We start from the raw sequence: 57,671 nt of genomic DNA, 5'->3' as shown, positions 1-57,671 counted from the left end.
AAGCAAACTATTGATTTCAGTAATCCTGAAGCTGTAAAGTCTTTGAACAAGGCATTATTGCGTTCGCATTACAACATTCAAAATTGGGACATCCCTAAAAACTACCTTTGCCCTCCTATTCCCGGAAGAGCAGATTACATCCATTATATTGCCGATTTACTTGCTTTGAGCAACAATGGCAGCATACCAGAAGGCCATACTGTTCAAGGTTTAGACATTGGTATTGGAGCAAACGGCATTTACCCAATAATAGGAAACGCAGCTTATGGCTGGAGTTTCGTAGGAACTGATATTGACGAAAAAGCAATTGAAAATTGCAGTGCGATTCTAAAAGCAAATCCAAAATTGATTGACAATATTAGCTTGCAACAGCAAACTGAAGCTCGCTTTATTTTTAAAAATATCATTACTCCCGAAGATAAATTTACATTCACCATTTGCAATCCCCCTTTTCACAAGTCACTGGAAGAAGCTACCAAAGGATCTTTGCGAAAAGTCAATAATTTAGAAAACAAAAAATCTACGATACCGGTACTCAATTTTGGAGGTCACGATGCCGAATTATGGTGCGAAGGAGGCGAACTTGGTTTCATCACCCAAATGATTTATGAAAGTGCTAAATATCCGATGCAATGTTTATGGTTTACCACTTTAGTATCAAAACAATCGCATCTTTCCAGCATCTATAAAACCTTGAATAAAGTCAATATTGTTGAAGTAAAAACAATTGACATGGCTCAAGGCCAAAAAAACAGCCGCATTGTCGCTTGGACTTTTATGAGTAAAGAACAACATCAAAAATGGAAGTTTGATTAGATTGTACTTTATCTTCATTTCCTTTGTAACTTTGCAATTCTAAAACATTGCCCCTTAACACAAATGAATTTCCAAGTAGTATCCGATTACCAGCCGAAAGGCGACCAACCACAAGCCATTGAAAAACTAGCTCAAGGTATCATTGACGGCGAAAAATTCCAAACTTTATTAGGAGTTACCGGTTCTGGTAAAACCTTTACAGTTGCTAACGTAATCCAGGAAGTACAAAGGCCAACATTAGTTTTGGCGCACAACAAGACCTTGGCTGCTCAGCTGTATTCAGAATTTAAACAATTTTTCCCGAATAATGCAGTAGAATATTTCGTTTCCTACTACGACTATTACCAACCGGAAGCGTTTATGCCGGTGACAGGCGTTTTCATTGAAAAAGATTTATCTATCAACGAAGAATTAGAAAAAATGCGTTTGAGCACCACTTCTTCCCTACTTTCGGGACGAAGAGATATTCTGGTTGTCGCTTCTGTTTCTTGCTTGTACGGTATTGGAAACCCTGTAGAATTTCAAAAAAATGTAATTGAAATTGAGCGAGATCAAGTTATTTCGCGCACCAAATTATTACACCAATTAGTACAGAGTTTATATTCCAGAACAGAAGCTGATTTTACACCTGGAAACTTTAGAATAAAAGGAGATACGGTCGAAGTTTATCCAAGCTATGCTGATGATGCTTTTCGAATTCACTTCTTTGGTGATGAAATTGAAGAAATTGAATCTTTCGATGTAAAAAATTCCCAAGTCATCGAAAAATTCGAAAAACTGACGATTTATCCCGCTAATATGTTCGTGACTTCTCCAGACGTGCTGCAAGGCGCCATTTGGGAAATCCAACAGGATTTAGTCAAACAAGTGGATTATTTCAAAGAAATTGGCAAGCATCTCGAGGCAAAACGACTAGAAGAAAGAACTAATTTCGATTTAGAAATGATCCGAGAATTAGGTTATTGCTCCGGAATAGAGAATTATTCCCGCTATCTTGACGGCAGACAAGCAGGCACAAGACCTTTTTGTTTATTAGATTATTTTCCAAAAGATTTTCTAATGGTAGTCGACGAAAGCCACGTAACTCTTTCTCAAGTTCATGCCATGTATGGCGGTGACCGAAGCAGGAAAGAAAATCTGGTAGATTATGGTTTCCGACTTCCTGCGGCCATGGACAACCGTCCTTTAAAATTTGAAGAATTTGAAGCGATGCAAAATCAGGTGATTTATGTATCCGCAACTCCTGCTGATTATGAATTACAAAAAACGGATGGCGTTGTTGTAGAACAAGTGATTCGTCCTACAGGATTATTAGATCCTATAATTGAAATACGCCCCAGCTTAAATCAAATAGACGATTTAATCGAAGAAATCCAACAACGATGCGAATTGGATGAACGCGTCCTGATTACAACCTTGACCAAAAGAATGGCAGAGGAATTAGCCAAATACCTGACAAAAGTTAGTATCCGTTGTCGCTATATCCATTCGGATGTGGATACCTTGGAACGTATCGAAATCATGCAAGATCTTCGAAAAGGATTGTTTGATGTTCTGATTGGAGTCAACTTGCTTCGTGAAGGTCTCGACTTACCAGAAGTATCTCTGGTAGCCATTTTAGATGCTGATAAAGAAGGTTTCCTACGCAGCCATCGCTCGCTTACACAAACCATAGGTAGAGCAGCTAGAAACCTAAACGGAAAAGCCATAATGTATGCTGATAAAATTACAGCCAGCATGCAAAAAACAATTGATGAAACCAACTATCGCAGAACCAAACAAATCAATTACAATACGCAAAACAACGTAACTCCTCAGGCGCTGAATAAAAAAATAGAAAGTGCTTTCACCAAAAATCCGTTGGTAGATTATGAATTGGGCTACAATTTAGATAACGCAGCGGAATCGGTAACAGAATATTTATCGAAAGAAGAGATCGAAAAACGAATTCGGGAAAAACGCAAATCAATGGAAAAAGCGGCAAAAGACTTAGACTTTATGCAGGCTGCAAAATTGCGCGATGAGATCAAAAAACTACAGGAACAATTGACTTAATTGTGCTGTTCTTTAAAAATTTCCAATAAAACTTTCGGATCAATTATAGCGTTTGGAGCCTTATTCATTTTCTTCAATACTCGTTTTGCAGCATCTGGATTTAGCCCCATACTAATGGCTATTTGGTGTATTTCATGAACCTCTTTCTTGTGTAAAACACCGTCAATATGCATCAAAAGTGCAAATCTGTAAAATTGTTGAATCCTTTGAAATTCAGACCTCACAACAGTCTTAGGTAATTCTTGATGAAACAAATCGTTGAAACCTCCTTTCTCAATATTCAACTCATTAGCTATAACAAATAAAAAATCATATTCTTTTTTATGCAATTGTCCGTCTACTGTTGAAAATGCAATCATGTCCAATAACAAATTCTTCTTTTCTTCAAATGTGTTCATAAAATAATTAGTTTTAGCTAAAATATCATTTTAAAATCAAAAACGCAAAAACCAGCAATTATTAAACAATATTGCTCCATTTTCATTGTTTTATAAGCCTATAAGGCCATATTTAGTGAAAAACTACTGTTTTTTATATTATTTAACTAAATACAACCTAAATAATCACTAGCTATTACAAGAAGTAAAAAATCTAAAAAAGGAATTTTATATTCTTTTTAAATTGGATATATTTATAGCTCTTAATTTTATTGATTCACCCTAACTTATTATGAAATCCACATAATTAAAAATGGTAAACAATAATCAAAGAATACAACAACTTATTCTCATGAAAAAAACATTATCTACCTATGAAACTAATCTTAAGAGAATACAATCTTAAACTAAAGCATACTTTTACGATTTCGAGAGAATCAATAGAAACACAGCCTTCCTTAATTGTAGAATTACAAAGTGAGGATTTCTCTGGATATGGAGAAGCAACCTCAAACCCCTATTACAACATCACCGTCCCGATGATGATACAGGATTTAGAAAAAATCAGAGTTTTGATTGAGTCTTCAGATAATGAATTTCCCGAGGATTTCTGGGCATTAGCTTACCCGTATTTAAAGCACGATATGTTTGCTCTTTGCGCCCTTGACATCGCCTTTACTGATTTATATGCTCGAAAAAAAGGAAAGAAATTATACCAACTTTGGGACTACAGCACTGAAAAAAATGTATTGACCGATTACACCATTGGGATTGCCTCGATTGAGAAAATGCTCTCAAAAATGCAAGAATTGCCTTGGCCTATTTACAAAATAAAACTAGGAACAGCCGAAGACATTGCGATTGTAAAAGAATTAAGAAAACACACCGATGCTATTTTTAGAATTGATGCCAACTGCGGTTGGGGAGTTGAAGAGACCATTAATAATGCCGTAGAATTGAAAAAACTAGGAGTAGAATTCCTTGAACAACCCATAAAAGCCGATGATTGGAAAGCACACAAAGAAGTTTTCAAGCATTCTGTCTTGCCAATTATTGCTGACGAAAGCTGTATTCTTGAAGAAGATGTTGCTAAATGTCACAATCATTTTCATGGTGTAAATATAAAATTAGTAAAATGTGGCGGATTGACACCAGCAAGAAGAATGATCCAAGAATCAAAAAAACTTGGAATGAAAACAATGGTAGGTTGCATGACCGAATCGACTGTGGGAATTTCGGCAATTGCCCATTTATTGCCACAATTAGATTATGTGGATATGGATGGCGCTCTACTCCTAGCTGAAGACATTGCGACCGGAGTGACAATAGAAAATGGAAAAGTAAGCTATTCTGACTTGAATGGAACTGGTGTAACCTTAATTTAATTTTGGATGAAAGTCAACCAATTCCCCGATAGATTAATTGAACTAAACAACAAAGAATATCTCTATTTTGGAGGAACGGCCTATTTAGGAATGCCAACAAATCCTGAATTTCAACAACTAGTCATCAAAAACATTTTGCGCTGGGGATCAGCCTATGGCAGCTCTAGAAGCGCCAATATCCAACTCACAGCCTATGAAAGAGGCGAATCTTTTTTGGCTAAATACATCCAGTCAGAAGCTACAGTTACAGTTTCATCCGGAATGCTCGCCGCAAAGCTAGTAATCGAAGAACTAATTCCACAAACTGATATGTTCTTTCATTTTCCCAATATCCACGCAGCCTTAAAAACGGCTAACAGCCTGCCCGTTTTTATTGGAAACGAAATAAATCCTCGCTTGCTAGACAATACTTATGAAAGAATCACCTTGCTGACTGATGCTGTACCGAGCTTTCACATCAAAGCGATCGATTTATCAGTAATAAACTTAATAACGTCCAATAAAGAAATTACTTTGGTTCTTGACGAATCTCATTCTTTAGGGATTCTAGGCAATAATGGATGTGGAATATTCTCTACAATTCAGCATAAAAACATTAAACGTAAGATCATGGTGGCTTCTTTAGGGAAAGCCATGGGCGTGAGCGGCGGTGTCATAGCATCCGATCATTCGTTTATTCATCAAATGATGATGAACGATTCATTTATTTCAAGCGCTTGTATGAATCCTGCACTCGCAGAAGCAACGGGCGAAGCCGAAGAAATTTACAAAAAACAACATCTTAAACTGAAAGACAACCTAAATCATGTTAGCTCTCTATTAGCTAATAATGAATTATTGGATTTTAATGCTGATTATCCAGTAATCTATCCTGAAATAGACGGAATTAACGAAAAACTTCTTTCCAATAAAATAATCTTGACTAACTTTAAATACACCGCAGGAGCTAAAGATTTAAATAGAATCATATTTACTGCCAATCACCAACAAGAAGATTTAAACAAACTAATTAGCGTCCTAAACCAATACCAATTCTGAAGCTAAAATTACAACCACTTACTTTTTAACCGTACCTTTGTAAAAAATTAGAATATGATGACAAATAACGATATCTTCAAAAAATTACGTGTAGCTTTAATGTTACGTGATGACCAAATCGTTGAAATACTGGAATTGGTAGACTTTAGAATTACCAAATCTGAATTGGGGGCTTTTTTTCGTGATGAAAAACATGAGAACTACATGGAATGTGGCGACCAAGTTCTTCGCAATTTCCTAAACGGATTAGTAATTCATTTGCGTGGGACAAAAGAAAATCCAAAAAATCCGAATGACGTTTTAGCCAAGCACAAAGCCCAAATTCCGGCAAAACAAAGCGCTAAAGAAAGGCCAGAGTTTAAAGCAAAACCAAGAGACGAAGAAAAATCAAGAGGTGATGAAGCTCCTTCAAAATCGAAGCCTGCAGCCAAAAAACCTTCGAAAAAGCAATATCCTAAAGGAAATTCAAAAGTTCAAGTAGTCGAAAAAGTGAAATTCAATTTCGGTAAGAATAAGAAATCATAATATTTTGAAAACGGCTCTAATTATTGGCAGTACAGGTTTAATTGGTTCTCAATTATTAAATCTCCTTTTAGAAAGTAAAGACTACAATAAGGTAATTACGTTTGTAAAAAGAGACTCTGGAAAGCAACATCCAAAGTTAAGTCAACATATTATTGATTTTGACCAGCCCGAAAGCTATCAAGAATTAATCGTTGGCGATGATTTTTTCTGCACTATTGGCACAACCATAAAAAAAGCGGGAACTAAAGAAGCCTTTAAAAAAGTAGATTTTGAATATCCACAGCAGTTTGCCTCTTTTGCTTCAAAAAACAAAGTCAAAAACTTTCTACTTATCTCATCCCTTGGTGCCGATGAAACTTCTGGGAATTTTTATCTCAAAACCAAAGGAGAAATAGAAAATGTTCTTAAAAACTCAGATTTTGAAAGTGTTTCTATACTGAGACCTTCGTTACTTTTGGGAAACAGGCAAGAATTTAGATTAGGCGAAAGAGTAGCTGGTATTTTTATGAGAACACTATCTTTTTTATTTTTTTGGAAAACTAAAAAAATACAAACCCATAGAAAGTGAAACCGTAGCCAAAGCACTTTTAACAATTGCACAAAAAAACATAAAAGGTTTTACTGTTTACGAATCAGACTCGATTGAAAATATAGCAAATTAAAAACAAAAAATCCTGAGCTTTCACTCAGGATTTTTTAATATATAACTATAATTTATTTCTAATTAAGAAAGTGCCGCTTGAACTTGATCAGCCGCTTCTTGAAATTCTACAGCAGATAAAATTGGCATTCCTGAATTATCGATTAATTCTTTAGCAATTGCAGCATTCGTACCTTGCAAACGAACAATGATTGGCACTCTAATCGCGTCACCCATATTCTTGTAAGCATCAACAACTCCTTGAGCAACACGGTCACAACGAACGATTCCTCCAAAAATGTTGATCAAAATTGCTTTTACGTTTGGATCTTTCAAGATAATACGGAAAGCAGTTTCTACACGTTTTGCATCAGCAGTTCCACCTACGTCAAGGAAGTTTGCAGGTTCAAAACCAGCATACTTAATTAAATCCATGGTTGCCATTGCTAATCCAGCTCCGTTTACCATACACCCTACAGTTCCGTCAAGGTCAACATAGTTTAAACCTACTTCTTTTGCTTCTACTTCGATTGGATTTTCTTCAAGAACATCTCTCATCTCAGCATACGCTTTTTGTCTGTATAAAGCGTTATCATCGATATTTACTTTAGCATCAACAGCTAAAATTTTATCGTCAGATGTTTTTAAAACTGGGTTAATTTCAAACATTGAAGCATCAGATCCAATGTAAGCATTGTATAAAGAAGCGATGAATTTAACCATCTCTTTGAAAGCATTTCCAGAAAGACCTAAGTTGAAAGCAATTCTTCTTGCTTGGAAACCTTGTAATCCAACAGCTGGATCAACTTCCTCAGTAAAGATTAAATGTGGTGTGTGCTCAGCAACTTCTTCAATATCCATCCCACCTTCAGTAGAATACATAATCATATTGCGACCTGTAGCTCTGTTCAATAAAACAGATACATAAAACTCAGAAGTTTCACTTTCGCCAGGATAATAAACATCTTCAGCAATTAATACTTTGTGAACTTTTTTACCTTCGGCAGAAGTTTGAGGAGTTACTAACTGCATTCCGATGATTTCGCTTGCAATTCCTTCTACTTTGTCAATTCCTTTGGCAAGTTTAACTCCACCACCTTTTCCACGTCCACCTGCATGAACTTGAGCTTTTACAACATACCAACTCGTTCCCGTTTCGGCAGTTAATTGTTTTGCAGCAGCAACCGCTTCTACAGGACTATTAGCCACAATTCCGCGTTGAATGCGAACTCCGTAGCTAGCTAAAATTTCTTTTCCTTGATATTCGTGTATGTTCATAATATAGAATTTGTCTGAATTCTGAATTTATTTCAGAAAATAAGTGCTGCAAAAATAGCAAAATTCATCTAAACAGAGAAATCTTTTTTCTTTTTTAAAATGCTTTAAACTTATTATCCAAAAAGAAATCCTCTTGAAGCTGATTTTCGATCCATTTCATCAAAAAAAATAATCAAAAACACTATAACGTTTGAAATTTCAGCATGCAAGTGGTCAGATTTGATAAATTTTTATCATTTTCATTCTGAAAGTACAAACGCAATTATTAATTTGTCAATTTGAGTCCTTATAAAAAACAACATTGCTTTTTATTAAACACTTTTCTACAATATCCTTAAAAATCACACCCATTAAACGTATTCAATGAATTATATTCAACAAAATCTTTATTTTTGTAAAAAAACATCAAGCATGAAAATTAAAGAGCAAGGCCTTTATTTGCCGGAATTTGAACACGACAACTGTGGCGCAGGATTTATATGTAATTTGAACGGAATCAAGTCTAATGACATTATTCATAAAGCACTAGACATATTAATAAAGCTAGAACATCGAGGAGCAGTTAGCTCTGACGGAAGAACAGGTGATGGAGCAGGAATATTATTTGACATACCACATGACTTTTTTAAAAAAGTATGTGATTTCGATATTCCAGAAACAAGGCAATATGCCGTTGGAATGGTTTTTTTACCAAAAAAGAACAACCAAACTGCCTTTTGTCAAACCACTTTTGAAACAGCTATAAAAGAGCAAAACCTTGAAATTTTAGGATGGAGAACAGTGCCCGTTGATGTTTCTAATTTAGGACAAATAGCAGCCGAAAAAGAACCCGCAGTAAAGCAAGTGTTTATCGGCAAAAATGGCTTAGAACTGACAGAACAACAATTTAACGCTAAATTATTTGCTGCCAGAAAAATAGCCGAACATGCTGTTATAAGTTCAAAAATTTCAGAAAACCACATGTTCTATTTTTCAAGTTTATCCACAACAACAATCATATATAAAGGATTGTTGATGCCGGAAGACATTAGCAGGTATTATACTGACTTAGCTGACACTGATTTAGTAACCAGACTAGCCCTTGTGCACCAGCGTTTCTCGACAAACACCTTTCCTTCTTGGGAACTGGCGCAACCTTTCCGCTATATGTGTCATAATGGAGAAATCAACACGCTTCGTGGTAACATCAGCAGAATGCGTGCTCGTGAAGAATTGATGCAAAGTGATATTTTTGGTGACGACATTAAAAAATTATTCCCTATAATATTAGAAGGAAAATCTGATTCGGCTTCGATGGATATGGTCATTGAACTGTTGTTAATGACAGGAAGATCTCTACCCGAAGCAATGATGATGGTGGTTCCCGAAGCTTGGGAAAAACACCAAACCATGTCTGACGACAAAAAAGCATTCTATGAATACAACTCCTGTATTATGGAACCTTGGGATGGTCCTGCTTCTATTCCTTTCACGGATGGCAATGTAATTGGCGCTTTATTGGACCGAAATGGACTACGCCCTTCTCGTTACACATTAACCAAAAGTGGTTTTGTAATCATGTCTTCAGAAATTGGAGTTCTTGACATCAAGCCAGAAGATGTGGTACAACACGGTCGTCTTGAACCCGGAAAAATGTTCCTTGTTGACATGAATGAAGGCCGAATCATTGAAGATGAGGAAATCAAAAACGCGATTGTAACCAAACGACCTTACAGAAAATGGCTTGATGAGAATTTATTGCAATTAGCCAAAATCCCTTATACCAATAACGACACTCCAAAGGAGAATGTTGATTATGAAACCAGATTGCGTTTATTTGGTTACACGATTGAAGATTTAAAAACAATAATAAATCCAATGGGAGCGCAAGGAGCTGAAGCAATCAGTTCTATGGGTAATGATACTCCTCTAGCTATTTTATCAGACCAGCCCCAACTTTTATATAACTATTTCAAACAATTATTTGCCCAGGTGACCAATCCTCCTTTGGATGGTATTCGTGAAGAAATCATTACAGACATCAGCTTAGCAATAGGTGGCGATTTTAATATTTTTGAAATTGAATCTAAACAATGCAAAAAGCTTAAAATTCAAAATCCGGTTATTTCCAAAGAGGATTTGGACAAAATTAGAAATATTGATCATCCTAATTTTAAATCGTTCACAGTATCTACGTTATACAAAATAGAACAAGGTGCAAATGGATTAGAAAGAGCGTTAGAAAAATGTGTTCAAGCTACTTTTAAAGCAGTTTCAGAAGGACACAACATTATCATTCTTTCTGACAGAGGCGTAAGTGAAGAAATGGCTCCAATACCTATGTTATTAGCTTGTTCTTACATTCACCATTCGTTGAACATTTTAAAAGTTCGCTCTAAATTCGGAATCATAATCGAATCTGCCGAACCACGTGAACCCCATCATTTTGCCTTATTATTTGGTTATGGAGCTAGTGCGATCAATCCTTATTTAGTAAATGAAATCATTCGCGATCAGGTGAACCAAGGTCATATAACTGATGTAAAAGCAGATTATGCCATTGTTAATTACAATAAAGCTATTGCAAAAGGGATTTTGAAAATCATGAACAAAATTGGTATTTCGACCTTACATTCTTATAGAGCGGCTCAAATATTTGAAATTTTAGGTTTAAATAAAACATTTTCTTCTAAATATTTCCCATACACACCTTCAAGAATCGAAGGTATTGGTCTAATCGAAATCGAAAAAGAAGTTACCAAAAGATACCAAAAGGCATTTCCAAATTCGAAAATAGCCAGCTTATTACCTCTTGAAATTGGAGGAATTTACAGATGGAGAAGAACTGGTGAGAAACACATGTTCAACCCAACGACTATTTCTAAACTACAACAAGCTGTAAGACTAAACAGTCCTGAAAGTTACAAGGAATATTCTACAATGGTCAATGACCAAAGTGAACAGTTGATGACCATCAGGGGATTGTTTGAATTCAACAATTTAGATCCAATTTCTATTGACGAAGTAGAACCTTGGACCGAAATTGTAAAAAAATTCAAAACCGGAGCCATGTCTTATGGTTCAATTAGCCAAGAGGCTCATGAAAACTTGGCGATTGCCATGAACCGAATTGGTGGAAAAAGCAACTCTGGAGAAGGAGGAGAAGATCCGCAGCGTTTTCAGAAAGACCTAAACGGCGACTCTAGAAACAGTGCTATTAAACAAGTGGCTTCGGGAAGATTTGGCGTGTCAATTAATTATTTGACTAATGCTAAGGAAATCCAGATCAAAATGGCTCAAGGTGCTAAACCCGGAGAAGGCGGACAATTACCTGGCGAAAAAGTAGTGCCTTGGATTGCCAAAACACGTAACTCCACACCTTATGTTGGCTTAATTTCTCCACCGCCTCACCATGACATTTATTCTATTGAAGATTTATCTCAATTGATCTTTGATTTAAAAAATGCCAATCGTGAAGCAAGAGTAAATGTTAAACTAGTTTCTGAAGTAGGTGTTGGAACAATTGCTGCAGGTGTTGCTAAAGCAAAAGCCGATGTGATTTTGATATCAGGATATGATGGAGGAACTGGAGCTGCGCCATTAACTTCGTTACAACATACCGGAATTCCATGGGAACTTGGATTAGCCGAAGCCCAACAAACCTTAATTCTAAATGATTTAAGAAGCCGTGTGGTATTAGAATGTGACGGACAATTGAAAACCGGACGCGATGTTGCTATCGCCGCCTTACTTGGAGCAGAAGAATTTGGTTTTGCAACAGCTCCTTTGGTCGCATCAGGATGTATTATGATGAGAGCTTGTCATTTAAACACCTGTCCAGTTGGTATCGCTACCCAAGATCCTGAATTAAGAAAAAATTTTAAAGGAACTCCAGAACACATCATCAACTTCATGTACTTTATCGCTGAAGAATTGAGAGAAATAATGGCTCAATTAGGTTTTAGAACCTTAAAAGAAATGGTGGGACAATCACAAAAACTGAATGTAAACAAAGCCATTAAACATTATAAAGCAAACGGTTTAGACTTGTCAGCTATTCTATACAAACCGGAAAAAGCTAAAACAGAACCAATTCACAATACAACTACACAAGATCACCAACTTGAAAACGTATTGGATTTTGCGATCATTAAAGAAGCAATTCCATCTATTTATAGAAAAGAGAAAACGAGAGTTACTTTTAAAATTAAGAATACAGACCGTTCCGTTGGGGCTATTTTGAGCAACGAAATTTCCAAAATCTATGGTGAGCAAGGACTTCCAGAAGATACTATATTAGTTGATTTTGAAGGTTCGGCCGGACAAAGTTTTGGTGCTTTTGCAACTAATGGTTTATCATTCAAAATTCACGGAAACTGTAATGACTATCTAGGAAAAGGACTTTCTGGAGGAAAACTAATTATCAAGGTTCCACCAACTGCAACTTTCAAACCAGAAGAAAATATTATCATTGGTAACGTTGCACTTTATGGAGCCATTACCGGCGAAGCCTATATTAATGGTATGGCTGGAGAACGTTTCTGCGTAAGAAATTCTGGAGCAACAGCTGTTGTTGAAGGAATTGGGGATCATGGATGCGAATATATGACTGGTGGAACTGTTGTTATTCTAGGAAAGACAGGAAGAAACTTCGCTGCCGGAATGAGTGGTGGCGTAGCTTATTTATATGATAAGAATAGAAAATTCGATTCTAATTCCTGTAATATGGAAATGGTTGCTTTCGACCCAATGGAACAGGATGATTTTACTAAGTTGAAACGTTTGATTAAAAACCATAGTTTATATACCACCAGTCCATTAGCTAAACGTATTCTGGCAAATTGGGAGAACGAGCAACAATATTTCATCAAAGTAATGCCTACTGATTATAAAAAAGCATTGCAGAGAATCGCAGAAGAAAAGAAAATTGAAGAACTAATAGCATAGTCATGGGTAAGATAGGAGGATTTAAAGAGTATAACAGAACTGACGAAAGTAACATAGCAGTAAAAGAACGTGTTTCAAACTACAATGAATTTACAATTCCGTTAGCCAAAGATAAAATTAAAGAGCAAGGTTCAAGATGTATGGATTGTGGTATCCCTTTCTGTCATAGTTCTTGTCCATTAGGAAATTTGATTCCAGATTTCAATGACATGGTGCATCAGGAAGAATGGGAAAGTGCATTGAAAATTTTACAATCAACAAATAATTTCCCTGAATTCACAGGACGTCTATGCCCTGCTCCATGTGAGAAATCATGTGTATTAGGAATCATAAAAGAGCCTGTAGCGATTGAAAATATTGAAAAAAACATCATCGAAAGAGGTTTTGCCGAAGGTTGGATCAAACCACAACCTCCTGTAAAAAGAACAGGAAAAAGCGTAGCCGTTATCGGTTCTGGTCCTGCTGGTTTAGCAGCAGCACAGCAATTAAATAGAGCTGGACATACCGTAACTGTTTTCGAAAGAGACAATGCTATTGGAGGATTATTGCGCTATGGAATTCCGAATTTCAAACTAGAAAAAGGAATTATCGACAGACGTGTAGCTATTTTGGAAGCCGAAGGAATTACTTTTAAGACTAATGTAAATGTTGGTGTAAATTACAATATTGAACAATTGAATGCTTTTGATTCTATCGTATTGTGCGGTGGAGCTACCGAAAGAAGGAGTTTACCCACTAAAGGTATCGAAAGTAAAGGTGTTGTTCAAGCCATGGACTTTTTGACCCAACAAACTAAAGTTCTATATGGGGAAACAATTGTTGATCAAGTAATGGCAACAGACAAAAATGTTATTGTTATTGGTGGTGGAGATACCGGTTCTGATTGCATTGGGACTTCAAATAGACATGGTGCGAAGTCGGTGACCAATTTTGAGATTTTGCCAAAACCTCCAGTAGGAAGAAGTGAAACAACTCCTTGGCCATTTTGGCCTTTACAACTTAAAACTTCATCATCACATGAAGAAGGCTGCGATAGAAATTGGTTAATCAATACCAAAGAATTTATTTCGAATGAAAAAGGGGAATTAACAGGATTAAAAACCGTTGAAGTAGCTTGGAAAATGACCGCAGGACAACGACCAGAATTAATAGAAAAAGAAGGTTCTGAAAAAATATGGCCTTGCGATTTAGCTTTACTGGCTCTTGGTTTTACAGGACCTGAAAAAACATTAAGTGAGCAGTTAGGTCTTGAAATTGATATGCGAAACAACTATAAGGCTACAAATTATCAAACTAATGTGCCGCATATTTTCACCGCTGGTGATATGCGTCGCGGGCAATCCTTGATTGTTTGGGCCATCTCTGAAGGCCGTGAGGCAGCAAGAGAAGTAGATCTATTTTTAATGGGATCTACAAACTTACCTACAAAAGGTAACGGTGATTTACCCAATTTATAGTTCTTCAGTTACGATTAAAAAAGAGGCTATCTAAAATAACACTAGACAGTCTCTTTTTATTTTTAGACAGAGCTACTCTTTCCCTATCACTGGAGTATAAAACAACAAAGAAACCACAAAAAACACTATTTGTTTAATTTATAACACTTTGTTAGAATTTGTTAGAATTCAAAAATCTCATTGTAGTATCAATAAAGAATAATAAATTTGCTAAAAAATAATAACAATGCAAGCAAAAGACTTACTACAATTAGCAGAACAATTTGGCAATCCCTTATATGTTTATGATGCCGAAAAAATACAATCTCAGTACAACAGATTAACAAAGGCTTTTTCTAAGGTAGATAAGTTACGCATCAATTACGCAATGAAAGCTCTCTCTAATGTTGCTGTTCTACAGTTAATAAAAGAAATGGGGGCAGGTTTGGACACTGTATCTATCCAAGAAGTACAACTAGGTCTTCATGCAGGATACGCCCCTGATAAAATATTTTATACCCCAAACGGAGTATCTCTCGAAGAAATAGAAGAGGTGAACGCCATGGGAGTTCAAATTAATATTGACAACCTTTCTATATTGGAACAATTTGGAACAAAACATCCTAACGTTCCAGTTTGTATCCGTATCAATCCACACGTGATGGCTGGTGGAAACACTAATATTTCTGTTGGACATATTGACAGTAAATTTGGTATTTCAATTCACCAATTACCCCATTTAATCCGCATTGTTGAAAATACGAAAATGAATATCGTGGGAATCCACATGCACACTGGATCAGACATTTTAGACATCGAAGTATTTTTATATGCTGCCGAAATCTTATTTGATGTAGCAAAAAAATTCAAAAACTTAGAATTTTTAGACTTCGGAAGTGGATTTAAAGTTCCTTACAAAAAAGATGATATAGAAACCGACATCGAAGAACTTGGAAAAAAATTATCCAAAAGATTCAATGCTTTTTGTACTGAATACGGAAAAGATTTAACCTTAATCTTTGAGCCCGGAAAATTCTTAGTAAGTGAAGCAGGTTTCTTTTTAGCCAAAGTAAATGTCGTAAAACAAACTACTTCTACAGTTTTTGCTGGTATTGATAGCGGATTCAATCACTTAATCAGACCAATGTTATATGGTTCACAACACCATATTGAAAACATCTCACACCCTAAAGGGAAAGAACGTTTTTATTCTGTTGTAGGATACATTTGCGAAACGGATACTTTTGCCAACAACAGACGTATTTCGGAAATAAAAGAAGGGGATATTCTTTGTTTTAGAAATGCAGGAGCCTATTGCTTTTCTATGGCTTCAAACTATAATTCTCGCTACAAACCGGCTGAAGTATTGTGGTTAAATGGAGAAGGGCATTTAATTAGAGCTCGCGAAACTTTTGAGGATCTATTAAAAAATCAACTTCCATTACCTACAACAGTTACCACTGTATAAAATATTAGATTAAAAAAAATAAAAGGGGGCTGAAATAGTATTTCAGCCCCCTTTATATTATTTTGTAGATAAAATACCTTATCTCAATTTTTTAAGTTTTCTTTGAGCGTCAACAACATCATTCTCTACCTCCATTATTCTTAATTTTTGTTTAGCAATAGTGACATTTTCTTTTTCAATTTCTTCTAAAGAAAGATTACCTTTTGCACTACTCTTATCAAGTTTTAATTGTAGTTTTATCAACTTTTTTTTCTCTTTCTCTAATCTTCTATCATATTTTTCAAGATTAACTAAAGCCTTTTCTATTTTATTTTGTTCTTTTTCATATTGTTTTTGTTTCCTTTCAAACCTTTTGCGCTCCTTCACAAGCCTATCTTGTTGTTTTTGAAATTCTTCCTCTGCCTTCTGTTTTTCTTTTAAAATCTTCTTTTCTAATTTATTTTGTTCATCAAGTCTTAGCTTTTCCAAACCAATACCCTTTACCTTCACAGTATCTAACACTTGTCTTGATAGGTTTTCCTGCGCAAACAAACTTTGAATACTTAAAAGAAAAACTGAGGATAAGATTAATTTACTTTTCATATATATTTATTTTTTTAATATTTTCATATATTTATCATACTTTCTAATCTTCATTAATAAGCCTACATAATAAATTGATTTACAATGAATAGAGTTACTAAAATAACGATTTTATTTCACGTAAAAAAATAAGAGCAAAACACTGTATTCTTTATATTAAGATAACTACTTAAGCATGTAGTCAAAACATTGTGGAAAACTACTATATAATAAAAATCGGACAAAAATAGCTTGTCTCATTTTTAAAGGGCATCCATAGATTCCTGTTCAAATGATTGAACAATAATTACCTCTTAAATGCTGTAAAGGCTAAAAATTTACAATCGCAATACAACAATTTTCAAGGTGATTTAAAAATTTGGAATAAAAAGCTACATGTAAAAAGAATAGCTTTTTTTGGTGATAACATTAGTAAACGCTTATTAATAGAAAAAACGGATCAATCCCAAAACCTGGGGGGAAATGTCAAAATAAATTGAGAGATTTGCAATCTTAAGAATGAGAGATGCCCCCAATAGACCTTTTAAAATTCATGTTACCTGACTTTTTAGTAGATCACTTTGAAGTGGTTTCTTCTACTAACACAGAAGAAATAGTACACCTATATTTTGAAGAGAATGCCAAGCCTCCAAAAGAATTTGATACACTGGAACTAGTATCAAAGGGCTTTCAGGATGAGATAACCATTCAGGATTTCCCTCTCAGAGGTAAATATGTATATCTACATATAAAAAGACGTCGCTGGACAAATAAGACAACAGGCGAAATTCTTAAAAGAGATTGGAATTTAGTTGCTAAAGGAACCCGCATGACTCAAGAGTTTGCGGCTTTTTTAAAAGAAATTAATAGATAAGAGTGCTACTGATTGTCACACCATTGGTGGTTTCTTCGGAGTCAACGGAAAGAAACTCCAACGACAATATAAAAAACACCTGAGTTCCTTTAATGCTTGGGCTCCACGAGAACATGCACATCAATGGATTGTTTACCCTGAAAATATGGGCACCCATTTATCAATTGACGAAGTAGCTTTGTCTCAGGGTGAACTTTACACTATTGTAACCAACAAGAAGTTCAAAGGTAAAAAAGGTTCCTTAGTTGCCATTGTTGCTGGAACAAAGGCAGATAAAGTCATAGAACATATCAGAAAGATTGATTACAAGAAGAGAAGCTGTGTCAAAGAAATAACACTTGACATGGCTAATTCTATGAAATTGATCTCTAAAAGATGTTTCCCTAAAGCCACACAGGTAACAGATAGATTTCATGTCCAAAAACTGGCACTGGAAGCCTTACAAGAGATTAGGATTAAACATCGATGGGAGGCTATGGATTTTGAGAATCAATTGATATTGCAAGCCAAAAGAGAGAATCAAACCTATATTCCGGAGCTCTTAGCTAACGGTGACTCTGTAAAACAGCTATTAGCCAGGAGTCGATATGCACTTTATAAATCTCGCGAAAAATGGACTGAGAATCAAAATGAAAGAGCTCAATTATTATTTGGACTATATCCAGATATAAAAACAGCCTATTATCTAAGCCAACAACTTCGAGGTATCTACAATAGCAACAATGACAAGCACATTGCGATGACTAAACTAGCACATTGGTATAGGAATGTAGAGGAATCTGGTTTTAAAAACTTCAATATTCTACTCAATACTATAACTTTCAATTACCGGTCAATCTTAAACTACTTTGATAATAGAAGTACCAATGCTTCTGCTGAATCTTTCAATGCAAAAATAAAAGCCTTTAGAAGTCAGTTTAGAGGAGTAAGGAAAATAGATTTCTTCTTGTTCAGATTATCTAATCTTTTTGCCTAATCCCCAACTTTTGCAATTGACCCCAAACCGAGCTGTTAGGCGAGAGAGGGTAGTTGTAAAAAAAAGAACCCCAACCTTTTCAGGTTGGGGCTCCATAGATCCTGAAACAATTTCAGGATAAAGAAAGGCGACGACATACTCTCCCACATAATTGCAGTACCATCTGCGCTGGCGGGCTTAACTACTCTGTTCGGGATGGGAAGAGGTGAGCCCCGCCGCAATAACCACCTTAAGATTATTGTTTAAGGAGTTTCAAGTTTTTATAGTTTCAAGTTAACAACTTGTAACATTAAACTTCAAACTTTAAACGCAGCTTTGCTGCAATATCTTAACATACTGAGATAAAGAAAAGTAAATTTATTTTTAGAAAGTTTCTCCCTCCCGATTGCTCGGGAGGAAAAGGGTGTACATAAGCTTACGGATTATTAGTACTACTCGACTATGACATTACTGCCTTTACATCTATAGCCTATCAACGTGGTCATCTCCCACGATCCTTAAAAGAAATCTCATCTTGTGGTGGGTTTCGCGCTTATATGCTTTCAGCGCTTATCCCTTCCAAACGTAGCTACTCTGCAGTGCCACTGGCGTGACAACAGATACACTAGAGGTTTGTCCAATTCGGTCCTCTCGTACTAGAATCAGATCCACTCAAATTTCTTGCGCCCACAGTAGATAGAGACCGAACTGTCTCACGACGTTCTGAACCCAGCTCGCGTGCCACTTTAATGGGCGAACAGCCCAACCCTTGGGACCTTCTCCAGCCCCAGGATGTGACGAGCCGACATCGAGGTGCCAAACCCCCCCGTCGATATGAGCTCTTGGGGGAGATCAGCCTGTTATCCCCGGCGTACCTTTTATCCTTTGAGCGATGGCCCTTCCATGCGGAACCACCGGATCACTATGCTCTACTTTCGTACCTGATCGACCTGTATGTCTCTCAGTCAAGCTCCCTTATGCCATTGCACTCTACGCACGGTTACCAAGCGTACTGAGGGAACCTTTAGAAGCCTCCGTTACTCTTTTGGAGGCGACCACCCCAGTCAAACTACCCACCAAGCAATGTCCCCCGCAATCGCGGGGTTAGGCCTCAGATAAACAAAGGGTTGTATTTCAACAATGACTCCACAACGCCTAGCGACGCCACTTCACAGTCTCCAACCTATCCTACACATCATTTATCCAAGGTCAATACTAAGCTATAGTAAAGGTGCACAGGGTCTTTTCGTCCCACTGCGGGTAAACGGCATCTTCACCGTTACTACAATTTCACCGAGCTCATGGCTGAGACAGTGTCCAGATCGTTACACCATTCGTGCAGGTCGGAACTTACCCGACAAGGAATTTCGCTACCTTAGGACCGTTATAGTTACGGCCGCCGTTTACTGGGGCTTCAATTCAATGCTTCTCCGAAGATAACATCTCCTCTTAACCTTCCAGCACCGGGCAGGTGTCAGGCCCTATACTTCATCTTACGATTTTGCAGAGCCCTGTGTTTTTGATAAACAGTCGCCTGGACCTCTTCACTGCGGCCAGCATTGCTGCTGGCGACCCTTCTCCCGAAGTTACGGGTCTATTTTGCCTAATTCCTTAGCCATGAATCTCTCGAGCACCTTAGAATTCTCATCTCGACTACCTGTGTCGGTTTGCGGTACGGGTACTATTAACCTGAAGTTTAGAGGTTTTTCTTGGAAGCCCTTAGGTGCACTATCTCTTTGTCCGAAGACGCCGAGTACTATCGTATTTCCCCAAAACCCGTGGATTTGCCTGCGGGTCTTATAGGTAGGTACTTCAACGAACTATTCCGTCAGTTCGCGGCACTTTCATCACTCCGTCACCCCATCACAGTTAACAGTAGTACGGGAATATTAACCCGTTGGCCATCGACTGTCCCTTTCGGGTTCGCCTTAGGTCCCGACTAACCCACAGCTGATTAGCATAGCTGTGGAAACCTTAGTCTTTCGGTGTGCGGGTTTCTCGCCCGCATTATCGTTACTTATGCCTACATTTTCTTTTCTAACCAGTCCAGCATGCTTTACAACACACCTTCTACCCTGTTAGAATGCTCCCCTACCACTTACAATAAATTGTAAATCCATAGCTTCGGTAATATACTTATGCCCGATTATTATCCATGCTCGTCCGCTCGACTAGTGAGCTGTTACGCACTCTTTAAATGAATGGCTGCTTCCAAGCCAACATCCTAGCTGTCTATGCAGACAAACCGCGTTCTTTCAACTTAGTATATATTTGGGGACCTTAGCTGATGGTCTGGGTTCTTTCCCTCTCGGACTTGGACCTTAGCACCCAAGCCCTCACTGTTAGTGAACATTATATAGCATTCGGAGTTTGTCAGGAATTGGTAGGCGGTGAAGCCCCCGCATCCAATCAGTAGCTCTACCTCTATATAACTTTATAACTAACGCTGCACCTAAATGCATTTCGGGGAGTACGAGCTATTTCCGAGTTTGATTGGCCTTTCACCCCTACCCACAGATCATCCCAAGACTTTTCAACGTCAACGGGTTCGGTCCTCCACTGTGTGTTACCACAGCTTCAACCTGTCCATGGGTAGATCACACGGTTTCGCGTCTAACACTACTGACTAAAGCGCCCTATTCAGACTCGCTTTCGCTACGGATCCGTGGCTTAACCACTTATCCTTGCCAGCAACGTTAACTCGTAGGCTCATTATGCAAAAGGCACGCCGTCACCCCACGAAAGGGCTCCGACCGCTTGTAAGCGTATGGTTTCAGGATCTATTTCACTCCGTTATTCACGGTTCTTTTCACCTTTCCCTCACGGTACTGGTTCACTATCGGTCTCTCAGGAGTATTTAGCCTTAGCGGATGGTCCCGCCAAATTCAGACAGGGTTTCACGTGCCCCGCCCTACTCAGGATACCACTATCCTTTACACTTGTTACCTATACAGGACTATCACCCTCTATGGTTCTACTTTCCAGTAGATTCTAGTTCCTCGTGCAAGAAATGTCGTGGTCCTACAACCCCAACATTGCCGTAACAACATTGGTTTGGGCTAATCCGCGTTCGCTCGCCACTACTTACGGAATCACTTTTGTTTTCTTCTCCTCCGCCTACTTAGATGTTTCAGTTCAGCGGGTTTGCCCACCTATCGGTGTACTATGTCTTCAACATAGTGGGTTGCCCCATTCAGGTATCTACGGATCAATTGGTGTGTGCCCATCCCCGTAGCTTTTCGCAGCTTATCACGCCTTTCATCGCCTCTGAGAGCCAAGGCATCCCCCATACGCCCTTATTTTGCTTATTGTACCAATCTTAAAATTAATTAAGACCGTTTTTGTTTGTCTTTTACTACTAATAGTAAAAAACGCTTTCTACTTTTAATATTTTTCTTATCTCAATATGTCAATGAACTTTGATTCAGTGTTCAGTCTACAGTTTTTAGTATTCAGTTTTACCCGAACACTGATCACTTTTTTTCTGACCACTTCTTTTGTGGAGAATAACGGAGTCGAACCGTTGACCTCCTGCGTGCAAGGCAGGCGCTCTAGCCAGCTGAGCTAATCCCCCATTTTTTAGTTGTCAGTTAACAGTTTTCAGTTAACAGCACTTAAAACGGTTACTCAACCTCTAAAATTTCCTTTTTTACTAAGCTTTTCAGTTTTTTATTTTGTTTTTTATAATTTACAATTCATAATTAACAACTTAAAAAGTAGTCCCGGGCAGACTCGAACTGCCGACCCCTACATTATCAGTGTAGTACTCTAACCAGCTGAGCTACGAGACTCTGTTTTTACTTAATTTTCATTATTTTTTAAATTAACAGCAAGAGCAATAAATTCTTTAAATATTTTCCAAATTCTCTTTTCGTCTCTTTCCTTAACGTGTTGATAAATCAACTAACAATAAGGCTCTAGAAAGGAGGTGTTCCAGCCGCACCTTCCGGTACGGCTACCTTGTTACGACTTAGCCCTAGTTACCAGTTTTACCCTAGGCAGCTCCTTGCGGTCACCGACTTCAGGCACCCCCAGCTTCCATGGCTTGACGGGCGGTGTGTACAAGGCCCGGGAACGTATTCACCGGATCATGGCTGATATCCGATTACTAGCGATTCCAGCTTCACGGAGTCGAGTTGCAGACTCCGATCCGAACTGTGACCGGTTTTATAGATTCGCTCCTGGTCGCCCAGTGGCTGCTCTCTGTACCGGCCATTGTAGCACGTGTGTAGCCCAAGGCGTAAGGGCCGTGATGATTTGACGTCATCCCCACCTTCCTCACAGTTTACACTGGCAGTCTTGTTAGAGTTCCCGACATGACTCGCTGGCAACTAACAACAGGGGTTGCGCTCGTTATAGGACTTAACCTGACACCTCACGGCACGAGCTGACGACAACCATGCAGCACCTTGTAAATTGTCTTGCGAAAAGTCTGTTTCCAAACCGGTCAATCTACATTTAAGCCTTGGTAAGGTTCCTCGCGTATCATCGAATTAAACCACATGCTCCACCGCTTGTGCGGGCCCCCGTCAATTCCTTTGAGTTTCATTCTTGCGAACGTACTCCCCAGGTGGGATACTTATCACTTTCGCTTAGCCACTGAAGTTGCCCCCAACAGCTAGTATCCATCGTTTACGGCGTGGACTACCAGGGTATCTAATCCTGTTCGCTACCCACGCTTTCGTCCATCAGCGTCAATCAATTAGTAGTAACCTGCCTTCGCAATTGGTATTCCATGTAATCTCTAAGCATTTCACCGCTACACTACATATTCTAGTTACTTCCTAATAATTCAAGTTTAGCAGTATCAATGGCCGTTCCACCGTTGAGCGATGGGCTTTCACCACTGACTTACTAAACCGCCTACGGACCCTTTAAACCCAATGATTCCGGATAACGCTTGGATCCTCCGTATTACCGCGGCTGCTGGCACGGAGTTAGCCGATCCTTATTCTTACGATACCGTCAAGCTGGTTCACGAACCAGTGTTTCTTCTCGTATAAAAGCAGTTTACAATCCATAGGACCGTCATCCTGCACGCGGCATGGCTGGATCAGGCTTGCGCCCATTGTCCAATATTCCTCACTGCTGCCTCCCGTAGGAGTCTGGTCCGTGTCTCAGTACCAGTGTGGGGGATCTCCCTCTCAGGACCCCTACCCATCGTAGCCTTGGTAAGCCGTTACCTTACCAACTAGCTAATGGGACGCATGCTCATCTTTCACCGTTGTGACTTTAATACTAAGTTGATGCCAACTCAGTATACTATGAGGTATTAATCCAAATTTCTCTGGGCTATCCCTCTGTGAAAGGTAGATTGCATACGCGTTACGCACCCGTGCGCCGGTCTCTTGGTTCGAAAACCAATACCCCTCGACTTGCATGTGTTAAGCCTGCCGCTAGCGTTCATCCTGAGCCAGGATCAAACTCTTCATCGTATATTATGCGAATCAAATTGCTTTGATTCTATTTATGTTTGACTGAAGATCTAGTGGTTTTATTATAATCTATCGATTCTATTACTCTTATTCTTTTGTTTTAAGATCTCTCTTAAAACGGCTGTCAATTCAATATGTCTAGGAACGTGTCTTATCTTTTTTTTCGTCTCGTATAACTCACTTAGTGTGTTTCTCGAAGCGGGTGCAAAAGTACAACTTCTTTTTAATCTCGCAAGAAAAATTTAAAGTTTTTTTTCGAAGTTTTAAACCTCTTTTCTTTAATCTTTCTTACCAATCTCTCAAGGAACTTTGCATATTTTGCGGGGTGCAAATGTAATAAGCCAATTCAAATCTCACAAGTTTTTTTTGATTTTTATTTTAGAAACCTTAATCCCTAAATCAAATAATAACTGGCAATATCTTAATGAACTTTGTCGCTGTTGCGGGTGCAAAAGTACCACCTTTATTCGCTTAAACAATACTTTTGAACAAGTATTTTTACCCTTTTTAAAACTTTATTTTTAACCATCTGAAAACGTGTGTCTTGAAATTGTAGCATCTTAAACTTTAAAACTCTTTTTATGGAAAAGAAGCACTTTGACCATAAAAAACAATCGAAATTCTTCTTTATGTTTCTAAAAATAGATCTCAAGCCCATACCCTAGCCCTGATAGAAGCCGAAATCCTTCCAGTCCGGCTTGCGAACAGGAAGATTCTAGCGAATAACAGGTAAATGCTACGACTTTAACTTTTTCAGAACTAAATATACATAAGGTATCACACAATCGTGAAACGCTACGACTTTAAGTGGATCAAGTGCAAAAGTTGGGGAGGAAATAAATAATTCTGAGCTTTGTAAAAAAAAAAAAAAACACTCTTTGGAAAATTACATAGAACTCTTAAAAACTTATACTTCCTGAATTAATTGTAGAATACTTTGATTTAATAAACACCAAAATCGAACAAGAGAAAACGCATTTGTTTTTTGAAGAAAAAAATATACCTCCAAAAGAGCACAATAACAAACAACTTGTATCCAAAGGCTTTCTAAATGAAGTTACTATCCAAGATTTTCCTCTCAGAGGCAAATTTATTTATCTTCACATAAAAAGAAGACGTTGGACTGACAAACAATCTCAAGAAATCATTCAGCACAATTGGAACATCGTAGCACAAGGAACCCGCATGACTCAGGAGTTTGCGACTTTTTTAAAAGAAATCAATCGATACTAAGGCAAACGATTGTCGTACTATTAGCTTTTTCTTTGGTGTCAATGAAAAAAAAAAAAAAAACTACAACGACAATATAAAAGACATCTCAGCAATTTTTCTACCTGGGAACAGCATGAACAAGCTGAAGATTGGTTACTATTTCCTGAAAACATGGGACATCACTTGTCTATAGACGAAGTTAACTTATCAATAGATGAACTCTATACGATAGTTACCAACAAAGCAGCTAAAGGCAAGAAAGGATCTATTCTCGCTATTATTGCAGGCACTAAATCAGAAATTGTCATTAAGCATTTGCAAAAAATAGATCTAAAAAAACACAATCAAGTTACTGAAATCACCCTTGATATGGCTAATAGCATGAAATTGATAGCTAAAAAATCCTTTCTAAAGGCAATACAACTAATAGATCGTTTCCATGTTCAAAAACTGGCATTAGAAGCCATACAAGAAGTTCGAATTAGACTAAAATTGGAGGCTCTGGATCAAGAAAATACAGCCATAGTAGAGGCTAAATCAAATAAAACGCCATTTTTTTTCAAAAGAATTTTCTAATGGTAATACGGTCAAGCAATTACTCACTAGAAGCCGGTTTCTGCTATACAAAAGTCCAAATAAATGGAGTGAGAGTCAAAAAGAAAGAGCGGCAATAGTATTTGCTGAATATCCAGAAATTAAAATAGTTTATTCCTTAAGCCAAAAATTACGTAAGATATACAATAGTAGTATAGATAAAGCAGTTGCTATCAAAAAATTAGCACACTGGTATAATGATATGCAGAACTTAGGAATTAGAAGCTTCAATACCATTATGAACACTATAAAATCAATTACAAGGGATCAATCCCAAAACCTGGGGGGAAATGTCAAAATAAATTGAGAGATTTGCAATCTTAAGAATGAGAGATGCCCCCAATAGACCTTTTAAAATTCATGTTACCTGACTTTTTAGTAGATCACTTTGAAGTGGTTTCTTCTACTAACACAGAAGAAATAGTACACCTATATTTTGAAGAGAATGCCAAGCCTCCAAAAGAATTTGATACACTGGAACTAGTATCAAAGGGCTTTCAGGATGAGATAACCATTCAGGATTTCCCTCTCAGAGGTAAATATGTATATCTACATATAAAAAGACGTCGCTGGACAAATAAGACAACAGGCGAAATTCTTAAAAGAGATTGGAATTTAGTTGCTAAAGGAACCCGCATGACTCAAGAGTTTGCGGCTTTTTTAAAAGAAATTAATAGATAAGAGTGCTACTGATTGTCACACCATTGGTGGTTTCTTCGGAGTCAACGGAAAGAAACTCCAACGACAATATAAAAAACACCTGAGTTCCTTTAATGCTTGGGCTCCACGAGAACATGCACATCAATGGATTGTTTACCCTGAAAATATGGGCACCCATTTATCAATTGACGAAGTAGCTTTGTCTCAGGGTGAACTTTACACTATTGTAACCAACAAGAAGTTCAAAGGTAAAAAAGGTTCCTTAGTTGCCATTGTTGCTGGAACAAAGGCAGATAAAGTCATAGAACATATCAGAAAGATTGATTACAAGAAGAGAAGCTGTGTCAAAGAAATAACACTTGACATGGCTAATTCTATGAAATTGATCTCTAAAAGATGTTTCCCTAAAGCCACACAGGTAACAGATAGATTTCATGTCCAAAAACTGGCACTGGAAGCCTTACAAGAGATTAGGATTAAACATCGATGGGAGGCTATGGATTTTGAGAATCAATTGATATTGCAAGCCAAAAGAGAGAATCAAACCTATATTCCGGAGCTCTTAGCTAACGGTGACTCTGTAAAACAGCTATTAGCCAGGAGTCGATATGCACTTTATAAATCTCGCGAAAAATGGACTGAGAATCAAAATGAAAGAGCTCAATTATTATTTGGACTATATCCAGATATAAAAACAGCCTATTATCTAAGCCAACAACTTCGAGGTATCTACAATAGCAACAATGACAAGCACATTGCGATGACTAAACTAGCACATTGGTATAGGAATGTAGAGGAATCTGGTTTTAAAAACTTCAATATTCTACTCAATACTATAACTTTCAATTACCGGTCAATCTTAAACTACTTTGATAATAGAAGTACCAATGCTTCTGCTGAATCTTTCAATGCAAAAATAAAAGCCTTTAGAAGTCAGTTTAGAGGAGTAAGGAAAATAGATTTCTTCTTGTTCAGATTATCTAATCTTTTTGCCTAATCCCCAACTTTTGCAATTGACCCCAAACCGAGCTGTTAGGCGAGAGAGGGTAGTTGTAAAAAAAAGAACCCCAACCTTTTCAGGTTGGGGCTCCATAGATCCTGAAACAATTTCAGGATAAAGAAAGGCGACGACATACTCTCCCACATAATTGCAGTACCATCTGCGCTGGCGGGCTTAACTACTCTGTTCGGGATGGGAAGAGGTGAGCCCCGCCGCAATAACCACCTTAAGATTATTGTTTAAGGAGTTTCAAGTTTTTATAGTTTCAAGTTAACAACTTGTAACATTAAACTTCAAACTTTAAACGCAGCTTTGCTGCAATATCTTAACATACTGAGATAAAGAAAAGTAAATTTATTTTTAGAAAGTTTCTCCCTCCCGATTGCTCGGGAGGAAAAGGGTGTACATAAGCTTACGGATTATTAGTACTACTCGACTATGACATTACTGCCTTTACATCTATAGCCTATCAACGTGGTCATCTCCCACGATCCTTAAAAGAAATCTCATCTTGTGGTGGGTTTCGCGCTTATATGCTTTCAGCGCTTATCCCTTCCAAACGTAGCTACTCTGCAGTGCCACTGGCGTGACAACAGATACACTAGAGGTTTGTCCAATTCGGTCCTCTCGTACTAGAATCAGATCCACTCAAATTTCTTGCGCCCACAGTAGATAGAGACCGAACTGTCTCACGACGTTCTGAACCCAGCTCGCGTGCCACTTTAATGGGCGAACAGCCCAACCCTTGGGACCTTCTCCAGCCCCAGGATGTGACGAGCCGACATCGAGGTGCCAAACCCCCCCGTCGATATGAGCTCTTGGGGGAGATCAGCCTGTTATCCCCGGCGTACCTTTTATCCTTTGAGCGATGGCCCTTCCATGCGGAACCACCGGATCACTATGCTCTACTTTCGTACCTGATCGACCTGTATGTCTCTCAGTCAAGCTCCCTTATGCCATTGCACTCTACGCACGGTTACCAAGCGTACTGAGGGAACCTTTAGAAGCCTCCGTTACTCTTTTGGAGGCGACCACCCCAGTCAAACTACCCACCAAGCAATGTCCCCCGCAATCGCGGGGTTAGGCCTCAGATAAACAAAGGGTTGTATTTCAACAATGACTCCACAACGCCTAGCGACGCCACTTCACAGTCTCCAACCTATCCTACACATCATTTATCCAAGGTCAATACTAAGCTATAGTAAAGGTGCACAGGGTCTTTTCGTCCCACTGCGGGTAAACGGCATCTTCACCGTTACTACAATTTCACCGAGCTCATGGCTGAGACAGTGTCCAGATCGTTACACCATTCGTGCAGGTCGGAACTTACCCGACAAGGAATTTCGCTACCTTAGGACCGTTATAGTTACGGCCGCCGTTTACTGGGGCTTCAATTCAATGCTTCTCCGAAGATAACATCTCCTCTTAACCTTCCAGCACCGGGCAGGTGTCAGGCCCTATACTTCATCTTACGATTTTGCAGAGCCCTGTGTTTTTGATAAACAGTCGCCTGGACCTCTTCACTGCGGCCAGCATTGCTGCTGGCGACCCTTCTCCCGAAGTTACGGGTCTATTTTGCCTAATTCCTTAGCCATGAATCTCTCGAGCACCTTAGAATTCTCATCTCGACTACCTGTGTCGGTTTGCGGTACGGGTACTATTAACCTGAAGTTTAGAGGTTTTTCTTGGAAGCCCTTAGGTGCACTATCTCTTTGTCCGAAGACGCCGAGTACTATCGTATTTCCCCAAAACCCGTGGATTTGCCTGCGGGTCTTATAGGTAGGTACTTCAACGAACTATTCCGTCAGTTCGCGGCACTTTCATCACTCCGTCACCCCATCACAGTTAACAGTAGTACGGGAATATTAACCCGTTGGCCATCGACTGTCCCTTTCGGGTTCGCCTTAGGTCCCGACTAACCCACAGCTGATTAGCATAGCTGTGGAAACCTTAGTCTTTCGGTGTGCGGGTTTCTCGCCCGCATTATCGTTACTTATGCCTACATTTTCTTTTCTAACCAGTCCAGCATGCTTTACAACACACCTTCTACCCTGTTAGAATGCTCCCCTACCACTTACAATAAATTGTAAATCCATAGCTTCGGTAATATACTTATGCCCGATTATTATCCATGCTCGTCCGCTCGACTAGTGAGCTGTTACGCACTCTTTAAATGAATGGCTGCTTCCAAGCCAACATCCTAGCTGTCTATGCAGACAAACCGCGTTCTTTCAACTTAGTATATATTTGGGGACCTTAGCTGATGGTCTGGGTTCTTTCCCTCTCGGACTTGGACCTTAGCACCCAAGCCCTCACTGTTAGTGAACATTATATAGCATTCGGAGTTTGTCAGGAATTGGTAGGCGGTGAAGCCCCCGCATCCAATCAGTAGCTCTACCTCTATATAACTTTATAACTAACGCTGCACCTAAATGCATTTCGGGGAGTACGAGCTATTTCCGAGTTTGATTGGCCTTTCACCCCTACCCACAGATCATCCCAAGACTTTTCAACGTCAACGGGTTCGGTCCTCCACTGTGTGTTACCACAGCTTCAACCTGTCCATGGGTAGATCACACGGTTTCGCGTCTAACACTACTGACTAAAGCGCCCTATTCAGACTCGCTTTCGCTACGGATCCGTGGCTTAACCACTTATCCTTGCCAGCAACGTTAACTCGTAGGCTCATTATGCAAAAGGCACGCCGTCACCCCACGAAAGGGCTCCGACCGCTTGTAAGCGTATGGTTTCAGGATCTATTTCACTCCGTTATTCACGGTTCTTTTCACCTTTCCCTCACGGTACTGGTTCACTATCGGTCTCTCAGGAGTATTTAGCCTTAGCGGATGGTCCCGCCAAATTCAGACAGGGTTTCACGTGCCCCGCCCTACTCAGGATACCACTATCCTTTACACTTGTTACCTATACAGGACTATCACCCTCTATGGTTCTACTTTCCAGTAGATTCTAGTTCCTCGTGCAAGAAATGTCGTGGTCCTACAACCCCAACATTGCCGTAACAACATTGGTTTGGGCTAATCCGCGTTCGCTCGCCACTACTTACGGAATCACTTTTGTTTTCTTCTCCTCCGCCTACTTAGATGTTTCAGTTCAGCGGGTTTGCCCACCTATCGGTGTACTATGTCTTCAACATAGTGGGTTGCCCCATTCAGGTATCTACGGATCAATTGGTGTGTGCCCATCCCCGTAGCTTTTCGCAGCTTATCACGCCTTTCATCGCCTCTGAGAGCCAAGGCATCCCCCATACGCCCTTATTTTGCTTATTGTACCAATCTTAAAATTAATTAAGACCGTTTTTGTTTGTCTTTTACTACTAATAGTAAAAAACGCTTTCTACTTTTAATATTTTTCTTATCTCAATATGTCAATGAACTTTGATTCAGTGTTCAGTCTACAGTTTTTAGTATTCAGTTTTACCCGAACACTGATCACTTTTTTTCTGACCACTTCTTTTGTGGAGAATAACGGAGTCGAACCGTTGACCTCCTGCGTGCAAGGCAGGCGCTCTAGCCAGCTGAGCTAATCCCCCATTTTTTAGTTGTCAGTTAACAGTTTTCAGTTAACAGCACTTAAAACGGTTACTCAACCTCTAAAATTTCCTTTTTTACTAAGCTTTTCAGTTTTTTATTTTGTTTTTTATAATTTACAATTCATAATTAACAACTTAAAAAGTAGTCCCGGGCAGACTCGAACTGCCGACCCCTACATTATCAGTGTAGTACTCTAACCAGCTGAGCTACGAGACTCTGTTTTTACTTAATTTTCATTATTTTTTAAATTAACAGCAAGAGCAATAAATTCTTTAAATATTTTCCAAATTCTCTTTTCGTCTCTTTCCTTAACGTGTTGATAAATCAACTAACAATAAGGCTCTAGAAAGGAGGTGTTCCAGCCGCACCTTCCGGTACGGCTACCTTGTTACGACTTAGCCCTAGTTACCAGTTTTACCCTAGGCAGCTCCTTGCGGTCACCGACTTCAGGCACCCCCAGCTTCCATGGCTTGACGGGCGGTGTGTACAAGGCCCGGGAACGTATTCACCGGATCATGGCTGATATCCGATTACTAGCGATTCCAGCTTCACGGAGTCGAGTTGCAGACTCCGATCCGAACTGTGACCGGTTTTATAGATTCGCTCCTGGTCGCCCAGTGGCTGCTCTCTGTACCGGCCATTGTAGCACGTGTGTAGCCCAAGGCGTAAGGGCCGTGATGATTTGACGTCATCCCCACCTTCCTCACAGTTTACACTGGCAGTCTTGTTAGAGTTCCCGACATGACTCGCTGGCAACTAACAACAGGGGTTGCGCTCGTTATAGGACTTAACCTGACACCTCACGGCACGAGCTGACGACAACCATGCAGCACCTTGTAAATTGTCTTGCGAAAAGTCTGTTTCCAAACCGGTCAATCTACATTTAAGCCTTGGTAAGGTTCCTCGCGTATCATCGAATTAAACCACATGCTCCACCGCTTGTGCGGGCCCCCGTCAATTCCTTTGAGTTTCATTCTTGCGAACGTACTCCCCAGGTGGGATACTTATCACTTTCGCTTAGCCACTGAAGTTGCCCCCAACAGCTAGTATCCATCGTTTACGGCGTGGACTACCAGGGTATCTAATCCTGTTCGCTACCCACGCTTTCGTCCATCAGCGTCAATCAATTAGTAGTAACCTGCCTTCGCAATTGGTATTCCATGTAATCTCTAAGCATTTCACCGCTACACTACATATTCTAGTTACTTCCTAATAATTCAAGTTTAGCAGTATCAATGGCCGTTCCACCGTTGAGCGATGGGCTTTCACCACTGACTTACTAAACCGCCTACGGACCCTTTAAACCCAATGATTCCGGATAACGCTTGGATCCTCCGTATTACCGCGGCTGCTGGCACGGAGTTAGCCGATCCTTATTCTTACGATACCGTCAAGCTGGTTCACGAACCAGTGTTTCTTCTCGTATAAAAGCAGTTTACAATCCATAGGACCGTCATCCTGCACGCGGCATGGCTGGATCAGGCTTGCGCCCATTGTCCAATATTCCTCACTGCTGCCTCCCGTAGGAGTCTGGTCCGTGTCTCAGTACCAGTGTGGGGGATCTCCCTCTCAGGACCCCTACCCATCGTAGCCTTGGTAAGCCGTTACCTTACCAACTAGCTAATGGGACGCATGCTCATCTTTCACCGTTGTGACTTTAATACTAAGTTGATGCCAACTCAGTATACTATGAGGTATTAATCCAAATTTCTCTGGGCTATCCCTCTGTGAAAGGTAGATTGCATACGCGTTACGCACCCGTGCGCCGGTCTCTTGGTTCGAAAACCAATACCCCTCGACTTGCATGTGTTAAGCCTGCCGCTAGCGTTCATCCTGAGCCAGGATCAAACTCTTCATCGTATATTATGCGAATCAAATTGCTTTGATTCTATTTATGTTTGACTGAAGATCTAGTGGTTTTATTATAATCTATCGATTCTATTACTCTTATTCTTTTGTTTTAAGATCTCTCTTAAAACGGCTGTCAATTCAATATGTCTAGGAACGTGTCTTATCTTTTTTTTCGTCTCGTATAACTCACTTAGTGTGTTTCTCGAAGCGGGTGCAAAAGTACAACTTCTTTTTAATCTCGCAAGAAAAATTTAAAGTTTTTTTTCGAAGTTTTAAACCTCTTTTCTTTAATCTTTCTTACCAATCTCTCAAGGAACTTTGCATATTTTGCGGGGTGCAAATGTAATAAGCCAATTCAAATCTCACAAGTTTTTTTTGATTTTTATTTTAGAAACCTTAATCCCTAAATCAAATAATAACTGGCAATATCTTAATGAACTTTGTCGCTGTTGCGGGTGCAAAAGTACCACCTTTATTCGCTTAAACAATACTTTTAAACAAGTATTTTTACCCTTTTTACAACTTTGTTTTTAACCGACTGAAAACGTGAGTCTTGAAATTGTAGCATCTTAAACTTTAAAACTCTTTTTATGGAAAAGAAGCACTTTGACCATAAAAAACAACCAAAATTCTTCTTTATGCCTCTAAAAATAGATATCAAACCCCTAACCTAGCCCTGATAGAAGCGAAAATCCTTCCAGTCCCGCTTGCGAACCGGAAGATTCTAGCGAATAACAGGTAAATGCTCCCGAAACAAACATCATCATCAACACATTTAAAGGTTTAAAATATTTATTCATCCGTATTATAATACACAACAAACCTTATATATATATTGTATGTGTTTTGTTAATACTTTATATTTGCATTCTAAAATTTACAAAACAATGATTAAGATTACTTTGCCCGACGGGTCAGTTAAAGAATTTGCTCCTGGAGCATCCCCAATGGATGTTGCAAAAAGCATTAGTGAAGGATTTGCTAGAAATGTAATTTCAGCTTCTTTTAATGGCACAACCATTGAAACAACCACACCTTTAACCACGGATGGAAGTCTTATATTATATACATGGAATGACGAAGAAGGAAAAAAAGCCTTCTGGCATTCTACATCACACGTCATGGCACAGGTTCTGGAAGAAATGTACCCAGGCATTAAACTAACACTTGGACCTGCAATATCTAATGGATTTTATTACGATGTAGATTTTGAAGATCAGAAAATCACTGATGCAGATTTTAAAAAGATAGAAGACCGTGTTCTTGAAATCGCGAGAGGAAAGCACGAATTCAAATTACGCCCTGTTTCTAAAGCTGACGCTTTGGAACTATACAAAGATAATGTATACAAAACTGAGTTGATTTCGAATCTTGAAGACGGAACCATTACCTTTTGCGACCATGATACTTTTACTGATTTGTGTCGCGGTGGTCATATTCCAAATACCGGAATTATCAAGGCAATGAAAATCATGAGTGTTGCCGGAGCGTACTGGCGTGGTGACGAAAAGAACAAACAATTAACACGTGTTTACGGGACTTCATTTCCTAAACAAAAGGATCTAACAGAATACCTTGCTTTACTAGAAGAGGCGAAACGTCGCGACCACAGAAAACTTGGAAAAGAATTAGAGTTGTTTGCGTTTTCACAAAAAGTAGGCCAAGGTCTTCCATTATGGCTCCCAAAAGGCGCTGCATTGAGAGAACGTTTAGAGCAGTTTTTAAAAAAAGCACAAAAGAAAGCGGGTTATGAACAAGTGGCTACACCACACATTGGCCAAAAGGAATTATATGTAACTTCTGGTCATTATGCCAAATACGGAGCAGACAGTTTTCAACCTATCAATACTCCAGCTGAAGGAGAAGAGTTCTTATTAAAACCAATGAACTGCCCTCATCACTGTGAAATCTACAATGTACGCCCTTGGTCTTACAAAGATTTACCAAAACGTTATGCTGAATTTGGAACTGTTTACAGATACGAACAAAGTGGAGAACTACACGGTTTAACACGCGTTCGTGGTTTTACTCAAGATGACGCCCACATCTTTTGTACTCCGGAACAATTGGACGAAGAATTCAAGAAAGTAATTGACTTAGTACTCTATGTATTCGGCTCATTAGGATTTGAAAACTTTACCGCTCAAATTTCGCTACGCGACAAAGAGAATAGGGATAAATATATAGGTAGCGACGAAAACTGGGAAAAAGCAGAGAATGCCATTATTAATGCAGCTCGTGACAAGGGATTGAATACGGTTGTTGAATATGGCGAAGCCGCTTTCTACGGTCCAAAACTGGACTTTATGGTAAAAGATGCCCTAGGAAGACAATGGCAACTAGGAACAATTCAGGTAGATTACAACCTACCAGAACGATTTGAATTGACTTATAAAGGCTCTGATAACGAATTACATAGACCTGTCATGATCCACAGAGCTCCTTTTGGCTCCATGGAACGTTTTATCGCCATTCTTTTAGAACACACAGCAGGAAATTTCCCACTCTGGCTAATGCCAGAACAGGCTATAATATTGTCTTTGAGCGAGAAATATGAAAAATATGCCAAAAAAGTTTTAGATTTGCTAGAAAATCACGAAATTCGCGCCCTCATTGACAACCGAAGTGAAACAATAGGAAAGAAAATCAGAGATGCAGAAATGCAAAAAATCCCGTTCATGCTGATTGTAGGTGAGGAAGAAGAAAAAAACGGCACCATTTCTATCCGTCGCCATGGACAGGAAGGAAAAGGAAACATAAGCGTTACAATAGAAGAATTTGCTTCGATAGTAGACGAAGAAATCAAAAAAACATTAAAAGTATTTACAGTTTAACTTAAATTATAAAGTCATAGCAATAAGAAGCAACAGAGGTTATCAACCTCGCGTAGAAAAAAAGGATGCACACAGAATAAACAATCTTATTCGTGGTGTACAAGAAGTACGACTTGTAGGTGAAAATATTGAGCCTGGAGTTTTTAAACTTTCAGAGGCTTTAAGATTAGCTGACCAATTTGAATTAGATCTAGTTGAGATTTCTCCAAATGCAGAGCCGCCAGTTTGTAAAATCATGGATTACAAGAAATTTGTTTACGAACAAAAGAAACGTGATAAAGTCCTTAAGGCGAAATCTACACAGGTAACTGTTAAAGAAATTCGTTTTGGTCCTCAAACAGATGAGCATGATTATGAATTCAAGAGAAAGAATGCTGAAAAATTCCTAAAAGAGGGTGCTAAATTAAAAGCGTTCGTTTTCTTTAAAGGACGTTCTATCATTTATAAAGATCAGGGTCAAATCTTGTTATTGAGATTAGCCACAGACTTGGAAGAATTTGGAAAAGTAGAAGCTATGCCAGTTCTGGAAGGAAAGAGAATGATTATGTTCATTGCTCCAAAGAAAAAGAAATAAGTCGAATGTTTAAAAGTCGAAAGTCATAAAGTACAACCTTTGGACATTCCGACATTAGGCTTTAAGACTAAAAAAATAAGTAAGTAAGAATAAATTAAAACACTAGGAAAAAATGCCTAAAATGAAAACCAAATCTAGCGCCAAGAAACGTTTTAAAGTTACTGGTTCTGGAAAGATTAAAAGAAAGCATGCTTTTAAAAGTCACATCTTGACTAAAAAATCTAAAAAACGTAAATTGGCTTTGACACATTCAGCGCTAGTTCACAAAACAGATATGAAAAGCATCAAACAACAATTAAGAATTATCTAATCGACAATTACAAATTGTCAATTACAAAAAATAATTCTTTAGGTTAAAACAATTTAAAATAACCTTGGAGTATGGCCATTAAGTTCTCTTGATTTAATTCGGGACGCCTGCTACAAAAAAACAATAAAATTATGCCAAGATCGGTAAATTCAGTTGCTAAAAGAGCAAGAAGAAAAAAAATAATGAAGCAAGCCAAAGGTTTCTTTGGTAGACGTAAAAACGTTTGGACAGTTGCTAAGAATGCGGTAGAGAAAGCAATGTGCTACGCTTACCGTGACAGAAAAGTGAACAAAAGAAATTTCCGTGCTTTATGGATTCAACGTATCAACGCTGGAGCTAGATTAGAAGGAATGTCTTATTCACAATTCATGGGTAAAGTAAAAGCTAACGGAATCGAATTGAACCGTAAAGTTCTTGCAGATTTAGCTATGAACCACCCTGAAGCTTTCAAAGCTGTACTTAACAAAGTAAAATAAACGTTTTATCAACTCAATTTAAGACTACTTACTTATATAAAAACCTCAATCGAAAGATTGGGGTTTTTTGTTTATTTATGACTTTTAAATCGGTTTACAAAACCCCAACAATATGAGTCACTACGTTTCTGTATTTTAATTAATTTCTGTATTTTCGAGCAATGATACTAAAGAAGCTATACTCCCCTATTTATATTCTATTACTGATACTCTTTATCGTCTTTCAATCCTGTGAGAAAAAGACACAAACCATAACCCAAAAAAAGAGCTATCCTAAAATAGACACACTCTTAAAAATGGGGTATAAGCATTATCAAAATACAAAACTTGATAGTTCTTACTATTATTTTAATCAAGCCAAACAAGAATCTATTCGAGAAAAAGATACTTCCCGAATCATCCATTCAATAGCATGGATGGCGCAAATTCATATCTTTTCTGGAGATTATTCAGGTGGCGAAGCAACGGCTGTTGAAGCTCTTCCTTTTATAGAAAACACCAATAAATACCCTAATGGTAAATGGAACATCTATAATGCCCTAGGAAACAATTACCTATATACCGCTGACCACGACCATTCCTTATACTATTTTAATAAAGCATTAAGTCTAAAAACAGACCCAATTGAAAAAATAAGTACAAAAAGCAATATAGCCCTAGTTTATATAGATCAAAACAAATTCCATAACGCCATAAAAATTCTTTTGCCGTTAACTTTAAAAAAAGAGCTTTCAAATAACCCAGAAATTTATGCCAGACTACTCGATAATCTAGGTTATTCCTATTTTAAAACAGCCAATCCAAAAGCATTTAATTATTTAAATCAATCCTTGAAAATAAGATTGCGAATATTAGACAACTGGGGTCTGATGGCGAGTTATTATCATCTTTCTGAATACTATAACAAAAGTCATCCAAAGCTAGCTACAGATTATGCCCTATTAACTTATAAAAAAGCAACCGAGATAAAAAGTATTGATGACCGCTTGAAATGCCTAGAATTATTAATTAAAAACAGCCCTTCAAGTCAATCGAAAAAACACTCATTACAATACCTCCATATCAATGACAGTGTCAATAAAGCAAGGCAAAAGATGAAGAATCAATTTGCTAAAATTAAATACGATTCTAAAAAAGAAAAAGATGAAAATATAAAACTAAAAGAACAAAAGATTCTGCTTTTAGAACAAGAAAAAAATAAAAATTTACTCTTTTATTTTATAGTAACAATAGGTTTCCTAACCACGTTATTCATTACCTATTTTTTGGTGGCAAAAAACAAAAGAGAGAAAATACAAACTTCATATAACACCGAAATACGAATTGCAAAAAAACTGCATGATGAACTAGCCAATGATGTCTACCACGCCATGACTTTTGCCGAAACACAAGATTTATCCACTAGTCAAAATAAAGAAATATTACTCACAAATCTCGATACCATTTATTCTAGAACTCGAAACATTTCTAAAGAAAACAGCAATATCGAAACGGGCTCCAATTTTGTCTCTACTCTTAAAGAATTGATAGCAAGCTTCAATACAAATGAAGTAAATATATTAGTAAACGGAATAGATTCCACTCCTTGGACAAAAATAGAAAATAATAAAAAAATCATTATATACCGCGTATTACAGGAATTACTTGTCAATATGAAAAAGCACAGCCAATGCAATCTAGCAGTAATCACTTTCAAAAAAAACGAAGATAAATTACAAATAGATTACACTGACAACGGCGTAGGAGCAGTACTTGACAAAAGAAATAAAAGAAATGGACTCCAAAATGTGGAAAACCGTATTCTATCAATAAATGGAACTATTAATTTTGATACTAAATCCCATAAAGGGTTCAAAACAAGCTTTGCATTACCAATATAACCGTAGCCATTATGTTTAATAAAGTTTTAGTAGCCGAAGATTTAGACAGCATCAGTATTGCTGTCGTACAAATACTAGAAGAACTTTCTATTTCAGAAATTCATCATGCAAAATACTGTGATGATGCCTTACTAAAAATCAAGAAAGCAATTCTAGATGACTCTCCTTACGATTTACTTATTAGCGACTTATCATTTAAAGCAGACCATCGAGAAAACCAACTAACTTCAGGCGAAGCACTCATCGCTGCAGCAAAAAAAACACAGCCCGATATCAAAACAATTGTGTTTTCTATCGAAGATAAATCCTTTAGAATAAAATCTCTTTTTAATAATTTAGGTATTAATGCCTATGTTTCTAAAGGAAGAAATAGCATTCCTGAACTCAAAAAAACGGTCGAAAATGTTTTTAGCGATGGAACCAGAATTATATCTACTGCATTGTCTCATGTGTTAAATAACAAATCAATATTTGAAATCGAAGCTTATGACATTTCACTTTTAAAATTATTATCAATCGGTCTTACTCTTGATGAAATCGCTAATGAATTCAAAAAAAATGGAATAACTCCTAATGGCAGTAGTAGTATTGAAAAACGAATCAATAAACTCAAAATCTACTTCAAAGCTAACAATGCCACTCATCTTGTCGCCATTGCCAAAGATCTAGGATTGATCTAATAACGGCTAATTTCTGTATTTACAGCCCAGTTTATTCCAAACCACGCTAGTCTCTTTCTATAAGAGTAGCAAAGCATTTCGATTTTTCACATGAGAGCTATTGATTTTTTATACTTTAAAATTAGCTTAAAAAATTAACGTTTAATAGCTTTAATAAGTTACAACACAATTTTTCAATAAAAAACTTCCTAAATGAGGTTTTCCGTAAAGTTTTTTTTCGATGTAAAAGTACTTTTGAATAAAATTAAAAACATGCTTTACAAAATTAAAACAATAAAACTACTAACCATTTTCCTAGCTTTAATCAATATAGGCTGTGAACAAAAGAAAACATCTTTCATCGAAAAAAAAACGGACAAGTCTCTAGTGACTAAAAAAATAACAACATCTACTAAAATCACTGATTCAATAAAATACGACAAGTCTGTTTTCGGAACTGATGAAGAAGGAAATGATGTTCAAGGGAAAATAATTATTGAAGGTAAAAACGGCATTGGGATTTTGATTGGCAAAGAAGATACCAAAATAGAGATTGTCATTGAAATGATTAATCATAACGAACTCATTGCGACTGATATTGACGGATTTAAATACAAGCTAAAATTCAAATAAAAGATTAAGAAACCACTACTCACATCATAGATAACATCCTTATTTCTATATACTTTTTATTACAATAAAAATGCCCTCTCAAAAATGAAAGGGCATTACACTTGTTATTAATTGATTAAGGATTACTTACCTTTAAAATAGTTAGCACCCCACATATCATATCTCTTTTTCATTGTTTCAATTTTATTTTGAAAAGCAGGCCAGTCTTTCTTTTCCTTTGGAGACCATAACACCTCACTCAAAGCGCTCAAACGAGGAAATATCATATACTCTACTTTGGCAGGATTAAGCATATATTCAGTCCAAATATTCCCTTGAGCACCCAATACATATTGCGCTTGTTGCTCATTCAGTTCTTTCGGAATTGGCTCATAGCTATAAATTTTTTCTAAATTAGTAAATCCTCCAATAGTAACCTCTGTTTCTTCTTTAGTTTGCGAATGATCTAAATACACATGACTTCCAGGGGTCATAATAACCTGATGATTTTCTTTGGCAGCAGCAATACCACCTGCTTCACCTCTCCAACTCATAACAATCGCATTTGGAGCAAGTCCACCTTCAAGGATCTCATCCCAACCAATTAAAGTTCTTCCCTTTTTATTAATATACTTTTCCATTCGTTGAATAAAGTAGCTTTGCAATTCATGCTCATCTTTTAAACCTTTTTCCTTTATCAATTGCTGGCAAAATTCACTTCTTTTCCAAGCATCCTTAGGAGATTCATCTCCTCCAACATGAATGTATTTTGAAGGAAACAAAGCCATCACCTCATCAAGCACATCTTCCAAGAATTTGAAAGTATATTCCGTTGGAGCATAAACATCAGTAAAAACTCCCCATGTTTCCTGAACAAGTTTCACTCTTCCGTTTGCTAATTCTTGCTTACTTTTTTCAGAAATTACTGCGTCTGGAATTACTGTTTTCTCGTCTGGAAAACAGCTCAACAGTGGGTAAGCCGCAATTGCTGCACTACTATGTCCTGGCATTTCAATTTCAGGAATCACTGTTATAAATCGATCAGATGCATATTTAACAATCTCTTTTACTTCTTCTTGAGTATAAAAACCACTCTCTGGCGTATTATCATTTCCAGTTCCTGGATATCTACCCACAATAGAACCGTTTCTCTTAGAACCTATTTCGGTTAATCTTGGGTATTTTTTAATCTCTATTCTCCAGCCTTGGTCTTCGGTTAAGTGCCAATGAAAATAATTTAATTTGTGTAAAGCTAAATAATCGATGAATTTTTTAACAAAAGAAACCGGAAAAAAATGACGTCCCACATCAAGCATCGCTCCTCGATACACAAAACGAGGTTCATCTTTAACGTCAACAGATGCTATCTTTAAAGCACTACTTTTTTCTAATGGAAGTAACTGTATCAATGTTTGCATACCATAAAAAGTTCCCATAGCAGAGTTTCCGTTTATTACCACCCCATTGCTTGTACTCTTCAAACTATAACCTTCGGCTTTCAAGCCTTCAATATTTTTAAGGCTATTGAATTTAATGTAGTTTTTTGTCGCCTTTTTAACCACTGCCAATTTAAATCCATAATAGTCCGACAAATACTCGTTCAAAAAAGCAGCAGCAGCAGCATCCATTTTATTCGAAACTACTAAACTTGTTTTTGGATTAATAACAAAACTTCCCGCATTAGTAGTGACTTCCAACGGTTGGGGAATAATATTTACTTCCTGGCCAAAGGACACCACACTACATAGAAGAAGTGAAAATAAAATCGATCTTATCATACTTTTGTTTTTTAATTATTATTGTGTTTACTCTTTGTTTAAAATTACTGCATCAAGTAATCCGTTACAAAATCAATTAATGCAAAGCCGAAAATATAACATATTAAACAAACCACCTAACAGCACCTACCAGTTTATCAACAGAAATAAGTAAACCTACAAGATTTTTTAGACATTTTAAAAAGCTTTTTAAATTTCTCTGACTATTTTTTTTATAAATAATCTGAAAAAGTCCACAAACAATTTAAAACTAAACGAAAAGACGCCATTTACATTTGTAAATGACGCCTTTTTAACTAACATGCAAAAACTAATATCCTTTTGCAGCTTGTGCTTCCTTCAAAAATGGATTACGATCCAAAGCACTTTGAGGATAAGGCATTTTAACGAACTTCTCTTCCCATGTACGCACTTGAACTGGACTATTAGTAATATCATAAGTAGTCTTCATCACAACATTAGCAATATTCCAACGACGAATATCTTGAAAACGTTGTCCTTCTCCTGCTAATTCAATACGTCTTTCATTACGTATTACTTGACGAAGTTTATCTTTTGTATTATAAACTGCCTCATCAATAGCCGGCATTCCAGCACGATCTCTAATATCTTTTAAGGCAGCATAGATAGAAGCATCTGGACCAGAAACTTCATTTTTTGCTTCTGCATAAGTAAGCAAAATTTCTGCATAACGAATAATCTGAAAATCCTGAGCACCATCCCAATCAGTAGTTGTATAAGCAGGATCTACTAATTTTCTAAAATTATAACCTGTTTTACTATTGTTATTTCCTCCTTTTGCCCAATTAAAAACATAACCAGCGCTATAACGATCCCAAGGATTTGAAGGAAATAGAATACTGGCATACAAACGAGTGTCTCTATTTTTAAACTCATCATAGTAAGCTGCATTTGGTGTTCCATTATTATAGTTTGATGCGCGTTGAGCCGCTGTAGGAGCACTAAAAACATTTCCATTTTTATCCCAGTAAGCATCTACCAACCCAGCAGTTGGTGTTATAGAACTCCATCCTCCTAAATCTGAACAAGGAAATAAGGTATTTAAACCGTTTCCATATTCATATGACGAATTATCTATATTTTGTGCCGCCAAAATAACTTCTTTACTATTCTCATTTACAGCCCAAAATTGTTGTTCATAACTAGCTAATCCTTTATAGAATTTTTCTTTTTCTGCAGCATTTGCAAAAGTCACAAAGCTAGAATAGTCATCTTGGGTATCTTTACTTGTCAAAGCACTAACTCTAAACAGTTCGTATCCCATTCCCATTACATGCTCAGCACTAGCAGCGGCTTCAGCCCATTTCCCATATTGCAATTCTACTCTCGCCTTGATTGCCCACGCAGCACCAGTTGTAATTCTACCCGTTTCATTATTTGTCCCTCCAGCATAACTTGCTGGCAATTGATCAGCCACACTTGTCAGTTCTGATAATACAAATGCAATTATATCTGCCTCAGAAGAAGGTGCTATTGCAGTTTCTAAAGGATCTGAATACGCATTTTTAAGCAAAGGCACTGCGCCAAAATTTCTCGCTAATTCAAAATAAGTCATTGCTCTTAGCACTTTTGCTTCAGCAATAAATCGTGTTCTAAGACTCTCATTCATAGGTGCCTTACCCACATTATCCAAAAAATAATTATACTGACGAATTGCAGTATACCTTGACTTATAGCCACGATCAATCCCTTCATTAATATTACCTGAACTTATTGCAGTTGATGTACTTTCCCATGGATATTGACAGTAAGCATTATCCGAAGCCCCGTCATCATAGGCATTATTATACCCCCCTTCTAAATAAGCATAACATCCTGTTAAAGCTAAACGGGTTTCTTTTTCTGAAGTCCAAAACGAACCACTTGATATTTGATCTTGCGGCAACTTATCTAGTGAAGAATCAGAACAACTAGCAAGGGCTGTTATCGCTAGAATAGCAACTATTTTATATGAGATATATTTCATGAAATTTAAATTTAAATTATTACAAAGATATGTTTAGTCCTAAAGAAAAAGTTTTAAGCTGAGGATAAGTACCTCTCACAGATGCCGTTTCAGGATCAAAATCTTTCATTCTTTTGTCACCTCTCAATGTAAATGGATTATTGCTTGAAACATAAACCCTAATTCCTTGAACATTAATTTTTGAGGTCAAAGACTCTGGGCAATTATATCCAAACGATAAGCTTTTTACTCTAAAATAAGAAGCATCAAACAACCAGAAACTTGATTGTCTGGCGTTATGCGTATTATCAGCTGAGCTTAATAAACGCGGATAAGAAGCATTTGGATTTGGATTATCTACAGTCCATCGGTCTAGCATGTATTCTTTAACACCTGCACCATTAAAAAAAGCTTGAGATGCCTCATCATTAAGATATACCTTTACATCAGCAACACCTTGGCCTAATAAGGAAAAGTCGAAATTTTTATAGTTCGCTGTAATATTAATACCGTAAGTAATATAGGGCACATCGGCACCCATTACCACACGGTCATTTCCATCAATCTTATTATCTCCATTTTGATCTTTGTATTTAATATCACCCGCTTTGGTATTGTTTGCTTGAAAAGCATGAGCAGCAACTTCTTGATCTGAGGCAAATAATCCGTCGGCTTCCAACATGTAAAAAGAACCAATCGGTTGTCCAACACGGTTAATCCAGTTGCCGTTTATTTGATCACCTTGACCACCTAAATCAACAACTTTATTCCAAATTCTACTTAAATTTCCACCTACTGAAAAATTAAAATCACCAATATGATTATTGTGAGTCAAAGATAATTCAATTCCTTTGTTTTGCACTTTGGCTAAATTTACCGACGGTCTTAATGATCCATCTAAACCAGCTTCATCAGGTAATGATGGATTAGTTAATAAGATTCCATTAGTCATTCTTTCGAATACATCAAGTTGTAAATTCAATTTGTTTCTCCATAAACCTAGATCCAAACCAATATTTGTCATATCCACTTTTTCCCAAGAAAGATTAGGATTAGCCAATTTCCCTAAGAAAACCCCGTCTTGCTTACCTTGATCTAAAATAGCACCAACCCCTGTTGTTAATCCGTCATAAAAATCATAATTCCCAACATTGCTTACACTACCCAATTTACCCCAAGAAGCTCGAAACTTTAACTCAGAAACCCAATCAACTGATTCCATAAATTCCTCCTGAGACACACGCCAAGCTCCTGAAAAAGAAGGAAAAACTCCTCTGCGATGTCCCGGTGCAAATCTGGAAGACTCATCAACTCTTAAACTAGATTCAAATAAATATTTATCATCATAACCATAATTAAAACGCCCAAAAACAGACTGAAAAGCATTCTCTGCTATACCTGATTTTTTAGGATCAATTGTTGTATTCAACGGATCAGTTGAACCTGCATTTATTGAATTCAAACCATTAGTAACAAACGACTTGCGAATAACACCAATAGATCTACTTTTATTATCTTCAAAAGAAGTACCTACTAAAACTTTACCAAAATGTTTACCTACATTTTTTTCATAACTAACAACAAGTTGTGCCAATAAGCTACCTGAATTACTCCAGCTCTCAGTAAGTTTGTTTGGACTTGTTCCCGTACCTGTAATTGGCGCACCTGTATTAAAATTCAATATTGGTGTCATCTCATTTTCAAAAGAACTGTTGAAACTATTGTAATAATTATATGAGAACTGTCCTGTAATATCAAGCCCTGTAATAGGTGTAAAAGTAGCGTTAAGAGAACCTAAAAATCTATTGGTATTGTACTCACTTCTACCACCTTCTTCTAACGAACGCATTGGATTATCTTTAGCTAGAGTACCGTCAATTTTACCTCCATTAATGCTTCCCCAGTTTCCATTAGATTGTTTCAATACCATTAAAGGAACCATTCTATTTAGTGAAACAAAACTGATGTCCCCTTTATTGTTATCAAAACCATCACGGATAAATGAAATATTAGTTCCAATTTTAAATTTTTCTGTTACTTTCGATTCTATGTTAGAACGGAAAGAGTAACGTTTAAGATCCTTTCCAGGAAGAAGTGAATTTTGTTTAAAAGCAGATCCACTCAAGAAATAACGCGTATCACCACCTCCAGAAATGCTTAGTTGATGTTCTGACATCGGTGCAGAAGCTCTCAAAACTTCTCCATACCAATCTGTATCAGGAAAAAAATCAAGATCAGACTTATCTTTTATCTTTTGCAAATCAGATGCAGAATACAACAAAGACTTACCTGCATTTGAAGCCGCTTCATTTCGCAATGTAGCATAATCATAAGCTCCTAACCATTTTGGTAATACTATAGCTGATTGTGAAGCATAGTAAGTATTATAATTGATTGCCATTTTTCCTTCTTTCCCTTTTTTAGTAGTCACAAGAATAACTCCATAAGCAGCACGAGATCCATAAATAGCAGAAGCAGATGCGTCTTTTAATACCGAAATACTTTCAACATCGTTAGGATTTATTCTTGAAAAATCACCAGAACTTACAGGCACACCATCCACTACATACAAAGCTTCTGAAGCACCTAAATTTCCTCTTCCTCTAATGTTAATAGATCCCATATCATTACCAACATCTCCAGGTCGCCCAAGAATATTAACCCCTGGAACAGACCCCTGCAAAGCATTAGTCAAAGAAGTTACAGGACGATTAGCCAATGTTTTAGTATTAACCGTATTTACCGCACCAGAAAGATTCACTTTCTTTTGTTTACCGTAACCTACAACCACAACCTCTTCCAGTTTCTGCCCACCTTGCTTTAAAGTAATACGAAGTGGTGTATTCTTTATCGCTACTTCTTGATCATCAAGCCCAACAAAAGAAACAATTAATATGGTCGCATTATCAGGCACTTCGATTGTAAAAGTTCCATCAATATTAGTCTGGGTTGAAATAGTTGTTCCTTTCACAACAATGTTTGCCCCTGGTAAGGTTTCTCCATTTTGATCAAAAACAGTACCTGTGATTTTTTTCTGTACAAATAAAGAACTAGTGCTCTCTTTTAATTTTTCTACCTTAGAAATAAAGAAATTAGTTTTTTCTTTAGTAGCTACGGTTGCCTTTTTAGAAATTTCTGTTGCTGAAGCTGGCAAAGCAAAACTTAGCAGCGAAATACCCGCAAATTGGACCACTTTTTGTGAAAGCCTATTCAGCCTTACATTCATGGGTTTGTTTAGTACATTCATACTCTTGTATTGGTTTTGATTAATAATGGATTCTTTTACTTTTTTACTCATTTTTAAGAAAACATATTTTTCTAAACAGAAAAACAGTCGAAATAGCATTCCCATAATCTATTGATTTCATATAAGGACAACTATTTTATAAAAATGGCAAAGTCATTTTTGTATTGTCTACTTTACTAAAAACAAGTATTTCAAACACTTAATTACTAGGCAACAACGAAAACACCTTTAGAGGTTATTTCTTATGATTTTTCAATAGAAAGTAACTACTTTAATGCGAATTTCACTCTTTCAAACCCGTTTATAGGTGTTCTTTTTATGAATTTAATAACGTATTTAAATCCAAAAATATAACGATTTCGCACAAAACAAACACCAGTACCTACCAGTTTATTTATTGTTTTTTTTTTAAAAATAAAAAAATATTCCGAACTGAAAAATTCACCATCAAACAATAGACATAAGAAGAATTAAGTCAAACTTAAAAAAAAGAATTAAACCAATAAAAAAGAATAACTTAACAAACAATATATAAATGAGCTTCATTATAAACTAAGAATAATAAAAAAATGTGCTCGGGCACATAAATTATATGTTATCGAACACATTAATAATAATAAAAAAACTGGTAGTATAAAAAACGGTAAGAAAATCACTGCAAAAACTAACTAACTCGCTTTTAATTAAAGGGAAATAATTAATTATAAATAAAATATTCCTTAGAAATTCCTTTCTAAAGCAATTTTATATACTGTCATAAACGTTCCTTGTTTAATCGTCCTTTAAACTTACTTGCCCCATCCATAAAAACCTCTAGTACAATCCTTCCTTTTGGTAGGTTTGCCAGAGAATAGGTCAATAATCCATTTTTAATAGCTTTATATTCATGTTTTTCATGAACAACGCCATTGACAGTAATCAAAACGGTCATTTGGCTTGTCTTATTTGAGACTATATTTAATTCTGTCTTATCAATAACCAATCGAGGATACAATGAAAAAGCATATTTTGCTTGCGTTTTATCAGCTACAAAATTTGATGAAGCTGTAAAACTTAGTTTTTCCTCATTTCCGCAGTCACTTTCAAATGTATGAATCAAATCTCCTTTCATATCAAACATTCGCAAATAACCATCCCCATTTTTTGGTTCTGCCCAAAACTGCAAACCGTCGCCTGCACTATCTATCAATCCCAGTTCATATGTCCCTTCCTTGAGCTTGATCGTGTCTCTATAAACGGTATTCATATTAAGCTCTGAAGGTAATTTATGGTAAATTGTATCCCCTTTTTCACCCAATAAAAAAACAGTATTGTCTTTTGGTTTATTATTAGTTAAGAATTCTATAACAAAATTAGTTGGCAAAACATCCGGAGAAACAAAAGTTGTTGTCATCTGATCATCTCCTCTCCAGCCATCTTTGGCATCATTTGGTCTAGAAAGTTTAACGGTATACTTATTCGCTCCCGGTTTTGACATTATCGCTCCCGGAATTACAATCTCGGCAGTCTCATTAAATTTAAGATTTCCTTTCCAATTAAACTTCTCTTTCGGAAATCCTTCTGTTCCATAAATCACGGTTACGGACTCAAGATTCTCATATCCTAAATTTCGAATTACAAAACGGGGATTAAAACTTGAAGGGTTCAATCGCGCATACTGTTGTTCGTTATTGGGCACCATAATCTGATCAACAGCAACATCCACTTTATGTGTGGGTTTCGAATATTGGAACAAATAGGCCGAAATATTCTCAACTGCCTGTACATTTCCGGTAGCTTCATAAGGTTCCATTGCTAATGACACCTCATGTTTTCCCGGTTCTGTCATTACATCGATCACATCTGGAACCTGTAAATCTCCCGGGCACCAATAGGCGCGATCATAGATCCATGTTCCACCTTGAGGGTAAAGCGGATTATCCCCGCAATCTTTCCACATATTGCGATGATCTACAACTTTACCATCCATTTTTATTTCTCTCCAACGCTGACAAAATTCACTACATCCCTTTGGTTTATCCATCCCATGTCCGGTATGTTGGATACGTATACGGCTAATCTCAACGCCAGAAAGCGATACGAAATCAATAGGAAGTAAATTTTCTTCAATTTTTTCTTTGGCATCGCCATATTTATAACTAGCATTCCAAAGCGGTGTCATGCCTAACTGAACGACAACGGGAGGTCCTAAAACAATTTCGAAATCAATAGTCAAAGCCCAGCCAACGGTTTTATCCTCATAACCAGAATGCACATATTCAATTTCCACGCTATCACGAAGCAAAGGGGCAAAATCTGTTACATCAACTTTCCATTGCCATTGCCATCCTTTATTATAAATACTTCCATAAGGAGTAAGCATACGGCCTAACTCATAATTTATTGTTTCTCCATTTTCACCTTTCTTTCTGAGTTTAATGTGATCCAAATAATCCCAATGTGCCGTAAAAAGACTATCGGGACTACCCAAGGTCACTTTCATCGTTACCTTGCGAATTGGCGTTTTTATTGACGGAAAAATTCCGGGTTTTATATACGACTTTGAACCCGTAGCCGGATCACAGATAATGGTCGTTCTATTGTGCGTCACTACATTTATTACTTTTGGCTTTTGAGCAAAGCAATTAAACGAAATCAAAAAAAATAATATAATCAATAGCTGTTTCATAGATAATATTTAAATATTGGTAACCATAAACTTCTTGGCTACATTCTTCTAAATCAAAAACGAATTTAAAACAGGATAAACTAGGCTTTTCTAAATTCACTTTTGATGCTTATTTTATAGAAACATGAATTGTTCCTCTTTTTAAACCAACACTTTTGCGCTTAACAGTAAACTTTCCTTCTTACCTCTTTTATTAGCAAGGCTTTTCCATTACGCCCCTTGTATCAAAAAGTCATATTACAAACTACAGTCTCTAAATACGTTGTTTATTTTACTATTGTGCTAATTTCCTTTAGCTCTCCGTTTACCCTAATTTTAACCTTAGTAGGCCTAGAAGAATAAATTTTATAGTCCGTAACCTTGCCCTCACTCCAGCTACAATCTATCTCATAATTCCCTCGGGCTCGAAGTCCTGAAAATGCCCCTTTTTTGGCCCACCTCTTTGGAATTGCAGGAAGTAAATGTATTTCATCCATGTGGCTTTGCAGTAACATTTCGGCCATAGCGGCAGGAATTCCCAAGTTCCCATCTAATTGAAATGGAGGATGATTACAAAATAAATTAGGCAAAGTATTATACGTTAGTAAACCACGCAACATAATTCCAGCGCGCTCGCCTTCGCCTAAGCGCGCCCATAAAGCGCCACGCCAAGGCCAAGTCCAGGATCTACGACTGTCACCAACGGTCGATTCTGCTGTAAATGGAGTATGCTCATTTCTTCCATAATTTCCACTGCGGCTTCGTAACGAAAGTATAGCTCCTTGAGCTAATTCTGGCGTTTTGGAAATACTGATTTGACGTCCCGGATATACCGCAAATAAATGTGACGTATGACGATGTTCATCATTAGGATCATCGCGATCTTCTTGCCATTCTTGTAATTGTCCCCATTTCCCAATCTTGTTAGGAGCCAAAAGCGCCTGCATATCTGCAACTTTTTGTTGATAATCTGGATCTATGTTTAGTACTTTGGCTATTTCAAGGTAATTTTGGAATAAATCCCAAACTAATTGTTGGTCCATCATTACGCCATCTTCGCGAGGACCATGTTCTGGAGACCAGCCATTAGGCACCATCAAAGATCCATCAGGCATTTTTTTAAGATGATCTTCCCAATACTGACAAATCTCTTTAATTATAGGATAAGCCGTTTGTTTCAAATAGTCATTATTTCGGGTAAATGACCAATGCTCGTACACATGTTGGGCATACCAAGCACTTGCCGGAATATTCCAATCCCAACCGTTTCCACCAAAAATACTTTGACTTGTCCTAGCTGTCCAGCCACGAGTATTTTCTCCAAAAGCCTTTCGGGTAGCGATACGGCAGGATTCCTGAGCAGCAACAATAAAATCGATCAACGGAATCTGACATTCAGAAAGATTAGTAGATTCTGCTGACCAATAATTCATTTGCAAATTGATGTTGTTGTGGTAATCACTAGCCCAAGCCGGCGTATTGCTATCGTTCCACAACCCTTGTAAATTAGCTGGCAATCCCCCAGGGCGCGAACTACTTGCTAACAAATAACGTCCGTACTGAAACATCGTTTCTTCTAAATCAGGGTCTTCACTTCCTTTTTGTTGTTTTTTCAAGCCTTCTGATGTTTCAACAGCAACGCTTTTACCAGCATAACGTTTTAAACGTTCGTCAGTAGGTAAATTCAATAATTCAGAATCCGTTGTTCCAATATCTATAGATGCGCGTCCCAAAAGCCCCGATAAATCCGTTAGATGATTCTTTCGTAAGGTATTATACGATTTCGTTTGAGCGGCTGCTAACTCTTTTTCAATTAAAGGTAAAGGATCGTTTCCACGCCAATCTGATTTAAAGTCAGCTTTATAATTTGTTCTGGCATCAAGAAGTAAAATCAATGAATTACAATTCTCAAAACTTATGCTATTTCCTTCGATTTTAATTTTTCCTCCCTGATGCTGAATGCGTAAAATGGCAGCATATTTTAGTTTATTAGCCATTTCTCCGTCAAAAATGATACTGTTTTGCTTTGTTTTGCTTATTGCTCCTTGCGCAGAAGTAAGTGAAATTTTTCCGGATAAAGCTCCTTTTTTATTGGCCGTATATCTAAAAACCAAAACCTGATCAGGATAACTGGCAAAAGCCTCACGCTTGTATTGTATCCCATTTTGGATAAATGCTGTTTGATGAATTCCATTTGAAATATCCAGCGAGCGACTATAGGCTGAAGCCTGATTCTGTTGTGCAAAATCGATTGTGATTTCACCAAAATTGCGATAAGAGCCAAAACCATGATCTCCGGTTTCATATTCACCGTCCCAATTATTGTCGCCAGACCATAGACTCTGTTCGTTGAATTGAATCTTTTCCTGATTCACACCGCCATAAAACATCGCTCCCATCCTTCCATTACCTATCGGCAAAGCTTCAGAGTACCATTTTTGGGCGGGTTCTCTGTACCAAAGTTTTAAGGACTTACTTTTGTGGGCATAGATTCCTGTTGTAAATAGGAGTCCCAAAATAAAAAAGGAAAAGAGTTTTTTTGACATTATTATTTAGTAGTTTTTAAATTATTATTTCTCATATTTTATCAAATAAATTTTATCAAGTTGGGTAGGAAAAGTGATTAAATCTCCATTTATTTTTGGGGTGATTGGTTTTCCGTCTTCGGTAACCGTTGGCTTTTTTCCATTCCACGGATTTTCAACAATGCAAGTTCTCCCCTTTTCACTCGTTATTTTTATATATTGAACCTCACCATTTTTCTTTGCGGATGAAACCAAAAAAGCCCCATAGGTTCTCAAATCTTCAAAACTAGCATCTCTACTAACAGGCCATGCCGGAAAAACACGAATCATTCCCTCATAACTCTGCAACAGCATTTCATTGATACAAGACGGAATTGCCCCTAGCGTTTCCGTTACTCCTCCAGATTGAGCAATCAAAAAGTTAGGCAGAGCAGTTTTATTAATTCTTTCTTTTAGTTTTTGTAATACCTTTTCAGGATCATAACCTACTCGTATTGCAGTGGTAAAATAGGTTTCAAAACCGCTCTCTAGATTGGTCCATCCGCTATCACCACCAGGATTTGTATCCCATCGTTCCACTTCTTTACGAAGCGTTTCGGCAAATTCAGGAGTCGATTTTACTCCTGTAATATCAGAAGGAAATACCAGCGAATAAGCCATTACTCTACCAAATCCGGGTTTTGTCCTTTTATCATTTCCTGAGCCTGTTCCCTTTTCTGCGGCTTTAATTCGAATTTCCCCGTTGGTTTCAACAGTAGGAACTGGATGTAAATATTCTTGAATGTGTTTCCATTTTCCTATTCGATCCTTGTCGACATTCAAAAAAGTACACATTTCGATGATTCCTTTACAAAACATTCTCAACATTCCTAAAGTGCTGGTATTATTAATGTCCCCAGACTTCAAATCACTTCTCCAATTATCAGTCCATGGTCCAACTTCCCAAAAATTATCATTATAATTATTGTATTGCCCGTTTTCATATTTCAGATAATCTTCCCAAAAATTAGCAACTTCTCGGATAAAAGGATATACCTTTTGAACATATCTCTTATCATAAGTATGATAGAAACGTTGAAACATATTTACAGACAGAAAAAGCGCATTACTTCTTTGCCCGCAGAACATGTGTCCTCCTTCAATATTTAAATCTTTAATACCATAATTTGCCATCATGTCCTCTTGGGTGAGTGGATACATTGAGGAAGAAAATCCTTTTGGTCCAATACCAATTGGATAATAAACGCCGCGACATTTCATCAATTCTTTAGCATGCCCTTTTGCTTTTTCCATATAATCCAGAATGGGCTTTTCGTAAGGATCCGTCAATTCTACATGGTTTGAGGAATAACTTCCCCACCAAGAAGCCTGGTAATTGTGATTTGTATGATAGTCCCCTTCCCAAAAACGTATTGCATCTGCAGTAATGGAATTTCCACCTATCGCTGGCGGAAAGTTCTTGTTTCTACTTGAAGAGGCCAATATATATTGCGAACCGTAATAATATTTTTCCAATTCGGGATCACCAATTTCAATATGTGATTTTGCCCAGAAATTTTTCCAATACAAATTATTGATATCATCCAGTTTTCGAATTATTTTTGGTGTACAATTTTGAGCTCTGTAACAAGCAACATTAAGATAATCCTCACTTTCAAAACTACTGGAAACCCCCACAACAACAGTCACCTTTGAAGATGAATTTAGTTCAAATGATTTTCCAGTTGCTCCAATAACATTCATTGCTAAAGCAACATGAGAAGGCCAGTCCAGATCAGGAGTATCAAAATGACGCGCAACATAAAATACCCCCTCTTTTTCTCCTGATTCATTACGGGATTCGAAACCTGTTTGCGACCAAATATCCAGTGTCACATTACACGATTCTCTACCTGTTGTTGCCATTTCAATAATCACCACATTATTATCTGAAGGGACAAATGCTTTTAATGTGAAGGTGAGTCCTTTTTTCTTAAAAACCACATTGATATTTCCATTAGCAAGTAGCTGCTCCGCATAAAATGTTGCTCCTTTTAATTCAGGAATGGAAATATTCAATCCTCCCGGTAAACTGAGTCCTCCGTCAGGATATCCTTTCTTTGCTTTCCAAAAATCGTTTTTAGAAATAAAAATACTCTGTTTTTCTGGCGTTCCTCCAAAAACGATTCCTACGTCTCCATTTCCTGCAATAGGAGCATCCGGAGCGGAAGCTGTTGGGATTAACTTAGACGGAGAAGTGAATACCGCCTTGTATTTTGGAACAAAACTTTTCTTTGATTTTTGAGAATATACTGATTGTCCTGCTAAAATGAGTAGAAAAACAAGCAATAATTTAATAAAAACAGGCGATTTGGAAATTAAATTCATTTTCTATAATAGTATTAATCGGCCTAACATTCTATTTTAAATATTTATGTTGTGGCTCAATAGATTTTAAAAGACGAAAATAATGGACATTCTTATGAATCCAAAATAGAAAGCCTACTTTTATTTCTATTTAGGTTGTTAAAATTCAAAAGGCTAGTATAAAAACACATTAATTAACTGCCCCAAATCAATCTCTATTTTCCTTCAAACACATTGCTTTTTTTTTAGAATATAAAAAGAGGGACTTTGCGATTAAACAATATCCCTCTTGGCTTTCCGGTGATGTTCCTTCAGAATAACTAACAAAAATCAGGTAAACATTCCTTCAATAAACCCAATTTATTACCATGCACAGTAAAAATTATTGGTTATTATTTTAATCCTCCTTGACCAGTATATAATTTAATAGGCTTGTCTAATTTTAGTTTTAAAACTGTTACATATTTATCCAATGCTGTTTCTGGAACATCTATATATACCAATCCCGGAACTGGACTCCATGAAATTTTCCCTACTACCTTATGAGACAGTTTAGCACCACTTCCTACAGCAGTTATACTTTCAATTTTATTATCTAATCCTTTAAGCATTAAAGGACCGGTGGCTTTACCGTGAACGAAGAGGTAAAGAGTTGTACTGTCTTTAGCCAAAGTTGTAGGTCCATAAAAATGTCCTTTATCTATTCCTGCCACAGTATTAAAGATAGCTTCTCCATTTCTTTTATTCCAAGCCCCCAACTCTTTTAAGACTGTAACTGCTTGTTCAGGAATACTTCCATCTTCTTTTGGCCCTATATCCAAAAGTAAATTCCCACCATTAGCAACCGCATCCACAAATATGGTTATTACTTCATAAGGCGTTTTCCAGTTCTGATCCTGCGGTTGGTATCCCCAATTATCATTTATCGTCATACATAATTCCCACCAATTAAATGCAGGTCTGTTAACCGGAAAATTTTGCTCAGGAGTATCATAATCTCCATAACCTTGAAGGCGTCCGTTAATAATCGTAGACGGATTCCTAGACAACATAATTTGACGCGTTTTTTGTGATTCCCATTCTTCGGCGCTATGTTCCCAATCTCCGTCAAACCACCATAAATCAGGGTTGTATTTTTCGCTGATCTCTTTTATTTGGCCTTGGAAAAAATTCCTAAACTTATTCCAACGTCCATAATCATTCTTTATTTCATAACGGGAACTATCTTTTAGAAAGCCCGGATAATCATTATTAGTCCAATCAATCAATGAAAAATAAGCACCACATTTGATGTCGCGTTTGCGCAATTCTTCAAAGAAAGGCTTGATCATATCTCGTTTGGCCGGTGTTGCTTTTACGGAACTCAAATTATTCATTTTAGTATCATACATCGCCACACCATCATGATGTTTGGTCGTGATAACTGAATATCTGGCTCCACTTTCTTGAATCAAATCGGCCCAATATGCCGGATCATAATTCTTTAGCGTGAATCCTTTTAATTGTTTCATGTAATCAGCATGAGAGATTTCTTTGTTGTGAAAACTCCAAGATTCCCCAATGCCCTTCACTGAATAAATTCCTGTATGGATAAAAATACCCAATTTAGCATCGGCAAACCATTGCATTTTGTCCTTAATTGTGTTAGGATCTATTTTGGACTGCGCCTTTGCGCAAAAAAAAGCTCCACCAAAAAGAGCCAACATTATTATTCTTTTTATCATTTTGACTAGATACTAAATTATAGCTTCCATTAAAAGTAAACTCATCTTACTTCTAAATTTGAAAGATATAATCATAATTGTTTACATATTAGTTCAATATTATCTTTATTTAATCCTTAATTATCATTTCGCCAATTACAATCAAAAAACAGCACGACTTTTCTTTACAAACTTCGATCTAAATGCGTATAACCACCATCAACATAAATTAACTGTCCTGTGGTGTGGCTGGATTTTTCCGATAAAAGAAAAACAACCATATTGGCAATTTCTTCAGTAGTTGTCATTCTATTTTCCAACGGAATTTTGGCTGTAATTTCTTTTAATTTTTGCTCTGGATTTTCAAGAGTTCCTATCCAAGTTTCATACAAAGGCGTGTAACATTCGGCCACAATAACGGCATTGACACGAATTCCATATGACAACAATTCCACAGCCCATTCTCGGGTCAAGGCGTTGCGTCCGCCGTTCGAAGCCGCATAAGCCGAGGTATTCCCCTGCCCGGTTTCGGCCGTTTTTGAACCAATGTTCACGATGCTTCCTTTTGATTTTTTCAATTCGGGCAAGGCATACTGCGCCATTAAATAATAATGCACCAGATTTTTATGCAAAGACTCCATAAAAGAATCGTAATTCCCATTCTCCAAACCTACGCCATCGTTCACCCCGGCATTGTTGATGAGCCCGTCAATGCGGCCAAATTGAGAAACAACTTGTTTTACGGCATTTTCGCAGTCTTGCGGTTTTATCAATTCGGCGACAACTGATTTTGCTTTTCCTCCCTCAGCTTCGATTTCATCTATAGCTATTTGATTGTCTTTCTCACTTCTTCCTACGATAACCGGAATCGCACCTTCGGAAGCCAATAGTTTGCAAATTCCCAAACCAATTCCTTTGGCACCGCCGGTTACAATGATTATTTTATTCTCTAAATGTAAGTTCATCGCTATTTTATTTTATAAATGATAGAATTTTATGGCATTTGCCCCCCAAATTTTATCTTGTTCTTCCTTTGAAAATTTCGAAAAATAATCGGTCACAATTTCTCCTGTTTGTTCGTAGGATCCCGCCAATAAACATACCGGCCAATCGCTGCCAAACAATAAACGATCCATTCCGAACGCCTCTGTAACCACATCCAAGCAATAAGTAAAATCAGCTTTTTTCCAATTATTCCAATCGGCTTCGGTGACCATTCCTGATACTTTACACATTACATTAGAAAAAGTTGCCAATTCTTTGATTCCTTTTTCCCAGTCGGCAAAATCGGCTTGTTTGAAATCGGGTTTTGCTAAATGATCAATTACAAATTTTTGTTTGGCAAACCGACTTACAAACTTGACGGCATACGGCAAATGTTTTGGTAAAATCAATAGATCATAGGTAAAATTATATTTCGCCAATTTGGCTATTCCGTTGCAGAAATCTTCCCTGAGCAAAAAATCATCTTGCGGTT

35 protein-coding genes, 4 tRNA genes and 6 rRNA genes (2 of these 45 only partly in view) are annotated in these 57,671 nt (G+C 37.4%); 23 read left to right on the top strand and 22 right to left on the bottom strand.

The window, feature by feature from the left end; translation table 11 throughout:
* Nucleotides 1–816: the 3' portion of a 23S rRNA (adenine(1618)-N(6))-methyltransferase RlmF gene (gene rlmF, locus LNP19_RS07875; protein WP_230061392.1), read on the top strand. 159 nt of this gene lie to the left of the window's left edge; the window shows 816 of its 975 coding nt (coding positions 160–975); the start codon falls outside the window, past its left edge; the stop codon is at nt 814–816.
* Nucleotides 817–879: 63 nt separating this feature from the next.
* A complete protein-coding gene (uvrB, locus tag LNP19_RS07870) occupies nt 880–2,871 on the top strand; it encodes an excinuclease ABC subunit UvrB (protein ID WP_230061391.1) in 1,992 nt (663 codons plus the stop codon).
* On the opposite strand, the gene LNP19_RS07865 is transcribed toward uvrB, so the two are convergent.
* Complete coding sequence (locus LNP19_RS07865; RefSeq protein WP_072941122.1) at nt 2,868–3,269, bottom strand: excinuclease ABC subunit B; 402 nt, start codon at nt 3,267–3,269, stop codon at nt 2,868–2,870. The genes uvrB and LNP19_RS07865 overlap by 4 nt on opposite strands.
* Nucleotides 3,270–3,622: 353 nt before the next feature.
* Here LNP19_RS07865 and LNP19_RS07860 point away from each other — a divergent pair, with 353 nt between their 5' ends.
* From LNP19_RS07860 to LNP19_RS07845, 4 genes are read left to right on the top strand one after another with little or no spacing between them, the layout of a single operon-like run.
* Nucleotides 3,623–4,633, top strand: coding sequence for a dipeptide epimerase (locus tag LNP19_RS07860; RefSeq protein ID WP_230061390.1), 1,011 nt, complete (start codon nt 3,623–3,625; stop codon nt 4,631–4,633).
* A gap of 6 nt (nt 4,634–4,639) precedes the next feature.
* Nucleotides 4,640–5,671, top strand: a complete 1,032-nt coding sequence (locus tag LNP19_RS07855) for an aminotransferase class I/II-fold pyridoxal phosphate-dependent enzyme (protein ID WP_230061389.1) — start codon at nt 4,640–4,642, stop codon at nt 5,669–5,671.
* 57 nt (nt 5,672–5,728) lie between these two features.
* Nucleotides 5,729–6,196 (top strand): DUF1456 family protein, encoded by a 468-nt coding sequence (locus LNP19_RS07850; RefSeq protein ID WP_072941114.1) that lies wholly within the window; start codon nt 5,729–5,731, stop codon nt 6,194–6,196.
* A gap of 4 nt (nt 6,197–6,200) precedes the next feature.
* A complete protein-coding gene (locus LNP19_RS07845; RefSeq protein ID WP_230064193.1) occupies nt 6,201–6,764 on the top strand; it encodes an NAD(P)H-binding protein in 564 nt (187 codons plus the stop codon).
* A gap of 156 nt (nt 6,765–6,920) precedes the next feature.
* On the opposite strand, the gene sucC is transcribed toward LNP19_RS07845, so the two are convergent.
* A complete protein-coding gene (gene sucC, locus LNP19_RS07840; protein ID WP_230064192.1) occupies nt 6,921–8,114 on the bottom strand; it encodes an ADP-forming succinate--CoA ligase subunit beta in 1,194 nt (397 codons plus the stop codon).
* Nucleotides 8,115–8,525: 411 nt separating this feature from the next.
* On the opposite strand from sucC, the gene gltB reads away from it, so the two are divergent.
* The 3 genes from gltB (at nt 8,526) to lysA (ending at nt 15,944) form a co-directional block, all read left to right on the top strand.
* Nucleotides 8,526–13,040, top strand: coding sequence for a glutamate synthase large subunit (gene gltB, locus LNP19_RS07835; protein ID WP_230064191.1), 4,515 nt, complete (start codon nt 8,526–8,528; stop codon nt 13,038–13,040).
* Between the two features lie 2 nt (nt 13,041–13,042).
* Nucleotides 13,043–14,497, top strand: a complete 1,455-nt coding sequence (locus LNP19_RS07830) for a glutamate synthase subunit beta (RefSeq protein WP_230064190.1) — start codon at nt 13,043–13,045, stop codon at nt 14,495–14,497.
* Between the two features lie 226 nt (nt 14,498–14,723).
* Complete coding sequence (gene lysA, locus LNP19_RS07825; protein WP_230064189.1) at nt 14,724–15,944, top strand: diaminopimelate decarboxylase; 1,221 nt, start codon at nt 14,724–14,726, stop codon at nt 15,942–15,944.
* Nucleotides 15,945–16,022: 78 nt separating this feature from the next.
* On the opposite strand, the gene LNP19_RS07820 is transcribed toward lysA, so the two are convergent.
* Entirely contained in the window at nt 16,023–16,526 is a 504-nt protein-coding gene (locus tag LNP19_RS07820; RefSeq protein ID WP_230064188.1) for a hypothetical protein, read from the bottom strand.
* A 532-nt stretch (nt 16,527–17,058) separates the two neighbouring features.
* Between LNP19_RS07820 and LNP19_RS07815 the strand changes: the two genes are divergently transcribed.
* Together LNP19_RS07815 and LNP19_RS07810 are read left to right on the top strand one after the other, a co-directional pair.
* Nucleotides 17,059–17,379 (top strand): ISAon1 family transposase N-terminal region protein, encoded by a 321-nt coding sequence (locus LNP19_RS07815; protein WP_230061469.1) that lies wholly within the window; start codon nt 17,059–17,061, stop codon nt 17,377–17,379.
* Nucleotides 17,372–18,355 (top strand): ISAon1 family transposase, encoded by a 984-nt coding sequence (locus tag LNP19_RS07810; protein ID WP_428979050.1) that lies wholly within the window; start codon nt 17,372–17,374, stop codon nt 18,353–18,355. Before LNP19_RS07815 ends, LNP19_RS07810 begins: the two co-directional genes overlap by 8 nt.
* A gap of 122 nt (nt 18,356–18,477) precedes the next feature.
* Here LNP19_RS07810 and rrf (LNP19_RS07805) read toward each other — a convergent pair.
* The 5 genes from rrf (LNP19_RS07805) to LNP19_RS07785 all read right to left on the bottom strand — a co-directional run bounded on the left by rrf (LNP19_RS07805) (nt 18,478) and on the right by LNP19_RS07785 (nt 23,769).
* Nucleotides 18,478–18,587, bottom strand: a 5S ribosomal RNA gene (gene rrf / locus LNP19_RS07805).
* 173 nt (nt 18,588–18,760) lie between these two features.
* Nucleotides 18,761–21,645, bottom strand: a 23S ribosomal RNA gene (locus LNP19_RS07800).
* Nucleotides 21,646–21,834: 189 nt separating this feature from the next.
* A tRNA-Ala gene (locus LNP19_RS07795) sits at nt 21,835–21,908 on the bottom strand.
* Between the two features lie 143 nt (nt 21,909–22,051).
* Nucleotides 22,052–22,125: transfer RNA gene (locus LNP19_RS07790), tRNA-Ile, on the bottom strand.
* Between the two features lie 130 nt (nt 22,126–22,255).
* Nucleotides 22,256–23,769, bottom strand: a 16S ribosomal RNA gene (locus LNP19_RS07785).
* Together the 16S, 23S and 5S rRNA genes with 2 tRNA genes alongside form the textbook arrangement of a ribosomal RNA operon.
* A gap of 909 nt (nt 23,770–24,678) precedes the next feature.
* Here LNP19_RS07785 and LNP19_RS07780 point away from each other — a divergent pair.
* The 5 genes from LNP19_RS07780 (at nt 24,679) to LNP19_RS07765 (ending at nt 27,232) form a co-directional block, all read left to right on the top strand.
* Nucleotides 24,679–25,002, top strand: coding sequence for an ISAon1 family transposase N-terminal region protein (locus tag LNP19_RS07780; RefSeq protein WP_230064196.1), 324 nt, complete (start codon nt 24,679–24,681; stop codon nt 25,000–25,002).
* A gap of 150 nt (nt 25,003–25,152) precedes the next feature.
* Nucleotides 25,153–25,557: a transposase gene (locus tag LNP19_RS07775; RefSeq protein ID WP_230064187.1), complete on the top strand. Its 405-nt coding sequence runs from the start codon at nt 25,153–25,155 to the stop codon at nt 25,555–25,557.
* Nucleotides 25,523–25,882 carry a transposase gene (locus tag LNP19_RS15490; RefSeq protein ID WP_428979046.1) on the top strand — a complete coding sequence of 120 codons (360 nt, stop codon included), beginning with the start codon at nt 25,523–25,525 and terminating at the stop codon, nt 25,880–25,882. The genes LNP19_RS07775 and LNP19_RS15490 overlap by 35 nt, the downstream gene beginning before the upstream one ends.
* A 53-nt stretch (nt 25,883–25,935) precedes the next feature.
* Nucleotides 25,936–26,256: an ISAon1 family transposase N-terminal region protein gene (locus tag LNP19_RS07770; RefSeq protein WP_230061469.1), complete on the top strand. Its 321-nt coding sequence runs from the start codon at nt 25,936–25,938 to the stop codon at nt 26,254–26,256.
* Complete coding sequence (locus tag LNP19_RS07765; protein WP_428979050.1) at nt 26,249–27,232, top strand: ISAon1 family transposase; 984 nt, start codon at nt 26,249–26,251, stop codon at nt 27,230–27,232. The genes LNP19_RS07770 and LNP19_RS07765 overlap by 8 nt, the downstream gene beginning before the upstream one ends.
* 122 nt (nt 27,233–27,354) lie before the next feature.
* Here LNP19_RS07765 and rrf (LNP19_RS07760) read toward each other — a convergent pair.
* The 5 genes from rrf (LNP19_RS07760) to LNP19_RS07740 form a co-directional block, all read right to left on the bottom strand.
* Nucleotides 27,355–27,464: ribosomal RNA gene (gene rrf / locus LNP19_RS07760) — 5S ribosomal RNA — on the bottom strand.
* Nucleotides 27,465–27,637: 173 nt separating this feature from the next.
* A 23S ribosomal RNA gene (locus tag LNP19_RS07755) occupies nt 27,638–30,522 on the bottom strand.
* 189 nt (nt 30,523–30,711) lie between these two features.
* Nucleotides 30,712–30,785: transfer RNA gene (locus LNP19_RS07750), tRNA-Ala, on the bottom strand.
* Between the two features lie 143 nt (nt 30,786–30,928).
* Nucleotides 30,929–31,002, bottom strand: a tRNA-Ile gene (locus LNP19_RS07745).
* 130 nt (nt 31,003–31,132) lie between these two features.
* Nucleotides 31,133–32,646, bottom strand: a 16S ribosomal RNA gene (locus LNP19_RS07740).
* An 878-nt stretch (nt 32,647–33,524) separates the two neighbouring features.
* Here LNP19_RS07740 and thrS point away from each other — a divergent pair.
* The 7 genes from thrS to LNP19_RS07705 all read left to right on the top strand — a co-directional run bounded on the left by thrS (nt 33,525) and on the right by LNP19_RS07705 (nt 40,003).
* Complete coding sequence (gene thrS, locus LNP19_RS07735; RefSeq protein ID WP_230064186.1) at nt 33,525–35,471, top strand: threonine--tRNA ligase; 1,947 nt, start codon at nt 33,525–33,527, stop codon at nt 35,469–35,471.
* A 76-nt stretch (nt 35,472–35,547) separates the two neighbouring features.
* Entirely contained in the window at nt 35,548–36,045 is a 498-nt protein-coding gene (infC, locus tag LNP19_RS07730) for a translation initiation factor IF-3 (protein WP_211517662.1), read from the top strand.
* Between the two features lie 112 nt (nt 36,046–36,157).
* The gene (gene rpmI / locus LNP19_RS07725) at nt 36,158–36,355 is read left to right on the top strand and encodes a 50S ribosomal protein L35 (protein ID WP_022827375.1); all 198 of its coding nucleotides are present in this window, start codon (nt 36,158–36,160) and stop codon (nt 36,353–36,355) included.
* A gap of 131 nt (nt 36,356–36,486) precedes the next feature.
* Nucleotides 36,487–36,831 (top strand): 50S ribosomal protein L20, encoded by a 345-nt coding sequence (gene rplT / locus LNP19_RS07720; protein ID WP_035633036.1) that lies wholly within the window; start codon nt 36,487–36,489, stop codon nt 36,829–36,831.
* 296 nt (nt 36,832–37,127) lie between these two features.
* The gene (locus LNP19_RS07715; protein ID WP_230064185.1) at nt 37,128–38,711 is read left to right on the top strand and encodes an ATP-binding protein; all 1,584 of its coding nucleotides are present in this window, start codon (nt 37,128–37,130) and stop codon (nt 38,709–38,711) included.
* A gap of 11 nt (nt 38,712–38,722) precedes the next feature.
* A complete protein-coding gene (locus LNP19_RS07710; protein WP_230064184.1) occupies nt 38,723–39,391 on the top strand; it encodes a helix-turn-helix domain-containing protein in 669 nt (222 codons plus the stop codon).
* 252 nt (nt 39,392–39,643) lie between these two features.
* A complete protein-coding gene (locus LNP19_RS07705) occupies nt 39,644–40,003 on the top strand; it encodes a hypothetical protein (RefSeq protein ID WP_230064183.1) in 360 nt (119 codons plus the stop codon).
* A 122-nt stretch (nt 40,004–40,125) separates the two neighbouring features.
* Here LNP19_RS07705 and LNP19_RS07700 read toward each other — a convergent pair whose 3' ends face one another.
* From LNP19_RS07700 to LNP19_RS07660, 9 genes are all read right to left on the bottom strand, one after another.
* Entirely contained in the window at nt 40,126–41,760 is a 1,635-nt protein-coding gene (locus LNP19_RS07700) for a beta-N-acetylhexosaminidase (protein WP_230064182.1), read from the bottom strand.
* A gap of 310 nt (nt 41,761–42,070) precedes the next feature.
* Nucleotides 42,071–43,747 carry a RagB/SusD family nutrient uptake outer membrane protein gene (locus tag LNP19_RS07695; RefSeq protein WP_230064181.1) on the bottom strand — a complete coding sequence of 559 codons (1,677 nt, stop codon included), beginning with the start codon at nt 43,745–43,747 and terminating at the stop codon, nt 42,071–42,073.
* 19 nt (nt 43,748–43,766) lie between these two features.
* Nucleotides 43,767–47,024 carry a SusC/RagA family TonB-linked outer membrane protein gene (locus tag LNP19_RS07690; RefSeq protein ID WP_230064180.1) on the bottom strand — a complete coding sequence of 1,086 codons (3,258 nt, stop codon included), beginning with the start codon at nt 47,022–47,024 and terminating at the stop codon, nt 43,767–43,769.
* A gap of 703 nt (nt 47,025–47,727) precedes the next feature.
* Complete coding sequence (locus LNP19_RS07685; protein WP_230064179.1) at nt 47,728–49,641, bottom strand: peptide-N-glycosidase F-related protein; 1,914 nt, start codon at nt 49,639–49,641, stop codon at nt 47,728–47,730.
* Between the two features lie 266 nt (nt 49,642–49,907).
* Nucleotides 49,908–52,166: a glycoside hydrolase family 95 protein gene (locus tag LNP19_RS07680; protein ID WP_230064178.1), complete on the bottom strand. Its 2,259-nt coding sequence runs from the start codon at nt 52,164–52,166 to the stop codon at nt 49,908–49,910.
* Nucleotides 52,167–52,190: 24 nt separating this feature from the next.
* Nucleotides 52,191–54,512: a glycosyl hydrolase family 95 catalytic domain-containing protein gene (locus LNP19_RS07675; protein WP_230064177.1), complete on the bottom strand. Its 2,322-nt coding sequence runs from the start codon at nt 54,510–54,512 to the stop codon at nt 52,191–52,193.
* 371 nt (nt 54,513–54,883) lie between these two features.
* Nucleotides 54,884–56,215 (bottom strand): alpha-L-fucosidase, encoded by a 1,332-nt coding sequence (locus LNP19_RS07670; RefSeq protein WP_230064176.1) that lies wholly within the window; start codon nt 56,213–56,215, stop codon nt 54,884–54,886.
* A gap of 164 nt (nt 56,216–56,379) precedes the next feature.
* On the bottom strand, nt 56,380–57,159 hold the full coding sequence (locus LNP19_RS07665; RefSeq protein WP_230064175.1) for an L-fucose dehydrogenase: 780 nt from the start codon (nt 57,157–57,159) through the stop codon (nt 56,380–56,382).
* A gap of 12 nt (nt 57,160–57,171) precedes the next feature.
* Nucleotides 57,172–57,671, bottom strand: the 3' portion of a protein-coding gene (locus tag LNP19_RS07660; RefSeq protein ID WP_230064174.1) for an amidohydrolase family protein. It continues 328 nt past the right edge of the window; only the last 500 of its 828 coding nucleotides appear in the window; its start codon lies beyond the right edge, outside the window; its stop codon occupies nt 57,172–57,174.

Origin of the sequence: Flavobacterium acetivorans (genome assembly GCF_020911885.1) — a bacterium.
In the GTDB taxonomy this organism is placed as follows: domain Bacteria; phylum Bacteroidota; class Bacteroidia; order Flavobacteriales; family Flavobacteriaceae; genus Flavobacterium; species Flavobacterium acetivorans.
Note: the sequence above shows the minus strand (reverse complement) of the source record. Positions and strands in the feature narration are given on the sequence as shown.

What these genes read in the sequence shown, in the direction of transcription:
- LNP19_RS07820 (WP_230064188.1), bottom strand. Translation starts at nt 16,526, where the DNA reads ATGAAAAGTAAATTAATCTTATCCTCAGTTTTTCTTTTAAGTATTCAA.
- sucC (WP_230064192.1), bottom strand. Translation starts at nt 8,114, where the DNA reads ATGAACATACACGAATATCAAGGAAAAGAAATTTTAGCTAGCTACGGA.
- LNP19_RS07700 (WP_230064182.1), bottom strand. Translation starts at nt 41,760, where the DNA reads ATGATAAGATCGATTTTATTTTCACTTCTTCTATGTAGTGTGGTGTCC.
- gltB (WP_230064191.1), top strand. Translation starts at nt 8,526, where the DNA reads ATGAAAATTAAAGAGCAAGGCCTTTATTTGCCGGAATTTGAACACGAC.
- LNP19_RS07705 (WP_230064183.1), top strand. Translation starts at nt 39,644, where the DNA reads ATGCTTTACAAAATTAAAACAATAAAACTACTAACCATTTTCCTAGCT.
- LNP19_RS07675 (WP_230064177.1), bottom strand. Translation starts at nt 54,512, where the DNA reads ATGAATTTAATTTCCAAATCGCCTGTTTTTATTAAATTATTGCTTGTT.
- LNP19_RS07670 (WP_230064176.1), bottom strand. Translation starts at nt 56,215, where the DNA reads ATGATAAAAAGAATAATAATGTTGGCTCTTTTTGGTGGAGCTTTTTTT.
- LNP19_RS07770 (WP_230061469.1), top strand. Translation starts at nt 25,936, where the DNA reads ATGTTACCTGACTTTTTAGTAGATCACTTTGAAGTGGTTTCTTCTACT.
- LNP19_RS07710 (WP_230064184.1), top strand. Translation starts at nt 38,723, where the DNA reads ATGTTTAATAAAGTTTTAGTAGCCGAAGATTTAGACAGCATCAGTATT.
- LNP19_RS07680 (WP_230064178.1), bottom strand. Translation starts at nt 52,166, where the DNA reads ATGTCAAAAAAACTCTTTTCCTTTTTTATTTTGGGACTCCTATTTACA.
- LNP19_RS07865 (WP_072941122.1), bottom strand. Translation starts at nt 3,269, where the DNA reads ATGAACACATTTGAAGAAAAGAAGAATTTGTTATTGGACATGATTGCA.
- LNP19_RS07815 (WP_230061469.1), top strand. Translation starts at nt 17,059, where the DNA reads ATGTTACCTGACTTTTTAGTAGATCACTTTGAAGTGGTTTCTTCTACT.
- LNP19_RS07715 (WP_230064185.1), top strand. Translation starts at nt 37,128, where the DNA reads ATGGGGTATAAGCATTATCAAAATACAAAACTTGATAGTTCTTACTAT.
- LNP19_RS07850 (WP_072941114.1), top strand. Translation starts at nt 5,729, where the DNA reads ATGACAAATAACGATATCTTCAAAAAATTACGTGTAGCTTTAATGTTA.
- rpmI (WP_022827375.1), top strand. Translation starts at nt 36,158, where the DNA reads ATGCCTAAAATGAAAACCAAATCTAGCGCCAAGAAACGTTTTAAAGTT.
- LNP19_RS07855 (WP_230061389.1), top strand. Translation starts at nt 4,640, where the DNA reads ATGAAAGTCAACCAATTCCCCGATAGATTAATTGAACTAAACAACAAA.
- LNP19_RS07860 (WP_230061390.1), top strand. Translation starts at nt 3,623, where the DNA reads ATGAAACTAATCTTAAGAGAATACAATCTTAAACTAAAGCATACTTTT.
- LNP19_RS07685 (WP_230064179.1), bottom strand. Translation starts at nt 49,641, where the DNA reads ATGAAACAGCTATTGATTATATTATTTTTTTTGATTTCGTTTAATTGC.
- LNP19_RS07830 (WP_230064190.1), top strand. Translation starts at nt 13,043, where the DNA reads ATGGGTAAGATAGGAGGATTTAAAGAGTATAACAGAACTGACGAAAGT.
- LNP19_RS07775 (WP_230064187.1), top strand. Translation starts at nt 25,153, where the DNA reads ATGGGACATCACTTGTCTATAGACGAAGTTAACTTATCAATAGATGAA.
- thrS (WP_230064186.1), top strand. Translation starts at nt 33,525, where the DNA reads ATGATTAAGATTACTTTGCCCGACGGGTCAGTTAAAGAATTTGCTCCT.
- LNP19_RS07665 (WP_230064175.1), bottom strand. Translation starts at nt 57,159, where the DNA reads ATGAACTTACATTTAGAGAATAAAATAATCATTGTAACCGGCGGTGCC.
- LNP19_RS07695 (WP_230064181.1), bottom strand. Translation starts at nt 43,747, where the DNA reads ATGAAATATATCTCATATAAAATAGTTGCTATTCTAGCGATAACAGCC.
- lysA (WP_230064189.1), top strand. Translation starts at nt 14,724, where the DNA reads ATGCAAGCAAAAGACTTACTACAATTAGCAGAACAATTTGGCAATCCC.
- uvrB (WP_230061391.1), top strand. Translation starts at nt 880, where the DNA reads ATGAATTTCCAAGTAGTATCCGATTACCAGCCGAAAGGCGACCAACCA.
- LNP19_RS07690 (WP_230064180.1), bottom strand. Translation starts at nt 47,024, where the DNA reads ATGAGTAAAAAAGTAAAAGAATCCATTATTAATCAAAACCAATACAAG.
- rplT (WP_035633036.1), top strand. Translation starts at nt 36,487, where the DNA reads ATGCCAAGATCGGTAAATTCAGTTGCTAAAAGAGCAAGAAGAAAAAAA.